Source organism: Segatella copri, from assembly GCF_009494835.1.
In the GTDB taxonomy this organism is placed as follows: domain Bacteria; phylum Bacteroidota; class Bacteroidia; order Bacteroidales; family Bacteroidaceae; genus Prevotella; species Prevotella copri_F.
The window spans coordinates 1-42,680 of the sequence record NZ_VZBE01000009.1 but is presented as its reverse complement, the minus strand read 5'-3'; the positions used below and the strand labels follow the sequence as shown (position 1 = coordinate 42,680).

The 42,680-nt window shown below is 43.0% G+C and carries 50 protein-coding genes and 3 tRNA genes; 2 read left to right on the top strand and 51 right to left on the bottom strand.

The features are described 5' to 3' along the window. The first annotated feature begins 292 nt into the window (after window positions 1-292). Window positions 293-1,099 carry a DUF5106 domain-containing protein gene (locus F7D47_RS01900; RefSeq protein WP_194252605.1) on the top strand — a complete coding sequence of 269 codons (807 nt, stop codon included), beginning with the start codon at window positions 293-295 and terminating at the stop codon, window positions 1,097-1,099. Window positions 1,100-1,263: 164 nt separating this feature from the next. On the opposite strand, the gene F7D47_RS01895 is transcribed toward F7D47_RS01900, so the two are convergent. The 5 genes from F7D47_RS01895 to F7D47_RS01875 all read right to left on the bottom strand — a co-directional run bounded on the left by F7D47_RS01895 (window position 1,264) and on the right by F7D47_RS01875 (window position 9,607). Further along, a complete protein-coding gene (locus F7D47_RS01895) occupies window positions 1,264-1,746 on the bottom strand; it encodes a hypothetical protein (RefSeq protein ID WP_153085998.1) in 483 nt (160 codons plus the stop codon). Between the two features lie 438 nt (window positions 1,747-2,184). After that, a complete protein-coding gene (locus tag F7D47_RS01890) occupies window positions 2,185-3,198 on the bottom strand; it encodes a class II fructose-bisphosphate aldolase (protein ID WP_022122161.1) in 1,014 nt (337 codons plus the stop codon). Window positions 3,199-3,460: 262 nt separating this feature from the next. Further along, window positions 3,461-4,681, bottom strand: a complete 1,221-nt coding sequence (locus F7D47_RS01885; RefSeq protein ID WP_153085997.1) for a sugar MFS transporter — start codon at window positions 4,679-4,681, stop codon at window positions 3,461-3,463. 42 nt (window positions 4,682-4,723) lie between these two features. Further along, window positions 4,724-6,286, bottom strand: coding sequence for a glycoside hydrolase family 43 protein (locus tag F7D47_RS01880; protein WP_153085996.1), 1,563 nt, complete (start codon window positions 6,284-6,286; stop codon window positions 4,724-4,726). A 279-nt stretch (window positions 6,287-6,565) separates the two neighbouring features. After that, window positions 6,566-9,607, bottom strand: a complete 3,042-nt coding sequence (locus tag F7D47_RS01875; RefSeq protein ID WP_153085995.1) for a PEP/pyruvate-binding domain-containing protein — start codon at window positions 9,605-9,607, stop codon at window positions 6,566-6,568. A 97-nt stretch (window positions 9,608-9,704) separates the two neighbouring features. Between F7D47_RS01875 and F7D47_RS01870 the strand changes: the two genes are divergently transcribed. Next, on the top strand, window positions 9,705-10,256 hold the full coding sequence (locus F7D47_RS01870) for a septal ring lytic transglycosylase RlpA family protein (protein ID WP_153085994.1): 552 nt from the start codon (window positions 9,705-9,707) through the stop codon (window positions 10,254-10,256). 144 nt (window positions 10,257-10,400) lie between these two features. Here F7D47_RS01870 and F7D47_RS01865 read toward each other — a convergent pair whose 3' ends face one another. The 46 genes from F7D47_RS01865 to F7D47_RS01640 form a co-directional block, all read right to left on the bottom strand. Continuing rightward, window positions 10,401-11,225: a glycine zipper family protein gene (locus F7D47_RS01865; protein WP_153085993.1), complete on the bottom strand. Its 825-nt coding sequence runs from the start codon at window positions 11,223-11,225 to the stop codon at window positions 10,401-10,403. 176 nt (window positions 11,226-11,401) lie between these two features. Continuing rightward, a complete protein-coding gene (rplQ, locus tag F7D47_RS01860) occupies window positions 11,402-11,896 on the bottom strand; it encodes a 50S ribosomal protein L17 (protein WP_022122155.1) in 495 nt (164 codons plus the stop codon). 31 nt (window positions 11,897-11,927) lie between these two features. Beyond that, on the bottom strand, window positions 11,928-12,923 hold the full coding sequence (locus tag F7D47_RS01855) for a DNA-directed RNA polymerase subunit alpha (RefSeq protein ID WP_022122154.1): 996 nt from the start codon (window positions 12,921-12,923) through the stop codon (window positions 11,928-11,930). Window positions 12,924-12,935: 12 nt separating this feature from the next. Continuing rightward, complete coding sequence (gene rpsD, locus F7D47_RS01850) at window positions 12,936-13,541, bottom strand: 30S ribosomal protein S4 (protein WP_006848811.1); 606 nt, start codon at window positions 13,539-13,541, stop codon at window positions 12,936-12,938. A 57-nt stretch (window positions 13,542-13,598) separates the two neighbouring features. Continuing rightward, window positions 13,599-13,988, bottom strand: coding sequence for a 30S ribosomal protein S11 (rpsK, locus tag F7D47_RS01845; RefSeq protein WP_022122153.1), 390 nt, complete (start codon window positions 13,986-13,988; stop codon window positions 13,599-13,601). A gap of 21 nt (window positions 13,989-14,009) precedes the next feature. Further along, window positions 14,010-14,390, bottom strand: a complete 381-nt coding sequence (gene rpsM, locus F7D47_RS01840; RefSeq protein ID WP_006848813.1) for a 30S ribosomal protein S13 — start codon at window positions 14,388-14,390, stop codon at window positions 14,010-14,012. A gap of 99 nt (window positions 14,391-14,489) precedes the next feature. Continuing rightward, window positions 14,490-14,606: a 50S ribosomal protein L36 gene (rpmJ, locus tag F7D47_RS01835; RefSeq protein WP_006848814.1), complete on the bottom strand. Its 117-nt coding sequence runs from the start codon at window positions 14,604-14,606 to the stop codon at window positions 14,490-14,492. A gap of 17 nt (window positions 14,607-14,623) precedes the next feature. Next, complete coding sequence (gene infA / locus F7D47_RS01830; protein WP_006848815.1) at window positions 14,624-14,842, bottom strand: translation initiation factor IF-1; 219 nt, start codon at window positions 14,840-14,842, stop codon at window positions 14,624-14,626. Between the two features lie 289 nt (window positions 14,843-15,131). After that, complete coding sequence (secY, locus tag F7D47_RS01825; protein ID WP_006848816.1) at window positions 15,132-16,469, bottom strand: preprotein translocase subunit SecY; 1,338 nt, start codon at window positions 16,467-16,469, stop codon at window positions 15,132-15,134. A gap of 4 nt (window positions 16,470-16,473) precedes the next feature. After that, complete coding sequence (gene rplO, locus F7D47_RS01820) at window positions 16,474-16,920, bottom strand: 50S ribosomal protein L15 (RefSeq protein WP_006848817.1); 447 nt, start codon at window positions 16,918-16,920, stop codon at window positions 16,474-16,476. Between the two features lie 26 nt (window positions 16,921-16,946). After that, a complete protein-coding gene (rpmD, locus tag F7D47_RS01815) occupies window positions 16,947-17,123 on the bottom strand; it encodes a 50S ribosomal protein L30 (protein WP_006848818.1) in 177 nt (58 codons plus the stop codon). A gap of 16 nt (window positions 17,124-17,139) precedes the next feature. Beyond that, window positions 17,140-17,652 carry a 30S ribosomal protein S5 gene (gene rpsE / locus F7D47_RS01810; RefSeq protein ID WP_006848819.1) on the bottom strand — a complete coding sequence of 171 codons (513 nt, stop codon included), beginning with the start codon at window positions 17,650-17,652 and terminating at the stop codon, window positions 17,140-17,142. A 6-nt stretch (window positions 17,653-17,658) separates the two neighbouring features. Continuing rightward, entirely contained in the window at window positions 17,659-18,003 is a 345-nt protein-coding gene (gene rplR, locus F7D47_RS01805) for a 50S ribosomal protein L18 (protein WP_022122151.1), read from the bottom strand. Between the two features lie 18 nt (window positions 18,004-18,021). Next, window positions 18,022-18,594 (bottom strand): 50S ribosomal protein L6, encoded by a 573-nt coding sequence (rplF, locus tag F7D47_RS01800; protein WP_022122150.1) that lies wholly within the window; start codon window positions 18,592-18,594, stop codon window positions 18,022-18,024. A 14-nt stretch (window positions 18,595-18,608) separates the two neighbouring features. After that, a complete protein-coding gene (gene rpsH, locus F7D47_RS01795) occupies window positions 18,609-19,004 on the bottom strand; it encodes a 30S ribosomal protein S8 (RefSeq protein WP_006848822.1) in 396 nt (131 codons plus the stop codon). Between the two features lie 74 nt (window positions 19,005-19,078). Continuing rightward, the gene (gene rpsN, locus F7D47_RS01790) at window positions 19,079-19,381 is read right to left on the bottom strand and encodes a 30S ribosomal protein S14 (protein ID WP_006848823.1); all 303 of its coding nucleotides are present in this window, start codon (window positions 19,379-19,381) and stop codon (window positions 19,079-19,081) included. A gap of 5 nt (window positions 19,382-19,386) precedes the next feature. Next, window positions 19,387-19,941 (bottom strand): 50S ribosomal protein L5, encoded by a 555-nt coding sequence (rplE, locus tag F7D47_RS01785; RefSeq protein ID WP_022122149.1) that lies wholly within the window; start codon window positions 19,939-19,941, stop codon window positions 19,387-19,389. Further along, window positions 19,941-20,258, bottom strand: a complete 318-nt coding sequence (gene rplX, locus F7D47_RS01780; protein WP_006848825.1) for a 50S ribosomal protein L24 — start codon at window positions 20,256-20,258, stop codon at window positions 19,941-19,943. The genes rplE and rplX overlap by 1 nt, the downstream gene beginning before the upstream one ends. Before the next feature lie 20 nt (window positions 20,259-20,278). Continuing rightward, window positions 20,279-20,644 carry a 50S ribosomal protein L14 gene (gene rplN / locus F7D47_RS01775; RefSeq protein WP_006848826.1) on the bottom strand — a complete coding sequence of 122 codons (366 nt, stop codon included), beginning with the start codon at window positions 20,642-20,644 and terminating at the stop codon, window positions 20,279-20,281. A gap of 2 nt (window positions 20,645-20,646) precedes the next feature. Continuing rightward, window positions 20,647-20,913: a 30S ribosomal protein S17 gene (rpsQ, locus tag F7D47_RS01770; RefSeq protein WP_006848827.1), complete on the bottom strand. Its 267-nt coding sequence runs from the start codon at window positions 20,911-20,913 to the stop codon at window positions 20,647-20,649. 2 nt (window positions 20,914-20,915) lie between these two features. Further along, the gene (rpmC, locus tag F7D47_RS01765; RefSeq protein WP_006848828.1) at window positions 20,916-21,110 is read right to left on the bottom strand and encodes a 50S ribosomal protein L29; all 195 of its coding nucleotides are present in this window, start codon (window positions 21,108-21,110) and stop codon (window positions 20,916-20,918) included. 2 nt (window positions 21,111-21,112) lie between these two features. After that, entirely contained in the window at window positions 21,113-21,541 is a 429-nt protein-coding gene (rplP, locus tag F7D47_RS01760) for a 50S ribosomal protein L16 (protein WP_006848829.1), read from the bottom strand. 16 nt (window positions 21,542-21,557) lie between these two features. Beyond that, window positions 21,558-22,289 carry a 30S ribosomal protein S3 gene (gene rpsC, locus F7D47_RS01755; protein ID WP_006848830.1) on the bottom strand — a complete coding sequence of 244 codons (732 nt, stop codon included), beginning with the start codon at window positions 22,287-22,289 and terminating at the stop codon, window positions 21,558-21,560. 9 nt (window positions 22,290-22,298) lie between these two features. Then, a complete protein-coding gene (gene rplV / locus F7D47_RS01750) occupies window positions 22,299-22,703 on the bottom strand; it encodes a 50S ribosomal protein L22 (RefSeq protein WP_006848831.1) in 405 nt (134 codons plus the stop codon). 35 nt (window positions 22,704-22,738) lie between these two features. Continuing rightward, the gene (gene rpsS / locus F7D47_RS01745) at window positions 22,739-23,005 is read right to left on the bottom strand and encodes a 30S ribosomal protein S19 (protein ID WP_006848832.1); all 267 of its coding nucleotides are present in this window, start codon (window positions 23,003-23,005) and stop codon (window positions 22,739-22,741) included. Window positions 23,006-23,015: 10 nt separating this feature from the next. Then, entirely contained in the window at window positions 23,016-23,843 is an 828-nt protein-coding gene (gene rplB / locus F7D47_RS01740) for a 50S ribosomal protein L2 (protein ID WP_022122147.1), read from the bottom strand. A gap of 8 nt (window positions 23,844-23,851) precedes the next feature. After that, window positions 23,852-24,145, bottom strand: a complete 294-nt coding sequence (rplW, locus tag F7D47_RS01735; protein WP_006848834.1) for a 50S ribosomal protein L23 — start codon at window positions 24,143-24,145, stop codon at window positions 23,852-23,854. Window positions 24,146-24,160: 15 nt separating this feature from the next. After that, entirely contained in the window at window positions 24,161-24,790 is a 630-nt protein-coding gene (gene rplD / locus F7D47_RS01730) for a 50S ribosomal protein L4 (protein WP_022122146.1), read from the bottom strand. Further along, the gene (rplC, locus tag F7D47_RS01725) at window positions 24,790-25,404 is read right to left on the bottom strand and encodes a 50S ribosomal protein L3 (RefSeq protein ID WP_022122145.1); all 615 of its coding nucleotides are present in this window, start codon (window positions 25,402-25,404) and stop codon (window positions 24,790-24,792) included. The genes rplD and rplC overlap by 1 nt, the downstream gene beginning before the upstream one ends. A 19-nt stretch (window positions 25,405-25,423) precedes the next feature. Then, window positions 25,424-25,729: a 30S ribosomal protein S10 gene (rpsJ, locus tag F7D47_RS01720; RefSeq protein ID WP_006283658.1), complete on the bottom strand. Its 306-nt coding sequence runs from the start codon at window positions 25,727-25,729 to the stop codon at window positions 25,424-25,426. 112 nt (window positions 25,730-25,841) lie between these two features. Beyond that, window positions 25,842-27,956: an elongation factor G gene (gene fusA, locus F7D47_RS01715; protein ID WP_022122144.1), complete on the bottom strand. Its 2,115-nt coding sequence runs from the start codon at window positions 27,954-27,956 to the stop codon at window positions 25,842-25,844. A gap of 27 nt (window positions 27,957-27,983) precedes the next feature. Beyond that, window positions 27,984-28,460 (bottom strand): 30S ribosomal protein S7, encoded by a 477-nt coding sequence (gene rpsG, locus F7D47_RS01710; protein WP_006848838.1) that lies wholly within the window; start codon window positions 28,458-28,460, stop codon window positions 27,984-27,986. Between the two features lie 181 nt (window positions 28,461-28,641). Then, window positions 28,642-29,022 (bottom strand): 30S ribosomal protein S12, encoded by a 381-nt coding sequence (gene rpsL / locus F7D47_RS01705; RefSeq protein WP_006848839.1) that lies wholly within the window; start codon window positions 29,020-29,022, stop codon window positions 28,642-28,644. Between the two features lie 243 nt (window positions 29,023-29,265). Then, window positions 29,266-29,592 (bottom strand): DUF3467 domain-containing protein, encoded by a 327-nt coding sequence (locus tag F7D47_RS01700; protein ID WP_006848840.1) that lies wholly within the window; start codon window positions 29,590-29,592, stop codon window positions 29,266-29,268. Window positions 29,593-29,823: 231 nt separating this feature from the next. Next, window positions 29,824-34,158 carry a DNA-directed RNA polymerase subunit beta' gene (gene rpoC, locus F7D47_RS01695; protein ID WP_117727213.1) on the bottom strand — a complete coding sequence of 1,445 codons (4,335 nt, stop codon included), beginning with the start codon at window positions 34,156-34,158 and terminating at the stop codon, window positions 29,824-29,826. Between the two features lie 31 nt (window positions 34,159-34,189). Continuing rightward, a complete protein-coding gene (gene rpoB / locus F7D47_RS01690; RefSeq protein WP_022122142.1) occupies window positions 34,190-38,002 on the bottom strand; it encodes a DNA-directed RNA polymerase subunit beta in 3,813 nt (1,270 codons plus the stop codon). A 110-nt stretch (window positions 38,003-38,112) separates the two neighbouring features. Further along, on the bottom strand, window positions 38,113-38,490 hold the full coding sequence (rplL, locus tag F7D47_RS01685; RefSeq protein WP_006848843.1) for a 50S ribosomal protein L7/L12: 378 nt from the start codon (window positions 38,488-38,490) through the stop codon (window positions 38,113-38,115). A 56-nt stretch (window positions 38,491-38,546) separates the two neighbouring features. After that, window positions 38,547-39,065, bottom strand: a complete 519-nt coding sequence (rplJ, locus tag F7D47_RS01680) for a 50S ribosomal protein L10 (RefSeq protein ID WP_153085992.1) — start codon at window positions 39,063-39,065, stop codon at window positions 38,547-38,549. An 18-nt stretch (window positions 39,066-39,083) separates the two neighbouring features. After that, window positions 39,084-39,776, bottom strand: a complete 693-nt coding sequence (rplA, locus tag F7D47_RS01675; RefSeq protein WP_022122140.1) for a 50S ribosomal protein L1 — start codon at window positions 39,774-39,776, stop codon at window positions 39,084-39,086. Between the two features lie 21 nt (window positions 39,777-39,797). Next, window positions 39,798-40,238, bottom strand: coding sequence for a 50S ribosomal protein L11 (gene rplK / locus F7D47_RS01670; protein ID WP_006848846.1), 441 nt, complete (start codon window positions 40,236-40,238; stop codon window positions 39,798-39,800). 58 nt (window positions 40,239-40,296) lie between these two features. Then, on the bottom strand, window positions 40,297-40,839 hold the full coding sequence (gene nusG / locus F7D47_RS01665; protein ID WP_153085991.1) for a transcription termination/antitermination protein NusG: 543 nt from the start codon (window positions 40,837-40,839) through the stop codon (window positions 40,297-40,299). A gap of 12 nt (window positions 40,840-40,851) precedes the next feature. Beyond that, window positions 40,852-41,040, bottom strand: a complete 189-nt coding sequence (gene secE, locus F7D47_RS01660) for a preprotein translocase subunit SecE (protein WP_006848848.1) — start codon at window positions 41,038-41,040, stop codon at window positions 40,852-40,854. Window positions 41,041-41,056: 16 nt separating this feature from the next. Continuing rightward, a tRNA-Trp gene (locus tag F7D47_RS01655) sits at window positions 41,057-41,129 on the bottom strand. 63 nt (window positions 41,130-41,192) lie between these two features. Continuing rightward, window positions 41,193-42,389, bottom strand: a complete 1,197-nt coding sequence (gene tuf, locus F7D47_RS01650) for an elongation factor Tu (RefSeq protein ID WP_022122139.1) — start codon at window positions 42,387-42,389, stop codon at window positions 41,193-41,195. 68 nt (window positions 42,390-42,457) lie between these two features. After that, window positions 42,458-42,529: transfer RNA gene (locus tag F7D47_RS01645), tRNA-Thr, on the bottom strand. Between the two features lie 14 nt (window positions 42,530-42,543). Further along, window positions 42,544-42,616, bottom strand: a tRNA-Gly gene (locus tag F7D47_RS01640). Window positions 42,617-42,680 lie beyond the last annotated feature (64 nt).

The following is a 42,680-nucleotide window of genomic DNA, read 5'->3' as shown; positions in this document are numbered from 1 at the left end:
CGCAGAATGGAGAAGATTGAACCGCCACCGTTAAAAATGCTTATTAGGGCGTTTCCATTGGGTAATGATTTGAAAGCGTTTCTACTTCTCTAATCTGCTTTTTCCTCATTTCCTTGTCACTGCCAACTAAAGCCAACGACTGCCACAACCACTTGAAACTCAAACCAAATGCTCTATTTTGCTATTTTTTGCCTTTTTAGGCGTTCTTTTTTATAAAAAAAACTTGCCACTTTCAATTTTATTTTGTAATTTTGCACCCGTTAGTAATATTATTAATTCCAATATAAAGATGATGGCAAGATTCATATTCCTCAGTTTCTTCATGCTGGTTGGAGCCTTAGCCCCAACCAAGGCTCAGAACAGTTTCCCATACCCTGCTCTGCCAGACAGTCTGCGCAGCGTAGAGCAACGCGCAACATACCTGAGTGAGCACTATTGGGACAACTTCAACTTTTCCGACACCCTGGAACTGGCAAACAAGGAGATGGCAGAACAGGGCTTTGTCAACTTCATCGATATTCTGGCACGTTTCGACCAGGAAATAGCCCAGAAGGGGATTGCAGCCTTTACAGCCAAAGCTTACCAGCAGAAGCCATCTAAAGAGAAGTTTGAAAGCCTCATCGAGCATTATTATGAGAACCCTGAGTCGCCCATGCGCAACGACAGGGTATATGCCCTATTTCTGGAAGACATGGCTAAATCGCCATACTTCGATGTAACCGAGAAAGAAAGAATAGAATTTAAACTGAAACAGGCAAAAAAGAACTTACCTGGCACAAAGGCTACCAATATCAGTTTTATGCTGGAAGACGGCAAGCCTCATCAGTTGAGCGATTACCGGGAAAAGAAGGTTATCTTATATTTCTACGATCCTGACTGCGAGAACTGCCACAAGATATCTGCATGGCTCGACAAGCAGACAATACCAGCCGGCTTCAGTCTGCTCCGCATCGTAGCAGATAACCGTTTGAGCACGATTTACGGGCTCAAAGCCATGCCAACCATTTACCTGTTGGATAAAGAGAATAAGGTGATATTAAAAGACTGTACACCAGAACAGCTCATGGAAGCATTACGGGGAAATGAAAACAGAAAGTAAAACTAGACTGGTCGAAAGAAGCGACATCTGTTATTGAATAAACATATCATTTACTATCATTTGTCTTAACTTCGTATATTATATATCAACATACCATTCATTATAATTGTAACTTCATATCATTTATTATATATCTGAATTGCATTTTACTATTTATATGTATCTTAATTAGCTCGGGAAGAGTCATACTTCAACTTGAACTCCTCACGAACGTGATCATTGCGCTTTACAACAACCACATAGTCACCATCCTTAACTGTTCCTACCTTGGCAACAAGCGTATAATAACCATACTGACCAGACTTTCCATAAGCACCTGTTTCGGTAATGATTAACTTCTTGCCAACCAACTGAGTTGCAAACTTGATATTTGTACCTTGGTCGAAGATTACATTCTTATGAGTCAGCATCAGCTGACCACCCGGAAGAACCTTGCAAACCAACTTCTCATCATTCTCAGCCTTACTGTTAGACTCCTCGCTTACGGCAGAGCCCGCAGTCATGGAATAGCTGAGCAAAGAGAAACCTGACTCATCGGTGGTAACGCGACTAACTGTTTCACCCATTTCATCGTCAGATGCACTGCAACTAACAAATCCTATTGTCATCATAGTCATAGCGATGACCATCATAAAATACTTCTTCATAGTTATACCATTTACTAATTGTTTTCATTATCATTTAAACCTGTCATCTTCAGATTCCAGCCTTTCGGCCATTACCATCCGATGCTTTTAAAAACAAACACCTTTCGGTTTAAATCATCTTTTACAATTACACAAATGATATGTTGGGAGGAGTGATATCATTTACTATTGGTTATCATTTACTATTGCTTATCATTTACTATAGGGCTTGTACCCCTCTTACATGTCCTTTTCTTTCGTTTGTACATTGCAAATATAGGAAAAAAGTCAATAGGATGCAAGTTTTCATAGTTAAATAATGTAAAGGTTTTCATGTTATCGTGCACAATACGCATTATATGCTGACAGATTGTATGATTGCAAGAAAAAAGGGGATAAAACAAAAGCGGGAATCCTTTCGGATTCCCGCTCATATCTTGTGTTGTAAAATCTCGAAGATTAGTCGAGGTTAGCCAACTTGTTGTCAGAATGAAGAACATCCTTGATCTTGTGGCTATAGAGGTCAACCATGTACTCACGAGCCTTACCGCAGTACTGACGTGGGTCGAAGTACTCTGGGTGAAGAGCCAATGTCTCACGAACACCTGCTGTGAAAGCAAGACGAGAGTCAGAGTCGATGTTGATCTTGCAAACAGCGCTCTCAGAAGCCTTAGTCAACTGCTCCTCTGGGATACCAACTGCATCTGGCAACTTACCACCGAACTTGTTGATGATATCAACATACTCCTGAGGAACTGAAGAAGAACCGTGGAGAACGATGGGGAAACCAGGAAGCTGCTCCTCAACTGCTGCCAATACGTCGAATGCCAATGGAGGAGGAACGAGGTGACCAGTCTTAGGGTCACGTGTGCACTGCTCTGGCTTGAACTTGTAAGCACCGTGAGAAGTACCGATAGAGATAGCCAATGAATCAACACCTGTACGTGTAGCGAAATCTACAACCTCCTCAGGCTTTGTATAGTGAGACTCCTCAGCTACTACGTCATCCTCAACACCAGCGAGGACACCGAGCTCACCCTCTACAGTTACACCGAACTGATGAGCGTAGTCAACAACCTTCTTTGTCAATGCAATGTTCTCCTCGTATGGAAGTGCAGAACCGTCGATCATTACAGAAGAGAAGCCGAAATCTACACAGCTCTTACATGTCTCGAAGCTATCACCGTGATCGAGGTGAAGAACGATCTCAGGATGGTTGCAACCCAACTCCTTTGCATACTCTACAGCACCCTCTGCCAAGTAGCGGAGCAATGTAGGGTTAGCATACTTACGAGCACCCTTAGATACCTGAAGGATAACTGGTGACTTCAAGTTTGAAGAAGCCTGGATGATAGCCTGGAGCTGCTCCAAGTTATTGAAGTTGAAAGCAGGAACGGCCCAACCGCCCTTGATAGCTCTTGCGAACATGTCCTTAGTGTTCACAAGACCGATTTTCTTGTAATCTACTGCCATAATTTTACTTAATTTATTGTTTAATGAAACATTCTTTTTTTTCTTATATATAATAAGGTGTAGAACTTATGAGGCTCTTTCCTTACCGAGTGCAAATTTACCTTTTTCTTTTGAGACAACAAAATGATAATTCGATTTTTCGTGTTGCAATCGAGTTAAAAAAGTTAATTCCGCACCAATACCCTACAAAACACAAAGCTTTTGCTAAACGCAGTTAGCAATTTAACATCTTTATATTTACATCTTTCTGCCCAACCGCCAGTTACTTCTTGGCAAGTTTATATTCACGAGCCGCATAAGCCAGAACGATGACAAATCCTACGAGCGGTACCAGGAAAGGAAGCGTGAAATGAGTACGGTCGGCGATGAGTCCCATCAACAGGAAACCGCAACCTCCTATTGGCGTCATCATCAGAAGCGAAGAGGCTGTCTTGGTAAGATTGCCCAACCCCGTGAGGGCGATACTGAAGATGGTAGGGAACATGATGGCCTCGAACATATAGTTGCAAAGCAGGGCTACCAGCGATAGCTTACCCAGATTTGACAGGACTAAAAGTATACAGACAACACACCCCAAAGCGCAGATCAGCAACATCGATGTTGCCTTGATTCGGCGCATAATCCAGGAGCCGAGGAATCTGCCTACCATAAAGAATGCCAGCGCACAAGTCAGGGCTACGGAAGCCGTACGGTCGTCCATCCATTTCATGCCCGTAACGAAATTGATGAAGTAGGAATTGATTGAAATCTCTGCCACTTCATAGCTCAGCAAAGCCAGAAGTCCAAACACGAACATCTTGTGATGGGAAAAGAGTTTGCTGATATTAGAACCGGCTGCCTCATCTTCTGCTGTTGCCACATGACTGATTTCCGGTAAATCTACACGTGAGAAGACCAGAGCTATCACCAAAACCAGAATACCCAGAATGGTATAAGGCACCACCACATTGCCGCCCTCTTCGGTCTGATTAAACAGGAACTGACCGATGCAAAGTGTGGCGAAAATGCCACCCAATCCATTAAACGACTGCGATAAATTCAGTCGGCTGGTAGCTGTTTCCTTGGCACCCAGTTCGGTAACATAGGGATTGGCGGCTGTTTCCAGAAACACCAAACCGCACCCGATAATGAAAAGGCAGAGCAGGAATGCAGAGAAACTGCCCACCGTAGCACCCGGGATAAAGAGCAAGGCGCCCACACCAAAGAGGAGCAGACCGAAGACTACTCCACGGCGATAACCATACCGGTTGATAAAAAAGCCAGCAGGTATTGCCATCAGGAAATAACCCAGATAGGTGGTAACCTGAATAAGGGCGGAATGAGTAATACTGATGTGCAGAGCATTCTGGAAGTGCTTGTTGAGTACATCCAGAATGGCACGAGCGAAGCCCCACAAAAAGAAGAGCGACGTAATGAGAATGAACGGGACAAGATATTTCCTGTCGGTTGTCTGATTTGTTTCTGTCTGTTGTTCTGTTAACATTTTATTTATCTTTTCTTCTATAAAGAGTTATAGAAATACATTTTATTTTTCGTTGTAATGGAAATAGCCAAAGTCGGCATATCCACTCTTTTCCTTGCCTTCTGCAAACATACCGAGAACCACGCCTGTAAATCCACCGGCAACCTCAGTACTCATCAGGGAACAGTTCATGGAACCCAAGTCATGGAATTTCTTTCCATCAAAAGAATAGGCAAAACGGTACATCTCGCCATCGCTGCTGATACGCAACCTTACGGCGTCTTTGCGCAAACGGGGAACGCTTTTCACAACATAGTCGATGCTTTTCAGTTTGCAGCGCAAAGCCACCTGTTTCTTTGAAACGAAGAGGTCGAGATGACCATCATGAATCTGATAGACAGACAGACCTGCCTCTGCATCACCTTTCGTTACGACATCCGTCTCCAGGATAAAGTTGGCACTCTCCTGCCTGCGCCCCACAAAGGTAGGCTGCAGATTCTGCGTCAGGGTTCCATGAGGATAAAGACGCACGAAGAACTTCTCATCCACGGCCATCGTATCATTACGCAGATAATTGTCAGGAATAGGATTCTGCAACTGTACCCATTCGAAAGATCCGCTCGTCGGTGCATCCTCTGCATCTGCATCAAGATGCTTTTCCAAAGGAACACCAGGCAACAGTTTAGCCTTCATCAAAGTATCTGCAGGCAATCCACCGTTCACAACAGGCCATTCTCCCTCCTTCCACTCCACAGGAGCCAGGTAGGTTTCTCTTCCGAGATGATGATAAGAACCGCCAAAGTTGCGATAGGCTAGGAATACCATCCACCAGCTTCCGTCGGCAGCTTGAACCAAGTCGCCATGACCGGTACCCTGAATCTGCATCGATTGTCCCAGACGGCTGCAGTTGGTAAGAAGCGGATTGTTCGGATTACTCTCGTAAGGTCCCTCGATATTCCTGCTCCGGGCGATAGTAAGACGATGCGCCAGTTCGGTTCCACCTTCTGAAATGAGAAGATAGTAATAGCCATCTTTCTTATAAATATGCGGTCCTTCAGGATAGCGTCCGCCATCCCCCTGCCACAGTTTCCTGCTCTCTGTAAGCTGTTCGCCCGTCTTTGGGTTTATCTCACAGAGCCAGATGGCATCGCCCGGATTGCTCACCATGTAGCATTTTCCGTTTTCGAAATAAAGCGAAGGATCGATGCCCTGCTGCTTCAGCCAGACAGGCTCGCTCCAAGGACCACGGGGATCTTTGGCTGTAACCATGAAGTTGCCGCCGTTGCCTACATTGGTTGTTATCATATAATAAGTTCCCTCATGATAGCGGATGGCAGGTGCATAGATGCCTAGCCACGAACTGGCACCCTTCAAGGGAACCTGACTCTCGCGGTCGAGCACATTACCAATCTGCTGCCAATGAACCAAATCCTTACTCTGGAAGATCGGCACACCAGGGAAATACTGGAATGAAGAGTTGACGAGATAGAATGTATCTCCTACCCGACACACGGATGGGTCGGGATGATAACCCGGAATAACCGGATTACGATACTCCTCTGCTGATACCGGCAAGCATATCAATACCAGCATCCATAATAGTACAAACAGTTTATGCTTCTTCATAAGGCATTCATTTTAGACGGGAACAAAGGTAAGGCTTTTCGATGGAAATTCCAAACTTTCCCAGTATTATTTGTTGTTTATATCAAATAAAATTGTCTTTACTGCTAGATGAAATCTCCGTTCATAGACGTTGAACGGCGGTTCAACGTCTTTGAACGGCGGTTCAACGTCGCTGAACGGACATTCAACGTCGATGAACGAAGATTTTATTCTACTGTAAATACATCTTTAACTAGAAATAGAACGTTTCTGATGTCTATTCAGAGACAACTCTTCCCGTCATTCCTTCGGAATCAAGACGGCTCCTTCCTGCTTCTTTCCATCCATCAGAATTCTCATCGGGTGCTCAAAGCGTACATGACGGACATATTGCGTCTCCTCTACAGCCGGCATTGCATCCAGGATTTCCTTATTTACAAAGCCGCCTTCACCGGTATTTGTATCTACCGTAAAGTATCCCACGCCAAAAGAGGTGAGGTTCTGGAAGAAGTGAGTACCCTGACTAGGATCGATATTGTAATTCTTCAGAGCCACCTCTACGATAACCCGGGCTGCGCTGATATGCGGCCATTTTACAGGTACACCCAGATAATGGTCGCTGGAGCCCCAACGGCCAGGACCTATCAGCACATAGTTCTTGCCGTCAGCAAGGAACTTGCGATTGATTCGTTCTATATCATCGGCTACATAAAAATTATTCATCGCAGAGAAGTGGTCATCATACTTCACATAAACCACATCAACCACATCTTCGCTGATGCCATGACCCAGCGAATTGTGCGAACGCAACAGGCAGTCGGAATCAGGGATAGCCTTCACATCTTCATCAAGCATCTCCTTGGCATCAACGATAGGACGAATCTGAAGAAGATAGAATTCGCAAGTCCTGTCATTATTGATATTGCAGGCAAACTCTATCTCCACAGGTCTGCGCATAGCCCCTGCTCCATACTTCATCGACATCTGCAGTATCTCTGGCAAAGGCACCACTCCATGCTGGAGCACACTTGAGAAGGTTATCAGTTTGCGGCCATTCTCATAGACTCCATCATTGATGACCTGATCGTATGGATCGAAAGTAGATGCGATATAGGTAAGACTCTGGTCTTCTACGGCATCCTTCACCCGGAGTTTGAGGATATTAAAGCCATCGTCTACCTTGAAATCATTGCCCACATGCTTCATATCCAGCGCATAGAACTGGGTCTGGGTGTCGCGCAGAGCCAGCTCGGTTTCAGATGTCTGGAGCACCTGATTCGGATGGTAAGGACAAACACGAAGGGTCTGACCTCCATCTACGATATATTTACCCAAGCCCAAGGCCAGACTGGCTATACCCTCTTCAGCCTCTTCATCACCTATCGGATAATAATTGAGCGAACGGAGCACACCGCTCATGGTAGGATAAAACCTTGTACCATAGTCTTTACCCACAACCTGCTGCAAGATAACAGCCATCTTTTCCTGATCGATGACATTGCTCGTTGCGGTCATGTAAGCCTTCGAGTCGCGATAGAACACAGAAGCATAGACACCCTTGATGGCACAGGCCAGCATCTGCAGCATCTGATACTTATCTTCCAGATACGGAATCATATAGGTAGAATAAATACCGGCAAACGGCTGATAGTGGGCATCTTCGAGCAGCGAACTTGAACGGATTGCGATAGGACTCCTGGTTGCCTCAAAGAAGGTGAAGAAGTCGGCTATCAGCGAATCGGGCAGCTGGGCATGCAGGAAGTGCTTCAGAATCTCATCGTCGCTAGCATCACTCAAAGCTATCGGATAGAGATTGTTGCTCATCATGAACTCGTCGAAGATATCGGTACAGAGCACCACGGTCTTCGGAATCTGAACGGTGGCATTCTCATACTGGTTGAATTCAGGATGGCGCTTGATGATGTTGTCGAGGAAGGCAAGACCTCTACCCTTTCCGCCCAGGGAGCCTTCTCCGATACGGGCAAAGTGGGCATACTTGTCAAACTTCATGCGGTCGAAAACAGCCACTACACCGATGTTTTTCATGTGACGATACTGCACGATGGCATCGAAGATAATCTGTCGGTGAGCATCTACATCCTGCAATTTTTCCCAGGTAACATGCTTCAGGAAAGCTGATACAGGGAAGATGGCACGAGCACAAAGCCAACGGCTCATATGGTTGCGGCTGATATGATAGAGCATGGAATCATTCGGAATATTGAAGATGTTATCCTGCAATTCCTTCAAACTATGAATGCGCATAATCTCCTCATGAGTCTTAGGATCACGGAATATGAAATCGCCAAAGCCCATGTGCTCTTCCATCAGACGGCGAAGATCTACGCTCATCTTCTTCGAGTTCTTGTCAACAAAGCGGAAACCTTCTGCCTCTGCCTTCGCACGGTTCTCACTTTCTGAACTTTCTATGATAAGCGGAACGAAAGGATCGTTCTTCCTGATATAACGGAAGAGTTGCAAACCTGCATCTGGACATTTCTCGCGACCGAAAGTATCCGTACGATGCTTAGGCTTCTCTTCAGGCATCACCTCATTACCAAAAGCTTTGGCAGCACTCTTTAACGGGAAACGTGCATCGCTGATTACACCCAACGTGTTATCAGAATACTTGTCATACAGTTTCTGGGCTTCCTCGTAAGTACGAGCCAAGACCACCTTAGGACGGCCACGCATACGCATGGTAGCCGCATGCCGGTTCAGAGCCTCCTGAGAAAAGTTCTTGCTCTGCTCCAATATATAATTATAGAGATTAGGCAATATAGAACTGTAGAAACGGATAGAATCTTCTACCAGGAGAATCATCTGCACGCCTGCTTCCTGTATGTCATGTTCAAGATTCATCTTATCCTCTATCAGCTTGATGATAGAAAGAATAAGATTGGTGTTGCCAAGCCAGCAGAAGACATAATCGAAGATACTCAAGTCTTCATTCTGCATACGCTTGGTAATGCCATGAGAGAAAGGCGTAAGAACAACACAATGGATATTGGGAAACTTACCCTTGATGTCGCGCGCTACGTCGAAGGCATCATTATCAGCATTGCCAGGCATGCAAATCACCAGATCAATGACGGTAGAACGCAGCACGGCAGCAGCCTCTTCGGTAGTAGAAACCTGAGTAAAGGTTGGCGGATAGCGGAGACCCAGCTCCATATATTCATTATATATCTTCTCTTCGATACGTCCATCATCTTCAAGCATGAACGCATCGTAAGGATTGGCTACAATCAGTACATTGTAGATACGGCGCATCATCAGATTCACAAACGATACGTCCTTCAAGTAGAATTTATTCCACTCCTGAGGTATATTATTTTCCATAAATGAAGTTAAAGTTTGTGCAAAGATACTGATTTTCTGAGATTTACTTGCATCTTTCAACATTTTTTTTTATATTTGTGCCATAAAATATGAAGATATGGTTACAAAATCTTTCATCACAGCCTTCTTGGCTATATTCAGCCTGGTTCCATGCTACGGACAAAAGCACCAGCACGGCAAGGCATCATATTACTCTAAAAGAGCAACAGGTGCCCGTTCTGCAAGCGGCCAGAGAATACATCATGACAGTTTAACATGTGCACATCGGTTTTATCCCTTCGGAACGCACCTCAAGGTTACAAACCTTAGCAATGGCAAGAGTACTATCGTAAAAGTCATCGACAGAGGTCCGTTTGGAAGAGGTAGAATCATCGACCTATCATGGAAGGCTGCAAAAGAAATTGGTATGATAGCACAAGGTGTAGCAACCGTAAAAGTTGAAATGATGGAAAACCCGATTCCTTACAAGCCAGAAGACACAAAATTGCCTAAGATTGATTTCGAAGTGGCTGAAACGGAATATGAATTTCCAAACAAATGGGGAACTACTGACAGGAATAAGGAAAATCATCACAGCAGTAAAAAAGAAACAAATAAAATTACTTCAAAGGTAATAAATAAAACAGAGCACCATAAAAGCAAAGAGTAACCAAGGCTGAACTAAAAAAGCACAATACAGATAAAGCAAAAAGTAAAGGCGAGAATCATCATTGATTCTCGCCTTTACCTTTTTATATATAACAGAATCCTAAAATAAGATACTATCATACAAATACATGATCTTACCGGAATCTTATCTGGATTTTGTCGGAATATCAAACTGATTAATCTTGGAAATCGTCTTACCGCCTTGTATCACAGAAACACAGAAACAAGCTGTACCATTTTTCAAACGGTTATCAGCCTTGACCATTGCTGTATAGCGAATCACATGACCAGGAGCAATACTTTCTACATGAACGCTTGGAGATATGAAAATATGCTTATTGCCAGTGGTCTCAATAACGGTTGGAACTACATCATACAACGTGTGAGCTCCGTTATTTCGGATTTCAAAAATAACCTTGGCTGTTTCATTCCGATTCAAAGTATTGTCCTCATTTGAATCAACAAAACGAGCATTCATGATTTCCAAAGAGGATGAATAGGCATAATTCTGACCAAGTTCTTCCAGTGTAGAACTTGGAATAGTGGCAACAGGCTGCTGAGCACTATAACTTCCGGTATAATCCCTATCATTGAAATCATAAATCCTATCATCCCCCGAATTAGTTGAATCAAAGATTTCGTCATTGGAATAAACAGGTGAAGATTGCTGATAAACTCCATCCTGATAAGAATGATGATCATGGTGTGATCTATCCCGATAAACAGATTCTCTTTGCTGCTGGGATTTCTGGTCAGCCTGACTACCTATTGCCGCTCCAACTGCAGCACCGCCAGCCATGCCGATAATAGTACCCATATCAGAACCTCTAGGACCACCAGACAAGCCACCGATAGCAGAACCAAGAATAGAACCAAATGTGGCACCAGCATAAGCGCCACTTCCCGTATAAGTATCGCAGCTACTCAACAGCAAAGAAGAGCAAGCTACAAAAAGCATAATCTTTTTCATCTTCATTAAGCTTTAAATTTCTGCTGCAAAGATACAAAGAACTAAAAGAATAAAAACAAAAAAATCCCTAATAATGATTAGGAAAAACCCTAAAAGAGCAGATAGTTTTGAAAAAGGGACAAAAAAAGCGCCCTTGTCAAGACAAGGACGCTAAATTTATCTGAGATGATTGAAAATTATTCAGCCTTTGGAGCCTCCTCAGTTGCAGGAGCCTCAGTCTCAGCTACAGGAGCCTCTTCAGCCTTTGTTGCCTTACGACTACGACGAGTCTTCTTAGCAGCAGCCTTCTGAGTCTTAGCCATATTCTCATCAAAGTCAACGAGCTCGATGAAAGCAATCTCAGCTGCATCACCCTGACGGGTACCCAACTTGATTACGCGAGTGTAACCACCTGGACGGTTAGCTACCTTCTCAGCTACCTCACCGAAGAGAGCCTTAACAGCATACTTATTCTGAAGATAACGGAAAACTACACGACGTGAAGTTGTTGTATCGTTCTTAGAACGAGTAATCAATGGCTCAACATACTTCTTAAGAGCCTTTGCCTTTGCGAGGGTCGTAGTGATTCTTTTGTGCTCGCTCAAGATAAGTGATGAAGCCATGTTAGCCAACATCGCGTTACGATGAGAAGCAGTACGACCTAAATGGTTGAATTTCTTATTATGTCTCATTTTTTGTTTTTGCTTTTTGGACTACGAACCTTTAAGATTCCTTGTCTAATTTATACTTTGAAATATCAGTTCCAAAAGACAGATTCAGACTCTCGAGCAAATCATCAAGCTCTGAGAGCGATTTCTTACCAAAGTTGCGGAACTTCAAGAGGTCAGTCTTGTTAAACTGAACCAAATCACCAAGAGTCTCAACATCAGCTGCCTTCAAGCAGTTGAGGGCACGAACACTAAGATTCATGTCTACGAGACGAGTCTTAAGCAACTGGCGCATATGAAGAACCTCTTCATCAAACTCCTGATTGCTCTCCTGATCCTGAGTCTCAAGAGTAATCTTCTCATCAGAGAAGAGCATGAAGTGATAAATAAGAATCTTCGCAGCCTCTTTCAGTGCATCCTTTGGACTAATGGAACCATCTGTTGTAATTTCAAGCACGAGCTTATCATAGTCGGTCTTTTGCTCAACACGATATGGTTCTACAGCGTACTTTACATTACGGATAGGGGTGTAGATGGAATCGATTGGGAGAACGTTAACGTCAGTGCAGAATTGACGATTCTCATCAGCAGGAACATAACCACGTCCCTTATTAATAGTCAAATCGATCTGCATCGAAGCTTTGGCATCTAAATGACAAATCACCAAATCAGGGTTTAACACTTCAAATCCAGTCAGATACTTACCGATATCACCTGCTTTGAATTCTGTAGAATTCTCAACGGTGATACTAACTTTCTCATTCTCGAATTCTTCTACTACTTGCTTGAATCGAACTTGTTTGAGATTCAAGATAATGTTAGTAACATCTTCCTTTACACCAGGAACTGAAGAGAACTCATGCTCAACACCCGCAATGCGGATAGTGTTAACAGCATAACCCTCCAATGATGAAAGGAGAATGCGGCGCAAGGCGTTACCAATGGTAACACCGAAGCCAGGCTCCAAAGGACGGAATTCAAACTTTCCGAACTGGTTATCAGCCTCTAACATTACTACTTTATCAGGTTTTTGAAATGCTAATATCGCCATTAATGTAATGATTTATTTAGAGTACAACTCAACGATTAACTGCTCCTTAATATTCTCTGGAATGTCGGCACGCTCTGGCTTGTGCAAGAACTTACCGCTCTTTGAATTATCGTCCCACTCAATCCATGGGTACTTGCTATGATTGAAACCTGCAAGAGCTGCTTCGATAACCTCGAGAGACTTAGACTTCTCACGAACACCAACAACCATACCAGGCTTAACTGCGAATGAAGGGATATTAACTACCTTACCATCAACAACGATGTGCTTGTGACCAACCAACTGACGCGCAGCAGCACGTGTTGGAGCGATACCAAGACGGAATACAACGTTATCAAGACGGCACTCGAGATTCTGAAGAAGAACCTCACCAGTAATACCATCAGCCTTAGCAGCCTTATCAAACATATTACGGAACTGACGCTCTAATACACCATAAGTGTACTTAGCTTTCTGCTTCTCTGCCAACATGACACCGTACTCAGACATCTTACGACGACGGTTGTTGCCATGCTGTCCAGGAGGGAAGTTTCTCTTGGACAAAACTTTGTCAGCGCCGAAGATTGGCTCACCAAAACGACGCGCAATTTTAGATTTCGGACCTATATATCTAGCCATAATATTATATAAATGCTATATTGTTTGTATCTTAATTAATAATGCTAACCTCAAGCGTTATACACGACGACGCTTTGGAGGACGGCAACCATTGTGTGGTAATGGAGTTACGTCAACGATTTCAGTAACCTCGATACCTGCACCGTGAATAGCACGGATAGCAGACTCACGACCATTACCTGGACCCTTAACATAAGCCTTAACCTTACGAAGACCAAGATCAAAAGCGACCTTTGCACAATCCTCTGCAGCCATCTGAGCAGCATAAGGAGTATTCTTCTTAGAACCACGGAAACCCATCTTACCAGCAGAAGACCAAGAAATGATCTGACCCTCATTGTTAGCAAGAGATACAATAATGTTATTGAATGAGCTATGAACGTGAAGCTGACCGATAGCGTCAACGCGTACATTTCTCTTCTTAGATGTTGCTTTTTGCTTTGCCATAATTAATTTCCTCCTTCAGAATTACTTAGTAGCCTTCTTCTTATTAGCAACAGTCTTCTTCTTACCCTTACGTGTACGAGCATTATTCTTTGTGCTCTGACCGCGAACTGGAAGACCATTACGATGTCTAACTCCACGATAGCAACCAATATCCATCAGTCGCTTAATGTTCATCTGGATCTCTGAACGGAGATCACCTTCAACTTTGAACTCAGCGCCGATAATTTCACGGATCTTAGCTGCCTGGTCATCAGACCACTCGCTAACCTTCAGGTCACGGTTTACACCGGCCTTATCCAATATCTTTGCTGAACTACTTCGACCAATACCGTAGATATAGGTCAATGCGATTTCGCCACGCTTATTCTGGGGCAAATCTACTCCAACAATTCTTATTGCCATTGTTTAAATAAATAATTAAAAAATTAATACCTTTCGTTTAAAGCGGTGCAAAAGTACAACTATTTTTTGAAATAACGGCACTTTTACAATACTTTAACATTAACCCTGACGTAATTTCATCTTAGGGTTCTTCTTGTTGATAACGAACAGACGACCTTTACGACGAACGATCTTACAGTCAGCTGAACGCTTCTTTAATGATGCTCTTGTCTTCATAACCTTATATATGATTATTATTTGTATCTAAAAACAATTCTACCTTTGGTAAGGTCATATGGACTCATCTCCACCTTTACCTTATCACCAGGTAAAATCTTGATGTAATGCATTCTCATCTTACCAGAGATATGAGCTGTGATGTCAACTCCATTCTCTAATTCTACTCGGAACATCGCATTTGACAATGCTTCTACAATTGTTCCATCTTGCTCAATAGCGGCTTGTTTTGCCATAATATAAATATTTGTCCTTCTTAATGTTAAACTTCTACGAATGAAGATAAAATTGTGCTTTATCTTTTCGAGCAACTTTGTGCCATCACTATCAGATAAAAATCATAATTAGATGACATATTAGCGGGAAAAGGCTCTCCAAGTGGATGAGGAATTACCTATCCAAATGGAGAGTCGTCTCACATAATATAGTAAATTCAAGTCAGCTTTACTTGAAGATGAAGTAAAACTGCACTCTGAATAATTTCATCTTCTGTCTTCAGAAATTTCTCATTTCAAAAGAAAAAGATTAATATGCAGCAACACCACCCTGACGCGTATGGCCTGAATTCAAAAGACCATCATAGTGGCGCATAAGCAAATGACTCTCGATTTGTTGTAATGTGTCAATGACAACACCAACCAAAATCAATAGAGATGTACCTCCAAAGAATTGAGAGAAAGCTTGCTGTACATCGAGAAGTCCTGCTAATGCAGGCATGATTGCAATAAACGCAATAAATAACGAACCTGGTAAAGTAATACGAGACATTACGGTATCAATGTACTCAGCTGTATCCTTTCCTGGTTTTACACCAGGAATGAAACCATTGTTACGTTTCATATCCTCAGCCATCTGAGTAGGATTCAATGTAATAGCTGTATAGAAATAAGTAAATGCAATAACCAAGATTACATAAACAACATTATATAGCAAGCTACGATTATCCATCAACTGCTGAACAACACTACTAGCATTTTCAGACTGATAGCGAACTATCGCCAATGGAATAAACATTAAAGCCTGTGCAAAGATGATAGGCATTACGTTAGCTGCAAAAAGCTTCAAAGGAATGTACTGACGCGCACCACCATATTGCTTATTTCCAACCAAGCGTTTAGCATACTGAACAGGGATCTTACGTGTACCTTGCACCAAAAGAATTGATGCACAGACTACAGCATAAAGGATAAGAATCTCTACAATGAACATGATAAGACCACCACCTGAAATTGCCTGCAAACGAGAAGTTACCTCCTGAACGAAAGCCTGTGGCAAACGGGCGATAATACCAATCATAATAATAAGAGAGATACCATTACCTACTCCCTTGTCAGTGATACGCTCACCTAACCAAAGGATAAACATACTTCCTGCAGCCAAGATAATTGTTGCCGGTATCATGAATACCGTCCAACTAATACCTGTGGCTAGAGCATTGGCAGCCTGCATTTTCAAATTCAAAAGGTAACTAGGAGCCTGAAAGACCAAAATGGCCACAGTCAGGACTCTAGTATACCATTGTATTTTTTTGCGGCCGCTCTCGCCCTCGCGCTGCATCTTCTGGAAATAAGGTACAGCAACAGCAAGAAGCTGCATAACGATTGAAGCTGAGATATAAGGCATAATTCCGAGTGCAAAGATAGATGCATTGGAAAATGCACCACCAGAGAACATGTCCAATAGCGACATAAGACCGCCAGAGGTCTGCGACTGAAGTTTTTCCAACATGCCCGGATTGATACCTGGAAGTACCACAAACGAGCCAAAACGGTAAATAGCCGTAAACAGAAGAGTAATGAGGAGTCTCTGACGGAGATCCTCTATCTTCCAACAGTTCTTTAGTGTCTCAATAAACTTTTTCATTTACTTAGATTATAGTTGCGTTACCACCTACTGCCTTGATTGCTTCTTCGGCAGTCTTTGAGAAAGCATTAGCTTCAACTTCCAATTTTGCTTTAAGTTCACCGTTACCGAGAACCTTTACAAGCTCCTTGCCGTTTGTGAGGCCAGCAGCCTTAAGTTCCTCAATACCGATTTTAGTAAGGTTCTTTGCTTCAGCAAGAGCCTGAAGAGTTGAAAGGTTTACTGCGAAGTACTCCTTATGGTTGATATTCTTAAAACCAGCCTTTGGAACACGACGCTGCAATGGCATCTGACCACCTTCGAAACCAATCTTTCTCTTATAACCAGAACGAGCCTTGGCACCCTTATGACCACGTGTAGAAGTACCACCGAGACCAGAACCTGGACCACGACCAATACGACGACGTGAATGGGTAGAACCTGCAGCAGGTTTCAAATTATTTAATTTCATAATCGTTCCTAATTTAAAAAGATTAATTAATCAACTACACTTACGAGGTGATGAACCTTACGGATCATACCACGGTTGCTAGGAGTATCCTCTACCTCAACAACCTGAGAAATCTTGTGGAGACCAAGACAAGCGAGAGTACGCTTCTGATCTACTGGAGCACCGATTTTACTCTTAATCTGCTTGATTTTAATTGTTGCCATATTCGATTTTTCCTAATTAACCGTTAAATACTTTATCCATACTGATACCACGCTCACCTGCTACAGTATAAGCATCACGCATCTCTGCAAGAGCTGCGATAGTAGCCTTCACAAGGTTATGGGCATTTGAAGAACCCTTAGACTTAGCGATGACATCCTTGATACCTACGCTCTCAAGTACTGCACGCATAGCACCACCGGCCTTCAAACCAGTACCGGCTGCAGCTGGCTTAATAAGAACCTTAGCACCACCAAATGAAGTTTCAACCTCATGAGGAACAGTACCCTTGAGTACAGGAACCTTTACCAAGTTCTTCTTAGCAGCTTCAGTACCCTTTGCGATAGCAGCAGTAACCTCACCTGCCTTACCAAGGCCGTAGCCGATTACGCCATTACCGTCACCTACAACGACGATAGCAGCGAATGTGAAAGTACGACCACCCTTTGTAACCTTAGTTACACGGTTGATAGCAACCAAGCGATCCTTAAGTACTTCTTCGTTATTTACTTTTACTTTATCCATTGCCATAATCGTTTAAAATTTAAGACCACCATTACGAGCACCTTCAGCCAACTGCTTTACACGACCATGGTAAAGGTAACCATTACGGTCGAAAACTACTGCCTCAACGCCAGCAGCCTTAGCCTTCTCAGCAATGAGCTCGCCAACCTTAGTTGCCTGCTCCTGCTTAGGCATCTTCTCCAAACCGAGTGAAGAAGCAGATGCAAGTGTAGTGCCTGTCAAATCGTTAATAACCTGAGCGTAAATCTGCTTGTTAGAGCGGAATACACTAAGACGTGGACGCTCAGCTGTACCGTTCACACTCTTACGAATGCGGAACTTTATCTTAATTCGTCTTTCTACTTTCTTTGTTGTCATAATCGTAAATAATTAAAATTACTTAGCTGAAGCACTCTTACCAGACTTTCTGCGAATAACTTCACCCTTAAAGAGAATACCCTTACCTTTATAAGGCTCAGGCTTGCGGAAAGAACGAATTTTTGCACAAACGAGTCCCAACAACTGCTTGTCGCAAGACTCCAATGTCAAGATTGGGTTCTGGTTTCTTTCAGACTTAGTCTCAACCTTAATCTCCTTAGGCAACTGGATGAAAATAGGGTGAGTGTAACCCAAAGCAAACTCAATGATATTACCCTGGTTAGAAACACGATAACCAACACCTACCAATTCCAAAACCTTTGTATAACCAGCGCTTACACCAACAACCATGTTGTTAACGAGAGAGCGGTACAAACCGTGGAAAGCCTGCTTCTGCTTAATATTTACAGGACTATTTTCATCGATTTCAAAGCTAATATGACCATCTGCATTATTAAACTTGATAGATGGATCAATCCACTGAGAAAGTTCACCCTTAGGGCCCTTTACTGTGCAAACATGAGAAGCCTCATCATAATTTACAGTAACACCTGCAGGGATACTAATTGGCAATTTTCCTATTCTAGACATATAAAAGCCTCCAATTAATAAATATAGCAAAGAACCTCGCCACCGATCTTAAGATCAGAAGCTTCTTTGTCTGTCATTACACCTTTGGATGTAGATAAGATTGCAATACCTAATCCGTTAATAACTCTTGGCATGTCCTTGTAACCGGTATACTTACGCAAACCTGGAGTTGACACGCGCTTCAAACACTTGATAGCGTTTTGCTTTGTAGTTGGGTTGTACTTCAAGGCAACCTTAATTGAGCCCTGAGGACCATCCTCTACAAACTTGTAATTGAGGATGTAACCTTTCTCGAAGAGGATCTTAGTGATCTCTTTCTTCAAGTTAGACGCAGGAACTTCTACAACACGGTGATGAGCCATGATTGCATTTCTGAGTCTTGTCAGATAATCTGCTATTGGATCTGTCATAAAATATAAATGTTTAATTAATCGGGACTACCCCGACAATATTAAATAAAAAAATATTCTTACCTTTGAAAGGATTACCAGCTAGCCTTCTTTACACCTGGAATCAAACCAGCAGAAGCCATCTCACGGAACTGGATACGAGAAATACCGAACTGACGGATATAACCCTTTGGACGACCAGTAATCTTGCAACGATTGTGAAGACGGATTGGGTTTGCATTCTTAGGGATAGCCTGAAGCTTACGAGCTGCCTCGTATGCTTCGGCTGGATCATTAGAAGTTGCAATAATCTTTTTCAGTGCTTCGCGCTTTTCAGCGTAACGAGCTACAAGCTTTGCACGCTTAACCTCGCGAGCTTTCATTGATTCTTTTGCCATATCTCTTAATCTTTATTTGCGTTCTTGAATGGAAGACCAAAAGCCTTCAAAAGAGCAAAACCTTCTTCATCAGTCTTAGCTGTTGTTACGAAGGTAATATTCATACCCTGAATACGATCGATCTCATCGATATTAATCTCAGGGAAGATAATCTGCTCAGTGATACCTAATGTATAGTTACCACGACCATCAAACTTGCTCTCAATACCCTTGAAGTCGCGAATACGAGGAAGAGAAACACGAACGAGCTTCTCCAAGAACTCGTACATACGCTCACGACGCAATGTTACCATAACACCGATAGGCATCTTCTTACGAAGCTTGAAGTTTGCAATATCCTTTTTAGAATATGTAGCAACAGCCTTCTGACCGGTGATAGCAGTAATCTCATTGATTGCTACATCAACAATTTTCTTGTCCTGAGTAGCATCACCAAGACCCTGATTGATGACAATCTTCTTCAATACTGGAATCTCCATAGCTGAAGAGTAGTTGAACTGCTTCTGAAGAGCAGGAGCGATTGTCTCCTTATATACTTTCTTTAACTGTGCTGTATCCATTACTTGATTTCCTCCCCTGACTTTTTAGCGATGCGAACAACGTTTTTACCCTCATGCTTGATAGCAACACGAGTAGCCTTGCCACTCTTAGGATCAATCAAACTCAAATTTGAGATATGAATAGGAGCCTCCTGCTTAACAATACCTCCCTGAGGATTCTTAGCAGATGGCTTAGTGCTCTTAGAAACCATGTGCACACCTTCTACGATAGCACGGTTCTCCTCAACGAGGACCTTAAGCACCTTACCAGTCTTGCCCTTATCTGCACCGGCAATAACGATAACGGTATCGTCTTTCTTAATATGTAACTTACTCATTACTTCTTACTTTTTAAATATTAAAGAACCTCAGGTGCCAAAGAAACGACTTTCATATTTACTGCACGAAGCTCACGAGCAACAGGACCGAAGATACGGCTACCACGAAGCTCACCTGCATTGTTAAGCAATACACAAGCGTTGTCATCGAAACGGATGTAAGAACCATCTGCACGACGAATTTCCTTCTTTGTGCGAACAATCAAAGCCTTTGATACTGCACCCTTCTTCAAATCACTTGATGGGATAACGTTCTTGACTGCAACAACAATAACGTCACCAACGCTAGCGTAACGACGGCCTGTACCACCGAGAACTCGAATGCAAAGAGCCTCACGAGCACCGCTGTTATCACATACTGTAAGTCTTGATTCAGTCTGTATCATAATTACTTAGCTTTTTCAACAATTTGTACTAATCTCCATCTCTTTGTCTTAGACAGAGGACGAGTCTCCATGATCATAACTGTATCACCTACGTTAGCCTCATTATTCTCGTCATGTGCATGGTACTTCTTTGTCTTCTGGACAAATTTACCATAAATAGGGTGCATCTCCTTGAACTTAGCTGCAATAACAATGGTTTTATCCATCTTGTTGCTAATAACAACACCCTGTCTTACTTTTCTTAAATTTCTTGTTTCCATCTGGACCATTATTATTTGTTAAGTTCTCTCTGACGAAGTTCAGTTTTCATACGTGCAATATCACGACGAGCAACCTTAATCTCTGATGGATTCTCAAGTGGAGTTACATTATGATTGATCTTCTTCTTGTTCAAAGCATCAACAGCTGCCTCCAACTTCTCAACCAATTCTTTGGTCTCGATATTTTTAATTTCTGCAATCTTCATAATTAAGCGTTTTTATCGTAATCACGTCTAACAATAAACTTAGTCTTAACAGGAAGTTTCTGAGCGCAAAGGCGAAGACCTTCTTTTGCAATATCGAAACTAACTCCTTCAACTTCGAAGAGAATTCTTCCTGGTGTAACAGGTGCAACCCATCCTGCAGGATCACCCTTACCTTTACCCATACGGACATCAGCAGGCTTGCGAGTGATTGGCTTATCAGGGAAAATTCTAATCCAGACCTGACCTTGACGGTTCATATAGCGGTTCAATGCTACACGAGCTGCCTCAATCTGACGACTATCGATCCACTTTGATTCAAGAGTTTTGATACCAAAAGAACCGAAAGCCAATTGTGTACCTCTGTGAGCGTTGCCTTTGTTGCCACGACCATCTTGAGGTCTTCTATATTTAACTCTTTTTGGCTGTAACATGATAGCTTTCTAAAATTTAACGGTTATTGTTTCTTTTACGATTACCACCACGGTTGTTAGAGCGACCGTTACCACGGTTGTTGCTCTTATTGTCCTGTGAGAAGTTTGGAGTAAGATCAGCCTTACCATAAACCTCACCACGGCAAATCCAAACCTTAATACCAAGCAAACCTACCTTTGTAAGTGCCTCGCACTGGCAGTAGTCGATGTCTGCGCGGAATGTATGAAGAGGAGTACGACCCTCTTTGTACATTTCTTTACGTGCCATTTCAGCACCATTCAGACGACCTGTAATCTGTACCTTGATACCCTCAGCGCCAGCACGCATGGTGTTAGCAACTGCCATCTTGATAGCGCGACGATAAGCAATCATGTGCTCAATCTGAGTCGCAATATTCTTACCAACGATAGTAGCATCAAGTTCAGGCTTTTTAACCTCGAAGATGTTGATCTGAATATCTTTCTTATAAAGCTTCTTCAACTCTTCCTTCAACTTATCTACATCCTGACCACCTTTACCAATGACAATACCTGGACGGGCTGTACAAATAGTAATGGTAACAAGTTTCAATGTACGTTCGATAATAATACGAGAAATGCTTGCTTTAGCAAGACGCTCGTTAAGATACTTACGGATTTTCTGATCCTCAACGAGGTTATCACCGAAGTTCTTACCACCGAACCAATTTGAATCCCAACCACGGATAACACCAAGTCGGTTACTAATCGGATTAACTTTCTGTCCCATTCTACTTAATTATTTTTCGTCATTAGTTTTTGCATCAACAAAAAGAGTTACATGGTTAGAACGCTTACGAATTCTATAACCACGACCCTGTGGTGCAGGTCTCATACGTTTCATTGTAACGCCTTCGTCAACGAAGACCTTACTGATATAAAGCTCACCGTCTTCAGCCTTGCGATTATTCTTAGCTTCCCAGTTAGCGATAGCTGAACGAAGTAATTTCTCTACATCAGCTGATGCCTGCTTCTTAGAGAAGCGAAGTACTCCGAGTGCACGGTTAACCTCCATACCACGAATCATGTCTACTACATAGCGCATCTTACGTGGAGAAGAAGGAACGCCTACCAACTTTGCGAAGTACAAGTTTTTACGGGCTTCTTTCAATTTCTCAGCCGCAATATGTTTTCTTGCTCCCATTATTTACTTAAATTTTAAATGGTTTAACCCTTAGCTTACTTTCTGTTACCAGAGTGACCGCCAAAGCGACGTGTTGGAGCAAACTCTCCAAGCTTGTGGCCAACCATATTCTCTGTAACATAAACAGGGATAAATTTGTTACCGTTATGAACTGCAACAGTATGTCCTACGAAATCAGGAGATATCATTGAAGCTCTAGCCCATGTCTTAACAACATTCTTCTTGCCACTCTCGTTCATAGCGAGAATCTTCTTCTCGAGAGAAACGTTGATGTATGGACCTTTTTTAAGTGAACGACTCATAATTTACTCTTTATTTTTTGTTAGCTCTTTCGATAATATACTTGTTAGAAAGCTTCTTAGGTGCGCGAGTCTTAAGACCCTTAGCGTACAAGCCCTTACGTGAACGTGGGTGACCACCACTCTGGCGACCTTCACCACCACCCATTGGGTGATCAACAGGGTTCATAACAACACCACGGTTGTGTGGACGACGACCCAACCAGCGAGAACGTCCAGCCTTACCAGACTGTTCAAGAGCGTGATCAGAGTTACCAACACTACCAACTGTAGCCTTACAAGCACTCAAAATCTGGCGTGTTTCACCAGAAGGGAGCTTAATTACACAATAACTGCCCTCACGAGAAGTCAACTGAGCAAAATTACCAGCCGAACGAACCAACAAAGCACCCTGACCAGGACGCAACTCGATGTTGTGGATCACTGTACCTACAGGGATGTTTGCCAAAGGAAGACAGTTACCGATCTCAGGAGCAGCTTCTGCACCTGACATCAAAGTAGCGCCTACCTCAAGTCCGTTAGGAGCAATAATGTAACGTTTTTCACCATCAGCGTAGTAAAGCAATGCGATACGAGCCGAACGGTTTGGATCGTACTCGATTGTCTTAACAACTGCTGGAACACCATCTTTCTCACGTTTGAAGTCGATTAAACGATACTTCTGCTTGTGACCACCGCCAATGTAGCGAACGGTCATCTTACCGGTGTTGTTTCGACCGCCGGTAGAACGTTTACCGTAAACGAGAGACTTCTCTGGCACGGATGCAGTAATATCCTCGAACGTGCCAATAACCTTGTGTCTTTGACCCGGAGTAACCGGTTTTAATTTACGTACTGCCATTTTTTATTTTAAATATTGCTGTAAAAATCAATTGTATCGCCCTCCTTAAGAGTAACGATTGCCTTCTTGAACGCATTCTTCTGACCCTTAACAAGACCTGCCTTAGTGTAACGGGCAGAGCGCTTGCCAGCGTAACGAATAGTGTTCACGTCAACTACTGTAACATTATACAGACTCTCAACTTCCTTCTTAATCTCGAGCTTATTAGCCTCAGGACGAACAACGAAGCCATAGCGGTTAGGCTGCTTGTCTGTAATCTTGGTCATCTTCTCAGTAACCAATGGTTTGATAATAAATGCCATATTCTAATATCTCCTTTATTTTGTTAAGATCTGGTCGATAGTCTCCAGCGACTTTTCTGTAATCACTACTACATCAGCGTTCAAAACTTTGTACGAATTGACGTTAGATGCGAGGATAACCTCAGCGCGCTGTAAGTTACGTGCAGACAAATATACGTTTTTATTTGATTCTGGCAAAACGAAGAGCACTTTTTTGCCCTCAATTTTAAGATTCTTAATAATACTTAAGAATTCTTTAGTCTTTGGAGCCTCAAATGTAAAGTCTTCCAACATTACAATTGCGCTTTCCTGTGCCTTATAAGACAGAGCAGACTTACGAGCAAGAATCTTTACTTTTTTGTTGAGCTTGAAGCGGTAATCACGTGGCTTAGGACCAAAAACGCGAGCACCACCTACGAGTACAGGTGAGTTAATATCACCACGGCGAGCACCACCGCCGCCCTTCTGACGACCAAGCTTACGAGTAGAACCGCTCATCTCGCTTCTCTCCTTAGACTTAGCTGTACCCTGACGCTGGTTAGCGAGATACTGCTTTACGTCAAGATAGAGAACGTGATCGTTAGGCTCAATGCCGAAGACTGCATCATTAAGAGCTACCTTGCGGCCGGTCTCCTGACCTTTGATATCTAATACGCTAACTTCCATTATTTCTCAATTAAAACAGTTGAACCTTTGCATCCAGCGAAAGAACCCTTAACAATAAGAAGATTCTGCTCTGGAATTACCTTTAACACCTGAAGGTTCTGAGTTGTAACTCTGTCACCTCCCATTTGGCCGCCCATGCGCATACCCTTGAATACCTTTGCAGGGTAAGAACAAGCACCAATAGATCCCGGCTTACGAGCGCGGTCATCCTGACCGTGAGTAGACTGACCTACACCACCGAATCCGTGACGCTTAACAACGCCCTGGAAGCCTTTACCCTTTGATGTACCAATTACATCAACGAACTTGCAATCGTTGAAGATTTCAACTGTAATTGTGTCACCGAGGTTGTACTCCTCATCAAACTTGAACTCGGCCAAGTGCTTCTTAGGTGTTGTGCCTGCCTTCTTGAAGATTCCCATCATAGGCTGAGAAGTACGCTTCTCCTTTGCCTCTTCGAAACCTAACTGATAAGCCTTGTAACCATCCTTTTCTACAGTTTTCACCTGGGTTACAACACAAGGACCTACTTCGATAACAGTGCACGGAATATTCTTACCGTCGGCACTGAAAACGGATGTCATTCCGATTTTCTTTCCAATTAATCCTGGCATTTCAATTTAATTTAAATAATTAGACTTTGATTTCTACTTCTACACCACTTGGCAATTCAAGCTTCATCAAGGCATCAACTGTCTTAGCTGTTGAGCTGTAGATGTCAATGAGACGCTTGAAATCTGAGAGCTGGAACTGCTCGCGAGACTTCTTGTTAACGAAAGTACTGCGGTTTACAGTAAAAATACGCTTGTGTGTTGGCAATGGAATAGGACCACTAACGATAGCGCCTGTTGCCTTTACAGCCTTCACAATCTTCTCAGCTGACTTGTCAACCAACTGGTGGTCGTAAGACTTCAGCTTAATTCTGATTTTCTGACTCATTTTTAAAATTAAGTTATTATTATATGAATTATTTAGTCTAATGGAAGAAGAGGTACGCTGCTTAAGAGTCATTCGCTAAGCAGCGCCTAATCTTACCGTTATTTCTTTGTTATTAAAGAAGATCTGCGTGACCCTTAACCTCCTCCAACACAGCCTTAGCAATTGTTGAAGAAAGAGGTGCATGATGATCGTACTCCATAGAACTTGTTGCACGACCAGAAGTGATAGTACGCAAAGCTGTTACATAACCGAACATCTCAGCCAATGGAACCATTGCCTTTACGATGCGAGCACCGCTACGACCTTCTTCCATACCCTGAACGAGACCACGGCGCTTGTTCAAGTCACCGATTACGTCACCCATGTTCTCTTCTGGAGTAACAACCTCTACCTTCATGATAGGCTCCATCAAAACTGGACCAGCCTTAGGGCAAAGTACCTTGAATGCCTGATGTGCTACCAACTCGAATGACAACTGGTCAGAGTCAACTGGGTGGAAGCTACCATCGGTCAAAGTCACCTTCAAACCTGTCATTGGGAAGCCACCGAGCACACCATTTGACAAGCAATCAGCGAAGCCCTTCTGTACAGATGGGATGAATTCCTTAGGAACGTTACCACCCTTAACCTCGTTGATGAACTGCAAGTCGCCTTCCTTGTAATCCTCGTCCTTAGGACCGATGGTTACATCGATACAAGCAAACTTACCGCGACCACCAGACTGCTTCTTATAAGTTTCACGGCTCTGAGCTGTCTTAGTGATAGCCTCCTTGTAGTTAACCTGAGGCTTACCCTGATTACACTCAACCTTGAACTCACGCTTCAAACGGTCGATGATGATATCCAAGTGGAGCTCACCCATACCAGAGATAATTGTCTGACCGCTCTGCTCGTCTGTACGAACTGTGAAGGTTGGATCCTCCTCAGCCAACTTAGCGAGACCATTATCCATCTTAGCGATGTCTGCCTGGCTCTTTGGCTCTACTGCGATAGAAATCACAGTATCAGGGAATGTCATAGACTCCAATACGATTGGGTGTTCCTCGTCACAGAGTGTATCACCTGTACGGATATCCTTGAAACCTACACCTGCACCGATATCACCAGCATCGATAGACTCCATTGGGATTTCCTGCTTAGAGTTCATCTGGAACAGACGGCTGATACGCTCGCGCTTGCCAGAACGTGGGTTGTAAACATAAGAACCAGCAACGACCTTACCTGAGTAAACGCGGAAGAATACCAAGCGGCCCATGAATGGGTCAGTAGCAATCTTAAATGCGAGAGCAGATGTTGGTTCATCCTCAGATGGTTTACGATCCTCTTCCTCCTCTGTATCAGGGTTAGTACCGATGATATTTGGAGTATCCATTGGTGAAGGCAAGAATGCACATACATAGTCGAGCAATGGCTGAACACCCTTGTTCTTGTATGAAGAACCGAGCAACATTGGGCAGCACTCCATAGCACAGCAACCCTTACGGATAGCAGCAAGAAGCTTTTCTTCTGGAATATCCTTACCATCAAGATAAAGTTCCATAACCTCATCATCGAAGTTTGCAGCACCCTCAAGGAGCTTATCACGCCACTCAGCAGCCTCGTCAGCCAAGTCTGCAGGGATATCCTCTACATCATACTCAGCACCCATAGTCTCATCGTGCCAAAGGATAGCCTTCATCTTAATGAGGTCAACTACGCCCTTGAAGTTCTCCTCTGCACCAATAGGAATCTGAATAGCAATTGGATTAGCGCCCAAGATATCCTTCATCTGCTGAACTGTCTCGAAGAAGTTAGCACCAGAACGGTCCATCTTGTTTACATAACCGATACGAGGTACATTATACTTATCAGCCTGACGCCACACAGTCTCAGACTGTGGCTGAACACCATCAGCTGCAGAATATGTAGCAACAGCACCATCAAGTACACGGAGAGAACGCTCAACCTCAGCAGTGAAGTCAACGTGTCCCGGAGTATCGATCAAGTTGATCTTATAAGACTTACCGAGATAGTTCCAGTTACAAGTTGTAGCCGCAGAAGTGATAGTAATACCACGCTCCTGCTCCTGGGCCATCCAGTCCATTGTAGCAGCACCATCGTGTACCTCACCTATCTTATGAGTCTTACCTGTATAGAACAAAATACGCTCAGAAGTTGTTGTCTTACCAGCATCGATATGCGCCATGATACCGATGTTACGAGTCAAATGTAAATCGCGATTTGCCATTTTCTTTTAACTATATTATATATTAAATTAGAATCTAAAGTGAGCGAACGCACGGTTAGCCTCAGCCATACGATGCATATCCTCCTTACGCTTAAATGCACCACCCTGATTATTAAAAGCATCCATAATCTCTGCAGCAAGCTTATCAGCCATAGTCTTACCACCGCGCTTACGTGCAAAAAGAATAAGATTCTTCATAGAAATACTCTCCTTACGATCAGGACGAATCTCTGTAGGAACCTGGAAGGTTGCACCACCGATACGACGGCTTTTAACCTCTACCTGAGGAGTAATATTATCAAGTGCCTGCTTCCAGATTTCAAGAGCAGACTTTTCCTCGTTAGACATCTTAGCCTTTACAATGTCAAGTGCATTGTAGAAAATCTCATAAGATGTATTCTTCTTTCCATCATACATCAAATGATTTACGAACTTTGAGACCTTCTGGTCATTGAAGACAGGATCTGGAAGGATCACTCTCTTCTTTGGTTTTGCTTTTCTCATTTTAAATAAAACTTTTTTTTAATTCTGCATGGGGCTGTATAATGTTCTTCAACGCTCGCACCCGAGCATTTACTCAACCTGATTACTTCTCCAGCAAAACTTTTATTAAATATTTTAACCCCAACTCCCGACCTTCTCCGACCGTGAGTCTGCGGTTTTGTCTAAAATTTAAGAAGCTATATTACTTCTTTGCCTTAGGACGTTTAGCTCCGTACTTAGAACGACGCTGTGTACGATTCGCAACACCTGCAGTATCAAGTGTACCACGAACAATGTGATAACGTACACCAGGAAGGTCCTTTACACGACCACCGCGAACCAAAACAATTGAGTGCTCCTGCAAGTTGTGACCCTCTCCTGGAATATAAGAGTTTACTTCCTTTGAGTTTGTCAAACGTACACGTGCAACTTTACGCATTGCTGAATTAGGCTTCTTAGGAGTTGTTGTATAAACACGAACACAAACACCACGACGCTGAGGACAAGAATCCAAAGCTGGTGACTTGCTCTTGTCTACAAGAACTCGTCTGCCTTTTCTTACTAACTGTGAAATAGTAGGCATAATTTTACTTTTTAATTTATATATTTATTTTTATTTATTGTCTTATTTCGATGTAAGCCACTACTTTATAGAGCCTTTTCGGGGTGCAAAGGTACGATTTTTTCGGCAAACTACCTAAATATTAAGGAGACTTTTAAAAAACGAAGGCTAGTTTTAACTTTATATAACTATTAAAAACGAATATTATAAAGAAAAAGCGGAATTTAGCAGAGAATTTAGTCTTAGTATGTATGCTGTAGTACATTATGCCTCACCTTTTGGTGTGCCGAATGGAGCGATTGTACGTTCTTGCTCATCAGACAACTTAATTTTACCGAAGGACTGCTCATAGTTATAAATATTGCTCTGCAATGCCTGGAGCAATCGCTTAGCATGCTCAGGTGCCATGATAACACGACTCTTGATCTGAGGCGCAGGCATGCCAGGAAGTGCACATGCAAAATCCAAGATGAAGTCTGAACTAGAATGAGTAATCAGTGCCAAGTTAGAGTATGTACCCTCTGCAACTTCAGGGCTGATGCCCATCTGGAACTGATTCTGCTGCTGTTGATTATTCTTATTTTCTTCCATAATTTTACTAAGTTAATAGGATTAAACTTTAAATGATAGTGCAAATTTACACATAATATCTGAAAAAAACGAATAATCTGCCACTTATTTTTAAAAAAACATCATAAGACAACAGAAGATGGAATCTTGATTCTTTGCTTTTTTCATCTGTTACAGATAATAAAAGGGTGCGCCATAGACTTATGACGCACCCTCATTATACCTATTTATATATAGTACTCTATTCTACGATTATTCTCCTATTGGAGAATCAGCATAGTCGAGCACATTTTTCTTATTAGCCTGCATACGCTCATATTCTTCTTTAGAGCCTACGATGAGCTTATCCCACTGACGAAGACCAGTACCTGCAGGAATCAAGTGACCACAGATAACATTCTCCTTCATACCCTCAAGGTAATCAACCTTACCACGGATAGCAGCCTCATTCAAAACCTTAGTAGTTTCCTGGAATGATGCAGCACTCATAAAGCTCTTAGTACCAAGAGCAGCACGAGTAATACCCTGGAGGATCTGTGTAGAAGTTGCAGATACGGCATCACGAACCTGTACAAGTTTCAAGTCGCGACGCTTCAATGCAGAATTCTCATCACGCAATCTACGAGCCGTTATGATCTGACCTGGTTTGAGACTTTCACTATCACCACCGTCAGTAACAACTTTCTTACCCCAGATACGATCATTCTCTTCTGCAAAGTCAAGTTTATCAACCAACTCTTGCTCCAAGAAGGTAGTATCACCTGGATCGTCAATACGAACCTTACGCATCATCTGACGTACCACAACCTCGAAATGCTTATCATTAATAGCCACACCCTGAAGACGGTAAACGTCCTGGATCTGGTTAACAATATATTCCTGAACAGCGGTAGGACCCATGATGGCGAGAATATCGCCAGGAGTTACACTACCATCAGAAAGAGGAGTACCAGCACGTACAGCATCATGTTCCTGTACCAAGATCTGCTTAGAAAGAGATACAAGATACTTCTTCTGATCGCCTGTCTTAGATGTCACGATGATCTCACGATTACCACGCTTTACCTTACCCATAGTTACCTCACCATCGATTTCAGATACAACAGCAGGGTTAGAAGGGTTACGAGCCTCAAGAAGCTCAGTTACACGAGGGAGACCACCAGTGATATCACCTGCACCACCTACAGCACGAGGAATCTTAACCAAAACCTCACCGGTATTAATTGTCTGTCCATCCTCAACTGCCAAGTGACCACCTACAGGGAAGTTGTATGTACCAAGGATTTCACCATTAGCATCGATAACATCACAAGATGGAACCATTGCCTTATTCTTGGAATCGGTGATAATCTTCTCCTCCAAACCTGTAGTCTCATCGACCTCAGCACGATAAGTCTGATCCTTCTGAACGTCATTGAACTTCAATGTACCCGCATACTGGCTGACGATAACGGCGTTGAATGGATCCCAACGAGCGATAACGGTATCCTTCTCTACGATTTCACCCTCCTTGTGATACAATGAAGAACCGTAAGGAACATTCAAAGTTGCAAGAACGATGTTTGTATTAGGATCCACGAAACGGATTTCAGCCAAGTGGCTTACTACCTTTTCGCACTTGATATCGTTGCCTTCCTCATCTTCCTCTACGAATGGTACTGTGCTCAACTCGTCAAACTCGATACGAGACTTATTCTTCGCAGCAATCTTAGCATTGGCAGCAGCATTAGATGCAATACCACCGGCGTGGAATGTACGGAGAGTCAACTGAGTACCTGGCTCACCAATAGCTTGAGCAGCGATGACACCAACGGCTTCACCCAACTGTACCATACGGGCTGTTGCCAAGTTACGGCCATAGCACTTCATGCAGACACCCTTTTTGCTCTCACAGGTGAGAACCGAACGAATTTCAACACTCTCGATAGGAGATTCATCAATAGCCTTTGCCTTAGCCTCGGTGATTTCTTCACCAGATTTGACAATCAGTTCACCAGTTGTTGGATGAATAACATCATGCACAGAAACACGACCCAAAATACGCTCATAAAGAGATGAAATAATCTCATCACCATTCTTTAAAGCTGTACAAACCAAGCCACGCAATGTACCACAATCCTCTTCGGTGATAATAACATCGTGAGAAACGTCTACAAGACGACGAGTCAAATAACCAGCATCGGCAGTCTTCATAGCGGTATCAGCAAGACCCTTACGGGCACCGTGAGAAGCGATAAAGTACTCCAATACAGACATACCCTCCTTAAAGTTAGAAAGGATAGGGTTCTCGATGATCTGCGCGCCCTCTGCACCAGCCTTCTGAGGTTTAGCCATCAAACCACGCATACCAGACAACTGCTTAATCTGATCCTTAGAACCACGGGCTCCGGAATCAAGCATCATGTATACGGCGTTGAATCCCTGGTCAGCTTCGGTCATCTCCTTCATCAAGATATTACCCAAATCTGTATTTACGTGAGTCCACGCATCAATAACCTGGTTGTATCGTTCCTTGTTGGTGATGAAACCCATATTATAGTTATTGGTAATTTCCTCAACCTCCTTGCGACCGCGCTCAACAATAGCTTCCTTCTCTGGTGGAATAATAATATCACCAAGGTTGAATGACAATCCTGCGACATAAGCCATACGATAACCTAAGTTCTTGATTCCATCAAGGAATTCACAAGCCTTAGCCATACCAACAGCCTTGATAACATTAGAAATCAAACCACGGAGGGTTTTCTTGGAAATCACATCATTGAAGAAGCCAACTTCATCAGGAATGATACCATTAACGATGACACGTCCAACAGAAGTTTCTACCATTCGCTTCTGGATTGTACCATCAACCAAGTCGTCAACTACAACCTTAATCAAAGCATGAAGATCACATCGGCCCTCGTTACGAGCAATCAATGCCTCTTCAGGACCATAGAATGTCAAGCCCTCACCCTTTGCACCTGGGCGAATCTTGGTAATATAGTAAAGACCAAGCACCATATCCTGAGAAGGAACGGTGATAGGCGCACCATTAGCTGGGTTGAGAATATTATGACTCTGAAGCATCAGGATTTGAGCCTCCAAAACAGCCTCATTGCTCAATGGAAGGTGAACAGCCATCTGGTCACCATCGAAGTCGGCGTTGAACGCTGTACATGCCAATGGATGCAACTGAATAGCCTTACCCTCAATCATCTTAGGCTGGAATGCCTGGATACCGAGTCGGTGAAGCGTAGGGGCACGGTTCAACATAACCGGATGACCCTTCATCACATTCTCAAGAATATCCCAGATAACTGGCTCGCGACGATCAACAATCTTCTTGGCACTCTTAACAGTCTTAACGATACCACGCTCAATCAACTTACGGATGATAAACGGTTTGTAAAGCTCTGCAGCCATCAGTTTTGGAAGACCACACTCACCCATCTTCAACTCTGGACCTACAACGATTACAGAACGGGCAGAATAGTCAACACGCTTACCCAGCAAGTTCTGACGGAAACGACCCTGCTTACCCTTTAAAGAGTCAGAGAGTGACTTCAAAGGACGATTGCTCTCACTCTTTACAGCAGAACTCTTGCGTGAGTTGTCGAACAAGCTGTCAACAGCCTCCTGCAACATACGCTTCTCGTTACGGAGAATAACCTCAGGAGCCTTGATCTCAACCAATCTCTTCAAACGGTTGTTACGGATAATCACACGACGATAGAGGTCATTCAAGTCTGATGTTGCAAAACGACCACCATCCAATGGTACCAACGGACGAAGCTCAGGTGGAGTAACAGGAATAATCTTCATGATCATCCATTCTGGCTTGTTAATACCTTTACTAGCACGGAAACCTTCTACAACTTGCAGACGCTTCAGAGCCTCAGTTTTACGCTGCTGACTTGAATCGTTATTTGCGCGATCGCGGAGTTCGTATGACAAAGAGTCAAGGTCTACATTCTGGAGCAACTGATAAATTGCTTCAGCACCCATTTTTGCTATAAACTTATTAGGGTCCGTATCGTCCAAAAGTTCATTGTCACCATTAGGATCATACTGGTCAAGAAGAGCCATATATTCATCTTCTGACAAGAGATCAAGTTTGTGAGAACCGTTCAATTCAAGACCATCAGCATCAGTCTTTCCCTCAAGAATACCAGGCTGGATAACTACATACTTCTCGTAGTAAATGACAGCATCAAGTTTCTTAGTCGGCATACCCAAAAGGTAACCAATCTTATTTGGAAGAGAACGGAAATACCAAATATGAGCAACAGGTACGACAAGCTCAATGTGACCAGAGCGTTCACGACGAACTTTCTTCTCTGTAACCTCTACACCGCATCGGTCGCAGACGATTCCCTTATAACGGATACGCTTGTACTTGCCGCAGGCGCATTCATAGTCCTTAGTAGGACCAAAAATACGCTCGCAGAACAAGCCATCACGCTCCGGCTTATATGTACGATAATTAATGGTTTCCGGTTTAGTAACCTCACCATACGAATTTTCCAAGATCTCCTCTGGCGAAGCGAGACCGATGGTAATCTTCGTAAAATTATTCTTTACCTTTGTATCTTTTTTGAAAGCCATGTTTCTATATATAAATTAGGGGTTCTCAAAATTAATCAAGTTTGATGCTCAAACCAAGGCCACGAAGCTCATGGAGCAATACGTTAAGTGACTCAGGAATACCAGGAGTTGGCATTGGATCGCCCTTTACGATTGCTTCGTATGCCTTGCTACGTCCTACAACATCATCTGACTTAACAGTCAGGATCTCCTGCAAAACGTGGCTTGCACCGAATGCCTCGATAGCCCAGACCTCCATCTCTCCGAATCGCTGACCACCAAACTGTGCTTTACCACCAAGTGGCTGTTGTGTAATCAAAGAGTATGGACCGATAGAACGAGCGTGCATCTTATCCTCAACCATATGACCCAACTTCAAGAAGTAAGTCATACCAACAGTAGCTGGCTGGTCAAACTGCTCTCCTGTCTCACCATCATAAAGGTAAGTAGAGCAGAAACGTGGCAAGCCTGCCTTATCTGTCCATTCAGAGAGATCATCCAATTTAGCTCCATCAAAGATAGGAGTAGCAAACTTTACACCCAACTTTTTACCTGCAGCACCCAAGATACACTCGAATATCTGACCAAGATTCATACGTGAAGGCACACCCAATGGATTCAATACCATATCAACAGGACGACCGTCAGCCATAAATGGCATATCCTCCAAACGAACTACCTTAGACACAATACCCTTATTACCATGACGACCGGCAAGTTTATCACCAACCTGGATCTTACGCTTCTTAGCAATATATACCTTAGCCATCTGAAGAATACCTGATGGAAGTTCATCACCAATAGTGATAGCAAACTTACGACGCTTTAATTCAGCATCAAGTTGCTTATACTTGCGGATATAGTTCATAATAAGTCTCTGAATCAAGCCATTGGTATGCTCATCCTTAGTCCACTTATTAGACTGAACACCATCATACTCCAAATTCTTCAAGGCTGTAGCAGTAAAGGTACTGCCCTTGGTGATAATCTCAGCACCTGTATAATCCTTAACACCCTCAGAAGTCATACCTTCTGTAAGCGTAAGTAACTTGTCTACGAGGATATCCTTCAAGTCATCACCCTTTGCCTCATACTCCTCATCAATCTTAGCAAGAATAATCTTATCCTGCTTCTTTGACTCACGGGTCTTGATAGCACGAGAGAACAACTTCTTGTCAATAACAACACCGCTCAATGATGGATTTGCCTTCAATGAAGAATCCTTCACATCACCAGCCTTATCACCAAAGATAGCGCGAAGCAACTTCTCTTCTGGTGAAGGATCACTTTCACCCTTAGGCGAGATCTTACCAATCATGATATCACCTGGTTCAATTCTTGCACCAACACGCACGATACCATTATCATCAAGATCCTTTGTAGCTTCCTCGCTGACATTAGGGATATCAGATGTGAATTCCTCTACACCACGCTTAGTTTCACGGACATCAAGAGAGTATTCGTCAACATGTACAGATGTCAATACGTCATCACGAACCATACGTTCAGAAATAACAACAGCATCCTCATAGTTGTAACCCTTCCAAGGAATATAAGCTACAAGCAAGTTACGGCCCAAAGCCAACTCACCGTTTTCTGTTGCATAACCCTCAGTCAGGATATCACCCTTCTTTACACGCTGTCCCTTATTACAGATAGGACGCAAGTCGATGGTCATATTCTGGTTGGTACGACGGAACTTAGGAATACGATACTCCTTCAAAGCTGGTTCGAAGCTTACAAACTCATCGTCTTCTGTGCGATCGTAAAGGATACGGATAGTTGTAGCATCAACATATTCGATAACGCCCTCACCTTCTGCAGTAACCATAGTACGTGAATCCTCACAAACTTGCTTCTCAAGACCAGTACCAACTATTGGTGCATCATTATGAAGCAATGGTACAGCCTGACGCATCATGTTACATCCCATCAACGCACGGTGACCATCATCATGCTCCAAGAATGGAATCAAACCTGCGGATACAGAAGCAATCTGCTGTGGAGAGACGTCAACATAATCAACTTGATCCGGACCTACAACAGGATAATCAGCATCCTGACGACACTTTACTACATCACGAATGAAAGAACCATCAACAGTCAAAGGCGCATTACCCTGACCGATAATCTTAGACTCTTCATCTTCAGCAGTCAAGTATACAACATCCTCATTAGCCATATCGACCTTGCTATCATTCACCTTACGGTAAGGAGTAACAATAAAACCAAGATCATTAATCTTTGCATACATACAGAGAGAAGAAATCAAACCGATGTTTGGACCTTCAGGACTCTCAATAGGGCAAAGACGACCATAGTGTGTATAATGTACGTCACGAACCTCGAAACCGGCACGCTCACGAGACAAACCACCAGGACCTAAGGCAGAAAGACGACGCTTATGAGTTACCTCAGCCAGAGGGTTAGTCTGGTCCATGAACTGTGACAATGGATTAGTTCCAAAGAAAGAATTGATAACACTAGAGATTGTCTTAGCATTAATCAAATCAGTTGGAGTAAACACCTCATTGTCGCGAACATTCATACGTTCACGGATAGTACGGGTCATACGTGCCAAACCAATAGAGAACTGGTTAGCCAACTGCTCACCTACAGTACGAACACGACGATTAGACAAGTGGTCGATATCGTCAACTGTTGCACTAGAGTTGATCAGCTGAATAAGATATTTAATGATCTCAATAATATCTTCCTTAGTCAAGACACGAACATCAATGTCAGTATCAAGATTCAATTTCTTATTGATACGATAACGACCTACCTCACCCAGATCGTAACGCTTATCAGAGAAGAACAGGTTTTGGAAAACCTCACGTGCACTTGCGTCATCTGCAGGATCAGCATTACGCAACTGACGATAGATATAGTTAACAGCTTCCTTCTCAGAGTTACTTGGATCCTTTGCCAAAGTATTGAAGATAATAGTAAACTTGTTGGCAGCTTCCTCATCCTTATGAAGCAGAACAGTCTGCGCTCCACTCTCAACAATCTCCTCAATATTATCAGCAGTAAGTTCAGTCTCACGCTCCATGATTACTTCATTACGCTCGATAGATACTACTTCACCGGTATCCTCATCAACGAAGTCCTCATTCCAACTCTTCAAAACACGAGCAGCAAGCTTACGACCAATAGCAGCCTTCATATTCTTCTTGTTAACCTTCACCTCCTCGGCGAGATCAAAAATCTGAAGAATATCCTTATCCTGTTCGTAACCAATAGCACGCAACAATGTGGTTACAGGCAACTTCTTCTTACGATCGATATATGCATACATTACATTGTTAATGTCAGTTGCAAATTCAATCCAGCTTCCCTTGAAAGGAATGATACGAGCAGAATAAAGCATGGTACCATTTGCATGAACGCCCTGGCTAAAGAACACACCAGGAGAGCGATGAAGCTGAGAAACAACAACACGCTCAGCACCATTAATCACGAAAGTACCATTATCGGTCATATATGGGATAGTACCAAGGAACACATCCTGAATAAATGTACCGAAATCCTCATGATCAGGATCAGTACAATACAGTTTCATCTTAGCCTTCAAAGGTACACTATATGTAAGACCACGCTCCAAACACTCATCAATAGAATAGCGAGGAGGGTCGATATAGTAATCCAAGAACTCAAGAACGAAATTGTTACGTGTATCGGTAATAGGGAAGTTCTCAGAGAACACCTTATACAAACCGTCATTCTTGCGTTCCTCAGGCGGAGTATCCAACTGTAAGAAGTCCTTGAAAGACTTTAACTGCACATCGAGGAAATCCGGATATGGATACGGATTATGCACGCTGGCAAAATTTACTCTGTTATCAACAATTTTTGTAGCCATTAGAAGTTATTAAATGGGTTTTATTAATAATATAATAAAAGACACAAAAAGGTTAGGACTCACCTACTTGGAGAATCCTAACCATTTATATAAAAAATGTATTACTCTAATTACTTGAGCTCTACCTTAGCACCGGCCTCTTCGATAGCCTTCTTAAGGTTCTCAGCCTCGTCCTTAGCTACACCTTCCTTGATTGTAGAAGGAGCACCGTCTACGAGATCCTTAGCCTCTTTCAAACCGAGACCACAAGCCTCCTTAACAGCCTTTACAACCTGGAGCTTAGCGCCACCAACCTCAGCGAGGACTACGTCGAATGTAGACTTCTCCTCAGCTGCAGCTGCACCACCAGCAGCAGGACCAGCAGCTACAGCTACAGCTGCAGCAGCAGGCTCAATACCATACTCGTCCTTGAGGACTGTTGCCAACTCATTAACTTCCTTAACAGTAAGATTTACTAACTCTTCTGCAATAGCTTTGATATCTGCCATTTTATTCTAAATTTTATTTTTGTTTATACTATAATTAATGATAACATTGTGATTGATTACTCAGGACGCTCGCCCAATGTCTTAAGCACACCATGAATAGTGTTGCTTCCTGATTGAAGAGCTGAAACAACGTTCTTTGCAGGTGACTGGAGCAAAGCAACAATCTCTGCGATAACTTCGTTCTTGCTCTTGAGAGCTGAAAGCTCTGCAAGTTTGTCTGCGCCAACGTAGAAGCTTTCCTCTGCATAAGCAGCCTTCAATGTTGGAACATCATCCTTGTCATATTCCTTCAACAACTTAGCTGGTACATTAGCTGTATTAGCAAACAACACAGCAGTAGTACCCTTCAAGTAGCCATAGAGCTCAGAGAAATCGATATCTGAAGCCTCGAACGCCTTGTGAAGCAAGGAATTCTTAACAACAACCATCTTAATCTCGCTCTGGAAGCACTTACGACGGAGTGCGCTTGTCTTCTCTGCATTCAATCCTGTAACATCTACAAGATAGAAATGAGGAAACTCCTGCAACTTCTGTCCAAGCTCAGCGATAATAGTATCTTTAACTTCTTTCTTCATTTTACAAAACTTTTAGAGTTATTCAACTGATTTAGGATCAATCTTGATACCCTTACTCATAGTGCTAGAAATAAAGATACTCTTGATATATGTACCTTTAGCAGCAGCAGGCTTCAGCTTGATAACTGTGTTGATGAACTCCTTAGCATTTCCATAGATCTGCTCAGAAGTCATGCCAACCTTACCGATTGAAGTATGGATAATACCAGCCTTATCAACCTTAAAGTCGATCTTACCTTGCTTAACTTCCTTTACTGCCTTAGCAACATCCATAGTTACAGTGCCACTCTTAGGGTTAGGCATCAAACCACGAGGACCGAGTACACGACCCAAAGGACCAATCTTACCCATACAAGAAGGCATTGTGATGATGACATCAATATCTGTCCAACCACCCTTAATCTTCTCAACGTATTCGTCAAGACCTACATAATCAGCGCCTGCTTCCTTAGCAGCAGCTTCCTGATCAGGAGTACAGAGTGCGAGCACGCGAGTAACCTTACCTGTTCCGTTTGGCAATGAAACAACGCCACGAACCATCTGGTTAGCCTTACGTGGATCAACACCTAAGCGTACATCAATATCAAGAGATGCATCAAACTTGGTAGTGGTAATTTCCTTTACCAACTCTGAAGCCTCCTTCAATGTGTATGCCTTCCCTGCTTCAACCTTATCAGCTACTGATTTTTGATTTTTTGTCAGTTTACTCATTTTTCTAATTGAAGTTTTAAATTATTTACCAGGGAAGTCCCCTTTTACAGTAATACCCATACTTCTTGCAGTACCAGCGATGAGCTTCATAGCTGATTCTACAGTAAAGCAGTTCAAGTCCTTCATCTTATCCTCAGCGATTACCTTTACCTGATCCCAAGTAAGAGAAGCAACCTTCTGACGATTAGGCTGAGCAGAACCTGACTTGATTTTGGCAGCCTCTTTCAATTGAACTGCAGCAGGTGGAGTCTTGATAATAAAATCAAAAGACTTGTCAGTATAATAAGTAATAACTACTGGCAACACTTTACCTGCTTTGTCCTGGGTACGGGCGTTGAATTCCTTGCAGAATCCCATAATATTAATACCCTTAGAACCCAATGCAGGTCCTACTGGAGGTGAAGGATTCGCAGCGCCACCTTTAATCTGTAATTTGATTAATCCAGCAACTTCTTTAGCCATTTCTTTGTTAATATTTAAAATTGAAACTTATAAGGAATAACAATCTCGTAACAGAATCCTATTCCTTTTCTACTTGCATAAAACCTAATTCCAACGGAGTTTTACGTCCGAAGATCTTAACCGTAACTTTCAGCTTATGCTTTTCAGCATTAACCTCTTCAACGATTCCGCTGAAACCACTGAATGGACCTTCCATAACCTTAACGGTATCATTAACCAAGTAAGGACAATCAAGATTCTCCTCAAACTCAGTCTCCTCAGCAGAACCCAGCATACGATTGATATCGCGCTGTGGAACTGGTGTTGGTTCATCCAAACCTCCAAGGAAACCCAAAACATTAGGGAGGAAACGCAACGTATGCGCTACATCACCCTTCAGTTTGGCCTCCACAAAAACATAACCTGGAAGAGAGACCTTTTCTTTAATAACTCTCTTTCCATTACGCACAGTTGCATGCTTCTCAACTGGAATCAACACCTGAGAAACATTTGCTGCTAGTAAGTCATTGTGCTTCATTTCAGCTTCGATGTATTCTTTCACCTTAGCTTCCTTACCGCTAACGGCTTTAAGCACATACCATTTATTTCCTGCGTCTGCCATTTCCTTAAAAAATTAACCTGGATAAACTACACCCATAAAGGCTTTGAAAATAGAATCCATCGCGAACACAACAAGTGCAATGACTAGGGAAGCAGATAATACAACCATTGCACTATGAGTAAGTTCGGCACGTGATGGCCAAGTAGTCTTATGCGCAAGTTCATCGTAACATGCCTTGCAATAATTTACTATTTTATTCATATTATCTTCTATTTAGCACGGGTTGAAGGGCTCGAACCCTCGACACCTGGTTTTGGAGACCAGTGCTCTACCAACTGAGCTAAACCCGTAGAAAGACTCCCGCTCCCTTAGGAGGGGAGTCTGATATATATAGCAAATTAGATAAATCTAAATTACTTGATATCGTCGAGAATAGTTGTAATCTGACCAGAACCTACTGTACGACCACCCTCACGGATAGCGAAACGAAGACCCTCGTTCAAAGCAACCTTGTAGATCAACTCTACCTCAATCTCTACGTTATCACCAGGCATTACCATCTCAACTCCCTCTGGAAGCTTGATTTCACCTGTACAGTCCATAGTACGGAGATAGAACTGAGGACGATACTTGTTACCGAATGGAGTGTGACGACCACCCTCTTCCTTCTTCAATACATAGATAGAAGCCTTGAAGTGATCGTGAGGAGTAATAGCACCTGGGTGTACAACTACCATACCACGCTTAACCTCAGCCTTATCGATACCACGGAGAAGCAAACCTACGTTATCACCAGCTTCACCCTCTGCAAGGATCTTACGGAACATCTCAACACCAGTAATAACTGACTTCTTGTCCTCACCAAGACCGAGCAACTGAACTTCGTCACCTACCTTGCAACGACCAGTCTCAATACGACCTGTAGCAACAGTACCACGACCTGTAATTGAGAATACATCCTCGATAGGCATCAAGAATGGCTTATCAATCTCGCGCTCTGGCTCCTGAATCCACTCATCAACTGTATCCATCAAAGTCTCAACAGACTTAACCCACTTCTCAACACCGTTCAAAGCACCGAGAGCAGAACCACGTACAATTGGAGTATCCTCCTCGTAACCATACTGCTCGAGGATCTCACGAAGCTCCATCTCAACGAGCTCAAGCATCTCCTCATCATCAACCATATCGCACTTGTTCAAGAAAACAACCAAACGAGGTACGTTTACCTGACGTGCAAGAAGTACGTGCTCACGTGTCTGTGGCATAGGACCATCAGTAGCAGCACAAACCAAGATTGCACCATCCATCTGAGCAGCACCAGTAACCATGTTCTTTACATAGTCAGCGTGTCCAGGACAGTCAACGTGTGCATAGTGACGCTTTGCTGTCTCATACTCGATGTGAGCAGAGTTGATAGTGATACCACGCTCTTTCTCCTCAGGAGCATTATCAATCTGATCGAATGACTTAACTGCCTCAGATGTACCGAGCTTCTCGTTCAATACCTTAGAGATAGCAGCGGTCAGAGTAGTCTTACCATGGTCAACATGACCAATTGTACCAATGTTAACATGCGGTTTGGTACGCACGAATTCTTCTTTAGCCATAGCTTTTCTTTTTATTTATATAAATGAATAATCTGTTCCTCTACCATCCTAAGCATCTAGAACGATAGAGCTGTAACTGAGAGTTGAACTCAGGACCTCTTCCTTACCAAGGAAGTGCTCTACCACTGAGCTATTACAGCAAGTTAATAAATTGAGCGGAAAACGGGGCTCAAACCCGCGACCCCCAGCTTGGAAGGCTAGTGCTCTATCAACTGAGCTATTTCCGCTTATCAAAGAAAGTGGGTAGTGATGGATTCGAACCACCGAAGGCATAGCCAGCAGATTTACAGT

Bases quoted from the DNA above. Each gene is read 5' to 3' on its own strand.
- F7D47_RS01900 (WP_194252605.1), top strand. From the start codon at position 293: ATGGCAAGATTCATATTCCTCAGTTTCTTCATGCTGGTTGGAGCCTTA.
- F7D47_RS01895 (WP_153085998.1), bottom strand. From the start codon at position 1,746: ATGAAGAAGTATTTTATGATGGTCATCGCTATGACTATGATGACAATA.
- F7D47_RS01890 (WP_022122161.1), bottom strand. From the start codon at position 3,198: ATGGCAGTAGATTACAAGAAAATCGGTCTTGTGAACACTAAGGACATG.
- F7D47_RS01885 (WP_153085997.1), bottom strand. From the start codon at position 4,681: ATGTTAACAGAACAACAGACAGAAACAAATCAGACAACCGACAGGAAA.
- F7D47_RS01880 (WP_153085996.1), bottom strand. From the start codon at position 6,286: ATGAAGAAGCATAAACTGTTTGTACTATTATGGATGCTGGTATTGATA.
- F7D47_RS01875 (WP_153085995.1), bottom strand. From the start codon at position 9,607: ATGGAAAATAATATACCTCAGGAGTGGAATAAATTCTACTTGAAGGAC.
- F7D47_RS01870 (WP_153085994.1), top strand. From the start codon at position 9,705: ATGGTTACAAAATCTTTCATCACAGCCTTCTTGGCTATATTCAGCCTG.
- F7D47_RS01865 (WP_153085993.1), bottom strand. From the start codon at position 11,225: ATGAAAAAGATTATGCTTTTTGTAGCTTGCTCTTCTTTGCTGTTGAGT.
- rplQ (WP_022122155.1), bottom strand. From the start codon at position 11,896: ATGAGACATAATAAGAAATTCAACCATTTAGGTCGTACTGCTTCTCAT.
- F7D47_RS01855 (WP_022122154.1), bottom strand. From the start codon at position 12,923: ATGGCGATATTAGCATTTCAAAAACCTGATAAAGTAGTAATGTTAGAG.
- rpsD (WP_006848811.1), bottom strand. From the start codon at position 13,541: ATGGCTAGATATATAGGTCCGAAATCTAAAATTGCGCGTCGTTTTGGT.
- rpsK (WP_022122153.1), bottom strand. From the start codon at position 13,988: ATGGCAAAGCAAAAAGCAACATCTAAGAAGAGAAATGTACGCGTTGAC.
- rpsM (WP_006848813.1), bottom strand. From the start codon at position 14,390: ATGGCAATAAGAATTGTTGGAGTAGATTTGCCCCAGAATAAGCGTGGC.
- rpmJ (WP_006848814.1), bottom strand. From the start codon at position 14,606: ATGAAGACAAGAGCATCATTAAAGAAGCGTTCAGCTGACTGTAAGATC.
- infA (WP_006848815.1), bottom strand. From the start codon at position 14,842: ATGGCAAAACAAGCCGCTATTGAGCAAGATGGAACAATTGTAGAAGCA.
- secY (WP_006848816.1), bottom strand. From the start codon at position 16,469: ATGAAAAAGTTTATTGAGACACTAAAGAACTGTTGGAAGATAGAGGAT.
- rplO (WP_006848817.1), bottom strand. From the start codon at position 16,920: ATGAAATTAAATAATTTGAAACCTGCTGCAGGTTCTACCCATTCACGT.
- rpmD (WP_006848818.1), bottom strand. From the start codon at position 17,123: ATGGCAACAATTAAAATCAAGCAGATTAAGAGTAAAATCGGTGCTCCA.
- rpsE (WP_006848819.1), bottom strand. From the start codon at position 17,652: ATGGCAATGGATAAAGTAAAAGTAAATAACGAAGAAGTACTTAAGGAT.
- rplR (WP_022122151.1), bottom strand. From the start codon at position 18,003: ATGACAACAAAGAAAGTAGAAAGACGAATTAAGATAAAGTTCCGCATT.
- rplF (WP_022122150.1), bottom strand. From the start codon at position 18,594: ATGTCTAGAATAGGAAAATTGCCAATTAGTATCCCTGCAGGTGTTACT.
- rpsH (WP_006848822.1), bottom strand. From the start codon at position 19,004: ATGACAGATCCAATAGCAGATTATCTGACAAGACTCAGAAATGCAATC.
- rpsN (WP_006848823.1), bottom strand. From the start codon at position 19,381: ATGGCAAAAGAATCAATGAAAGCTCGCGAGGTTAAGCGTGCAAAGCTT.
- rplE (WP_022122149.1), bottom strand. From the start codon at position 19,941: ATGGATACAGCACAGTTAAAGAAAGTATATAAGGAGACAATCGCTCCT.
- rplX (WP_006848825.1), bottom strand. From the start codon at position 20,258: ATGAGTAAGTTACATATTAAGAAAGACGATACCGTTATCGTTATTGCC.
- rplN (WP_006848826.1), bottom strand. From the start codon at position 20,644: ATGATACAGACTGAATCAAGACTTACAGTATGTGATAACAGCGGTGCT.
- rpsQ (WP_006848827.1), bottom strand. From the start codon at position 20,913: ATGGTCCAGATGGAAACAAGAAATTTAAGAAAAGTAAGACAGGGTGTT.
- rpmC (WP_006848828.1), bottom strand. From the start codon at position 21,110: ATGAAGATTGCAGAAATTAAAAATATCGAGACCAAAGAATTGGTTGAG.
- rplP (WP_006848829.1), bottom strand. From the start codon at position 21,541: ATGTTACAGCCAAAAAGAGTTAAATATAGAAGACCTCAAGATGGTCGT.
- rpsC (WP_006848830.1), bottom strand. From the start codon at position 22,289: ATGGGACAGAAAGTTAATCCGATTAGTAACCGACTTGGTGTTATCCGT.
- rplV (WP_006848831.1), bottom strand. From the start codon at position 22,703: ATGGGAGCAAGAAAACATATTGCGGCTGAGAAATTGAAAGAAGCCCGT.
- rpsS (WP_006848832.1), bottom strand. From the start codon at position 23,005: ATGAGTCGTTCACTTAAAAAAGGTCCATACATCAACGTTTCTCTCGAG.
- rplB (WP_022122147.1), bottom strand. From the start codon at position 23,843: ATGGCAGTACGTAAATTAAAACCGGTTACTCCGGGTCAAAGACACAAG.
- rplW (WP_006848834.1), bottom strand. From the start codon at position 24,145: ATGGCATTTATTATCAAACCATTGGTTACTGAGAAGATGACCAAGATT.
- rplD (WP_022122146.1), bottom strand. From the start codon at position 24,790: ATGGAAGTTAGCGTATTAGATATCAAAGGTCAGGAGACCGGCCGCAAG.
- rplC (WP_022122145.1), bottom strand. From the start codon at position 25,404: ATGCCAGGATTAATTGGAAAGAAAATCGGAATGACATCCGTTTTCAGT.
- rpsJ (WP_006283658.1), bottom strand. From the start codon at position 25,729: ATGAGTCAGAAAATCAGAATTAAGCTGAAGTCTTACGACCACCAGTTG.
- fusA (WP_022122144.1), bottom strand. From the start codon at position 27,956: ATGGCAAATCGCGATTTACATTTGACTCGTAACATCGGTATCATGGCG.
- rpsG (WP_006848838.1), bottom strand. From the start codon at position 28,460: ATGAGAAAAGCAAAACCAAAGAAGAGAGTGATCCTTCCAGATCCTGTC.
- rpsL (WP_006848839.1), bottom strand. From the start codon at position 29,022: ATGCCTACTATTTCACAGTTAGTAAGAAAAGGCAGACGAGTTCTTGTA.
- F7D47_RS01700 (WP_006848840.1), bottom strand. From the start codon at position 29,592: ATGGAAGAAAATAAGAATAATCAACAGCAGCAGAATCAGTTCCAGATG.
- rpoC (WP_117727213.1), bottom strand. From the start codon at position 34,158: ATGGCTTTCAAAAAAGATACAAAGGTAAAGAATAATTTTACGAAGATT.
- rpoB (WP_022122142.1), bottom strand. From the start codon at position 38,002: ATGGCTACAAAAATTGTTGATAACAGAGTAAATTTTGCCAGCGTGCAT.
- rplL (WP_006848843.1), bottom strand. From the start codon at position 38,490: ATGGCAGATATCAAAGCTATTGCAGAAGAGTTAGTAAATCTTACTGTT.
- rplJ (WP_153085992.1), bottom strand. From the start codon at position 39,065: ATGAAGAAAGAAGTTAAAGATACTATTATCGCTGAGCTTGGACAGAAG.
- rplA (WP_022122140.1), bottom strand. From the start codon at position 39,776: ATGAGTAAACTGACAAAAAATCAAAAATCAGTAGCTGATAAGGTTGAA.
- rplK (WP_006848846.1), bottom strand. From the start codon at position 40,238: ATGGCTAAAGAAGTTGCTGGATTAATCAAATTACAGATTAAAGGTGGC.
- nusG (WP_153085991.1), bottom strand. From the start codon at position 40,839: ATGGCAGACGCAGGAAATAAATGGTATGTGCTTAAAGCCGTTAGCGGT.
- secE (WP_006848848.1), bottom strand. From the start codon at position 41,040: ATGAATAAAATAGTAAATTATTGCAAGGCATGTTACGATGAACTTGCG.
- tuf (WP_022122139.1), bottom strand. From the start codon at position 42,389: ATGGCTAAAGAAGAATTCGTGCGTACCAAACCGCATGTTAACATTGGT.